At 63.8% G+C, this 53,264-nt stretch carries 62 protein-coding genes, 1 tRNA gene and 3 pseudogenes (1 of these 66 running past the window's edge); 31 read left to right on the forward strand and 35 right to left on the reverse strand.

What is annotated here, in order from left to right; genetic code table 11:
• Positions 1-20: 20 nt before the first annotated feature.
• Positions 21-437: a Tautomerase enzyme gene (locus tag XH80_RS02110; protein WP_128962227.1), complete on the reverse strand. Its 417-nt coding sequence runs from the start codon at positions 435-437 to the stop codon at positions 21-23.
• A gap of 105 nt (positions 438-542) precedes the next feature.
• Here XH80_RS02110 and XH80_RS02115 point away from each other — a divergent pair, with 105 nt between their 5' ends.
• Entirely contained in the window at positions 543-1,103 is a 561-nt protein-coding gene (locus XH80_RS02115) for a TetR family transcriptional regulator (RefSeq protein ID WP_271597131.1), read from the forward strand.
• 132 nt (positions 1,104-1,235) lie between these two features.
• On the opposite strand, the gene XH80_RS02120 is transcribed toward XH80_RS02115, so the two are convergent.
• From XH80_RS02120 to XH80_RS02145, 6 genes are all read right to left on the reverse strand, one after another.
• A complete protein-coding gene (locus XH80_RS02120; protein WP_271597132.1) occupies positions 1,236-2,429 on the reverse strand; it encodes a CaiB/BaiF CoA transferase family protein in 1,194 nt (397 codons plus the stop codon).
• Between the two features lie 34 nt (positions 2,430-2,463).
• Positions 2,464-3,393, reverse strand: coding sequence for a glycine reductase (locus XH80_RS02125; RefSeq protein WP_271597133.1), 930 nt, complete (start codon positions 3,391-3,393; stop codon positions 2,464-2,466).
• Between the two features lie 82 nt (positions 3,394-3,475).
• Positions 3,476-4,057 (reverse strand): GDP-mannose pyrophosphatase, encoded by a 582-nt coding sequence (locus tag XH80_RS02130; protein WP_057753767.1) that lies wholly within the window; start codon positions 4,055-4,057, stop codon positions 3,476-3,478.
• A 9-nt stretch (positions 4,058-4,066) separates the two neighbouring features.
• Positions 4,067-4,498, reverse strand: a complete 432-nt coding sequence (locus XH80_RS02135; protein ID WP_271597134.1) for a GNAT family acetyltransferase — start codon at positions 4,496-4,498, stop codon at positions 4,067-4,069.
• 2 nt (positions 4,499-4,500) lie between these two features.
• The gene (locus XH80_RS02140; protein ID WP_271597135.1) at positions 4,501-5,928 is read right to left on the reverse strand and encodes an FAD-binding oxidoreductase; all 1,428 of its coding nucleotides are present in this window, start codon (positions 5,926-5,928) and stop codon (positions 4,501-4,503) included.
• Positions 5,929-5,950: 22 nt separating this feature from the next.
• Positions 5,951-6,940 carry an L-threonylcarbamoyladenylate synthase gene (locus tag XH80_RS02145; protein ID WP_271597136.1) on the reverse strand — a complete coding sequence of 330 codons (990 nt, stop codon included), beginning with the start codon at positions 6,938-6,940 and terminating at the stop codon, positions 5,951-5,953.
• Positions 6,941-7,008: 68 nt separating this feature from the next.
• Here XH80_RS02145 and XH80_RS02150 point away from each other — a divergent pair.
• The 4 genes from XH80_RS02150 (at position 7,009) to XH80_RS02165 (ending at position 12,027) form a co-directional block, all read left to right on the forward strand.
• Positions 7,009-7,085, forward strand: a tRNA-Pro gene (locus XH80_RS02150).
• Positions 7,086-7,327: 242 nt separating this feature from the next.
• On the forward strand, positions 7,328-9,115 hold the full coding sequence (locus XH80_RS02155) for a sensor histidine kinase (RefSeq protein WP_271597137.1): 1,788 nt from the start codon (positions 7,328-7,330) through the stop codon (positions 9,113-9,115).
• Positions 9,112-10,470 carry a sigma-54-dependent transcriptional regulator gene (locus XH80_RS02160; protein ID WP_271597138.1) on the forward strand — a complete coding sequence of 453 codons (1,359 nt, stop codon included), beginning with the start codon at positions 9,112-9,114 and terminating at the stop codon, positions 10,468-10,470. Before XH80_RS02155 ends, XH80_RS02160 begins: the two co-directional genes overlap by 4 nt.
• A gap of 243 nt (positions 10,471-10,713) precedes the next feature.
• Complete coding sequence (locus XH80_RS02165) at positions 10,714-12,027, forward strand: MFS transporter (RefSeq protein ID WP_271597221.1); 1,314 nt, start codon at positions 10,714-10,716, stop codon at positions 12,025-12,027.
• A 32-nt stretch (positions 12,028-12,059) separates the two neighbouring features.
• Here the strand turns inward: XH80_RS02165 and XH80_RS02170 are convergent, their stop codons facing one another.
• Both XH80_RS02170 and XH80_RS02175 read right to left on the reverse strand, forming a co-directional pair.
• Positions 12,060-12,386 (reverse strand): hypothetical protein, encoded by a 327-nt coding sequence (locus XH80_RS02170; protein WP_271597139.1) that lies wholly within the window; start codon positions 12,384-12,386, stop codon positions 12,060-12,062.
• 212 nt (positions 12,387-12,598) lie between these two features.
• Positions 12,599-12,823 (reverse strand): hypothetical protein, encoded by a 225-nt coding sequence (locus XH80_RS02175; protein WP_220000572.1) that lies wholly within the window; start codon positions 12,821-12,823, stop codon positions 12,599-12,601.
• Between the two features lie 270 nt (positions 12,824-13,093).
• Between XH80_RS02175 and XH80_RS02180 the strand changes: the two genes are divergently transcribed.
• The 7 genes from XH80_RS02180 to XH80_RS02210 all read left to right on the forward strand — a co-directional run bounded on the left by XH80_RS02180 (position 13,094) and on the right by XH80_RS02210 (position 17,859).
• Positions 13,094-14,053, forward strand: a complete 960-nt coding sequence (locus XH80_RS02180) for an N-carbamoyl-D-amino-acid hydrolase (protein WP_271597140.1) — start codon at positions 13,094-13,096, stop codon at positions 14,051-14,053.
• A 274-nt stretch (positions 14,054-14,327) separates the two neighbouring features.
• Positions 14,328-14,882 carry a TetR/AcrR family transcriptional regulator gene (locus XH80_RS02185; protein WP_271597141.1) on the forward strand — a complete coding sequence of 185 codons (555 nt, stop codon included), beginning with the start codon at positions 14,328-14,330 and terminating at the stop codon, positions 14,880-14,882.
• Between the two features lie 67 nt (positions 14,883-14,949).
• Positions 14,950-16,143, forward strand: a complete 1,194-nt coding sequence (locus XH80_RS02190) for an MFS transporter (RefSeq protein WP_271597142.1) — start codon at positions 14,950-14,952, stop codon at positions 16,141-16,143.
• A gap of 141 nt (positions 16,144-16,284) precedes the next feature.
• Complete coding sequence (locus XH80_RS02195) at positions 16,285-16,704, forward strand: DUF4118 domain-containing protein (RefSeq protein WP_271597143.1); 420 nt, start codon at positions 16,285-16,287, stop codon at positions 16,702-16,704.
• 134 nt (positions 16,705-16,838) lie between these two features.
• Complete coding sequence (locus XH80_RS02200) at positions 16,839-17,036, forward strand: hypothetical protein (protein ID WP_220000877.1); 198 nt, start codon at positions 16,839-16,841, stop codon at positions 17,034-17,036.
• A gap of 292 nt (positions 17,037-17,328) precedes the next feature.
• Entirely contained in the window at positions 17,329-17,469 is a 141-nt protein-coding gene (locus tag XH80_RS02205; RefSeq protein WP_271621807.1) for a hypothetical protein, read from the forward strand.
• Between the two features lie 177 nt (positions 17,470-17,646).
• A complete protein-coding gene (locus XH80_RS02210) occupies positions 17,647-17,859 on the forward strand; it encodes a hypothetical protein (protein WP_057753734.1) in 213 nt (70 codons plus the stop codon).
• A 132-nt stretch (positions 17,860-17,991) separates the two neighbouring features.
• Here XH80_RS02210 and XH80_RS02215 read toward each other — a convergent pair whose 3' ends face one another.
• Positions 17,992-18,825 (reverse strand): universal stress protein, encoded by an 834-nt coding sequence (locus XH80_RS02215; RefSeq protein WP_271597144.1) that lies wholly within the window; start codon positions 18,823-18,825, stop codon positions 17,992-17,994.
• A gap of 212 nt (positions 18,826-19,037) precedes the next feature.
• On the opposite strand from XH80_RS02215, the gene XH80_RS02220 reads away from it, so the two are divergent.
• Positions 19,038-20,585 carry a Do family serine endopeptidase gene (locus XH80_RS02220; RefSeq protein WP_271597145.1) on the forward strand — a complete coding sequence of 516 codons (1,548 nt, stop codon included), beginning with the start codon at positions 19,038-19,040 and terminating at the stop codon, positions 20,583-20,585.
• Positions 20,586-20,859: 274 nt separating this feature from the next.
• Positions 20,860-21,222 carry a hypothetical protein gene (locus XH80_RS02225; RefSeq protein WP_057753897.1) on the forward strand — a complete coding sequence of 121 codons (363 nt, stop codon included), beginning with the start codon at positions 20,860-20,862 and terminating at the stop codon, positions 21,220-21,222.
• Positions 21,223-21,234: 12 nt separating this feature from the next.
• Here XH80_RS02225 and XH80_RS02230 read toward each other — a convergent pair whose 3' ends face one another.
• Positions 21,235-21,501 (reverse strand): DUF6496 domain-containing protein, encoded by a 267-nt coding sequence (locus tag XH80_RS02230; protein WP_220000580.1) that lies wholly within the window; start codon positions 21,499-21,501, stop codon positions 21,235-21,237.
• A 76-nt stretch (positions 21,502-21,577) separates the two neighbouring features.
• Positions 21,578-21,790 carry a DUF3072 domain-containing protein gene (locus XH80_RS02235; RefSeq protein WP_271597146.1) on the reverse strand — a complete coding sequence of 71 codons (213 nt, stop codon included), beginning with the start codon at positions 21,788-21,790 and terminating at the stop codon, positions 21,578-21,580.
• Positions 21,791-21,904: 114 nt separating this feature from the next.
• Here XH80_RS02235 and XH80_RS02240 point away from each other — a divergent pair, with 114 nt between their 5' ends.
• From XH80_RS02240 to XH80_RS02255, 4 genes are all read left to right on the forward strand, one after another.
• Complete coding sequence (locus XH80_RS02240; RefSeq protein ID WP_271597147.1) at positions 21,905-22,114, forward strand: hypothetical protein; 210 nt, start codon at positions 21,905-21,907, stop codon at positions 22,112-22,114.
• A gap of 24 nt (positions 22,115-22,138) precedes the next feature.
• Complete coding sequence (locus XH80_RS02245; RefSeq protein WP_271597148.1) at positions 22,139-22,348, forward strand: hypothetical protein; 210 nt, start codon at positions 22,139-22,141, stop codon at positions 22,346-22,348.
• Between the two features lie 35 nt (positions 22,349-22,383).
• Positions 22,384-22,584, forward strand: coding sequence for a hypothetical protein (locus tag XH80_RS02250; protein WP_271597149.1), 201 nt, complete (start codon positions 22,384-22,386; stop codon positions 22,582-22,584).
• Between the two features lie 87 nt (positions 22,585-22,671).
• Complete coding sequence (locus XH80_RS02255; RefSeq protein WP_057753717.1) at positions 22,672-23,232, forward strand: type 1 glutamine amidotransferase domain-containing protein; 561 nt, start codon at positions 22,672-22,674, stop codon at positions 23,230-23,232.
• A gap of 68 nt (positions 23,233-23,300) precedes the next feature.
• On the opposite strand, the gene XH80_RS02260 is transcribed toward XH80_RS02255, so the two are convergent.
• Complete coding sequence (locus tag XH80_RS02260; RefSeq protein ID WP_057753714.1) at positions 23,301-23,537, reverse strand: hypothetical protein; 237 nt, start codon at positions 23,535-23,537, stop codon at positions 23,301-23,303.
• 96 nt (positions 23,538-23,633) lie between these two features.
• Entirely contained in the window at positions 23,634-23,837 is a 204-nt protein-coding gene (locus tag XH80_RS02265; protein WP_271597150.1) for a hypothetical protein, read from the reverse strand.
• A 4-nt stretch (positions 23,838-23,841) separates the two neighbouring features.
• On the opposite strand from XH80_RS02265, the gene XH80_RS02270 reads away from it, so the two are divergent.
• Entirely contained in the window at positions 23,842-24,267 is a 426-nt protein-coding gene (locus tag XH80_RS02270; protein WP_271597151.1) for a hypothetical protein, read from the forward strand.
• On the opposite strand, the gene XH80_RS02275 is transcribed toward XH80_RS02270, so the two are convergent.
• The gene (locus XH80_RS02275; RefSeq protein WP_271597152.1) at positions 24,264-25,757 is read right to left on the reverse strand and encodes a sensor histidine kinase; all 1,494 of its coding nucleotides are present in this window, start codon (positions 25,755-25,757) and stop codon (positions 24,264-24,266) included. The two genes, XH80_RS02270 and XH80_RS02275, sit on opposite strands and share 4 nt — an antisense overlap.
• 14 nt (positions 25,758-25,771) lie before the next feature.
• Entirely contained in the window at positions 25,772-32,065 is a 6,294-nt protein-coding gene (locus XH80_RS02280) for a HAMP domain-containing protein (RefSeq protein ID WP_271597153.1), read from the reverse strand.
• Between the two features lie 295 nt (positions 32,066-32,360).
• Between XH80_RS02280 and XH80_RS02285 the strand changes: the two genes are divergently transcribed.
• Positions 32,361-32,657 carry a hypothetical protein gene (locus XH80_RS02285; protein ID WP_271597154.1) on the forward strand — a complete coding sequence of 99 codons (297 nt, stop codon included), beginning with the start codon at positions 32,361-32,363 and terminating at the stop codon, positions 32,655-32,657.
• A gap of 4 nt (positions 32,658-32,661) precedes the next feature.
• On the opposite strand, the pseudogene XH80_RS02290 reads toward XH80_RS02285, so the two are convergent.
• Positions 32,662-33,174, reverse strand: a pseudogene (locus tag XH80_RS02290) (DUF4142 domain-containing protein).
• Positions 33,175-33,269: 95 nt separating this feature from the next.
• On the opposite strand from XH80_RS02290, the gene XH80_RS02295 reads away from it, so the two are divergent.
• From XH80_RS02295 to XH80_RS02305, 3 genes are all read left to right on the forward strand, one after another.
• A complete protein-coding gene (locus tag XH80_RS02295; protein WP_220000590.1) occupies positions 33,270-33,464 on the forward strand; it encodes a hypothetical protein in 195 nt (64 codons plus the stop codon).
• Positions 33,465-33,600: 136 nt separating this feature from the next.
• Positions 33,601-33,732, forward strand: coding sequence for a hypothetical protein (locus XH80_RS02300; RefSeq protein WP_271597155.1), 132 nt, complete (start codon positions 33,601-33,603; stop codon positions 33,730-33,732).
• Positions 33,733-33,816: 84 nt separating this feature from the next.
• Positions 33,817-34,023, forward strand: coding sequence for a hypothetical protein (locus XH80_RS02305; RefSeq protein WP_271597156.1), 207 nt, complete (start codon positions 33,817-33,819; stop codon positions 34,021-34,023).
• Between the two features lie 136 nt (positions 34,024-34,159).
• On the opposite strand, the gene XH80_RS02310 is transcribed toward XH80_RS02305, so the two are convergent.
• A complete protein-coding gene (locus XH80_RS02310; RefSeq protein ID WP_057753691.1) occupies positions 34,160-34,408 on the reverse strand; it encodes a hypothetical protein in 249 nt (82 codons plus the stop codon).
• A 173-nt stretch (positions 34,409-34,581) separates the two neighbouring features.
• On the opposite strand from XH80_RS02310, the gene XH80_RS02315 reads away from it, so the two are divergent.
• On the forward strand, positions 34,582-34,752 hold the full coding sequence (locus XH80_RS02315) for a hypothetical protein (protein WP_271597157.1): 171 nt from the start codon (positions 34,582-34,584) through the stop codon (positions 34,750-34,752).
• A gap of 191 nt (positions 34,753-34,943) precedes the next feature.
• Here XH80_RS02315 and XH80_RS02320 read toward each other — a convergent pair whose 3' ends face one another.
• The 7 genes from XH80_RS02320 to XH80_RS02350 all read right to left on the reverse strand — a co-directional run bounded on the left by XH80_RS02320 (position 34,944) and on the right by XH80_RS02350 (position 40,164).
• Positions 34,944-35,384, reverse strand: a complete 441-nt coding sequence (locus XH80_RS02320; RefSeq protein ID WP_271597158.1) for a hypothetical protein — start codon at positions 35,382-35,384, stop codon at positions 34,944-34,946.
• Positions 35,384-35,731, reverse strand: coding sequence for a DUF3147 family protein (locus XH80_RS02325; RefSeq protein ID WP_271597159.1), 348 nt, complete (start codon positions 35,729-35,731; stop codon positions 35,384-35,386). The genes XH80_RS02320 and XH80_RS02325 overlap by 1 nt, the downstream gene beginning before the upstream one ends.
• Positions 35,724-36,308 (reverse strand): phosphatase PAP2 family protein, encoded by a 585-nt coding sequence (locus XH80_RS02330; protein ID WP_271597160.1) that lies wholly within the window; start codon positions 36,306-36,308, stop codon positions 35,724-35,726. The genes XH80_RS02325 and XH80_RS02330 overlap by 8 nt, the downstream gene beginning before the upstream one ends.
• Positions 36,309-36,389: 81 nt before the next feature.
• Positions 36,390-37,280 carry an SDR family oxidoreductase gene (locus XH80_RS02335; protein ID WP_271597222.1) on the reverse strand — a complete coding sequence of 297 codons (891 nt, stop codon included), beginning with the start codon at positions 37,278-37,280 and terminating at the stop codon, positions 36,390-36,392.
• A 215-nt stretch (positions 37,281-37,495) separates the two neighbouring features.
• Positions 37,496-38,047, reverse strand: a complete 552-nt coding sequence (locus XH80_RS02340; protein WP_271597161.1) for a DUF4142 domain-containing protein — start codon at positions 38,045-38,047, stop codon at positions 37,496-37,498.
• 81 nt (positions 38,048-38,128) lie between these two features.
• Positions 38,129-38,356 carry a hypothetical protein gene (locus XH80_RS02345; RefSeq protein WP_128953211.1) on the reverse strand — a complete coding sequence of 76 codons (228 nt, stop codon included), beginning with the start codon at positions 38,354-38,356 and terminating at the stop codon, positions 38,129-38,131.
• A gap of 8 nt (positions 38,357-38,364) precedes the next feature.
• On the reverse strand, positions 38,365-40,164 hold the full coding sequence (locus tag XH80_RS02350; RefSeq protein ID WP_271597162.1) for a thiamine pyrophosphate-requiring protein: 1,800 nt from the start codon (positions 40,162-40,164) through the stop codon (positions 38,365-38,367).
• Positions 40,165-40,306: 142 nt separating this feature from the next.
• Here XH80_RS02350 and XH80_RS02355 point away from each other — a divergent pair, with 142 nt between their 5' ends.
• From XH80_RS02355 to XH80_RS02370, 4 genes and pseudogenes are all read left to right on the forward strand, one after another.
• On the forward strand, positions 40,307-40,681 hold the full coding sequence (locus XH80_RS02355; protein ID WP_271597163.1) for a PRC-barrel domain-containing protein: 375 nt from the start codon (positions 40,307-40,309) through the stop codon (positions 40,679-40,681).
• Between the two features lie 27 nt (positions 40,682-40,708).
• Positions 40,709-40,867, forward strand: a complete 159-nt coding sequence (locus XH80_RS02360; protein ID WP_167354000.1) for a hypothetical protein — start codon at positions 40,709-40,711, stop codon at positions 40,865-40,867.
• Between the two features lie 186 nt (positions 40,868-41,053).
• Entirely contained in the window at positions 41,054-42,211 is a 1,158-nt protein-coding gene (locus XH80_RS02365; protein WP_271597164.1) for an HlyD family secretion protein, read from the forward strand.
• Positions 42,208-43,089: pseudogene (locus tag XH80_RS02370) on the forward strand (DHA2 family efflux MFS transporter permease subunit); the annotation flags it as partial. The gene XH80_RS02365 and the pseudogene XH80_RS02370, both read left to right, overlap by 4 nt.
• A gap of 4 nt (positions 43,090-43,093) precedes the next feature.
• On the opposite strand, the pseudogene XH80_RS02375 reads toward XH80_RS02370, so the two are convergent.
• The 4 genes and pseudogenes from XH80_RS02375 to XH80_RS02390 form a co-directional block, all read right to left on the reverse strand.
• Positions 43,094-43,399: pseudogene (locus XH80_RS02375) on the reverse strand (Crp/Fnr family transcriptional regulator); the annotation flags it as partial.
• A gap of 179 nt (positions 43,400-43,578) precedes the next feature.
• Positions 43,579-44,046: a hypothetical protein gene (locus XH80_RS02380; protein WP_271597165.1), complete on the reverse strand. Its 468-nt coding sequence runs from the start codon at positions 44,044-44,046 to the stop codon at positions 43,579-43,581.
• Positions 44,047-44,319: 273 nt separating this feature from the next.
• Positions 44,320-44,940, reverse strand: a complete 621-nt coding sequence (locus tag XH80_RS02385; RefSeq protein ID WP_014493210.1) for a general stress protein — start codon at positions 44,938-44,940, stop codon at positions 44,320-44,322.
• A 25-nt stretch (positions 44,941-44,965) separates the two neighbouring features.
• Positions 44,966-45,283, reverse strand: a complete 318-nt coding sequence (locus XH80_RS02390; RefSeq protein WP_014493211.1) for a hypothetical protein — start codon at positions 45,281-45,283, stop codon at positions 44,966-44,968.
• Positions 45,284-45,510: 227 nt separating this feature from the next.
• Between XH80_RS02390 and XH80_RS02395 the strand changes: the two genes are divergently transcribed.
• Complete coding sequence (locus XH80_RS02395; protein ID WP_039153471.1) at positions 45,511-46,017, forward strand: YciE/YciF ferroxidase family protein; 507 nt, start codon at positions 45,511-45,513, stop codon at positions 46,015-46,017.
• Positions 46,018-46,162: 145 nt separating this feature from the next.
• Here the strand turns inward: XH80_RS02395 and XH80_RS02400 are convergent, their stop codons facing one another.
• Both XH80_RS02400 and XH80_RS02405 read right to left on the reverse strand, forming a co-directional pair.
• A complete protein-coding gene (locus XH80_RS02400) occupies positions 46,163-47,488 on the reverse strand; it encodes an MFS transporter (protein ID WP_014493213.1) in 1,326 nt (441 codons plus the stop codon).
• Positions 47,489-47,735: 247 nt separating this feature from the next.
• Positions 47,736-47,897 carry a hypothetical protein gene (locus tag XH80_RS02405; RefSeq protein WP_014493214.1) on the reverse strand — a complete coding sequence of 54 codons (162 nt, stop codon included), beginning with the start codon at positions 47,895-47,897 and terminating at the stop codon, positions 47,736-47,738.
• A 172-nt stretch (positions 47,898-48,069) separates the two neighbouring features.
• On the opposite strand from XH80_RS02405, the gene XH80_RS02410 reads away from it, so the two are divergent.
• Both XH80_RS02410 and XH80_RS02415 read left to right on the forward strand, forming a co-directional pair.
• Positions 48,070-49,074, forward strand: coding sequence for an alpha/beta fold hydrolase (locus tag XH80_RS02410; protein WP_271597166.1), 1,005 nt, complete (start codon positions 48,070-48,072; stop codon positions 49,072-49,074).
• 93 nt (positions 49,075-49,167) lie between these two features.
• Positions 49,168-50,346 carry an AI-2E family transporter gene (locus XH80_RS02415; protein ID WP_271597167.1) on the forward strand — a complete coding sequence of 393 codons (1,179 nt, stop codon included), beginning with the start codon at positions 49,168-49,170 and terminating at the stop codon, positions 50,344-50,346.
• A gap of 63 nt (positions 50,347-50,409) precedes the next feature.
• On the opposite strand, the gene XH80_RS02420 is transcribed toward XH80_RS02415, so the two are convergent.
• The 4 genes from XH80_RS02420 to XH80_RS02435 all read right to left on the reverse strand — a co-directional run.
• A complete protein-coding gene (locus XH80_RS02420; protein ID WP_271597168.1) occupies positions 50,410-51,501 on the reverse strand; it encodes a PAS domain-containing sensor histidine kinase in 1,092 nt (363 codons plus the stop codon).
• A 29-nt stretch (positions 51,502-51,530) separates the two neighbouring features.
• A complete protein-coding gene (locus XH80_RS02425) occupies positions 51,531-52,322 on the reverse strand; it encodes an alpha/beta fold hydrolase (RefSeq protein ID WP_038959680.1) in 792 nt (263 codons plus the stop codon).
• A 114-nt stretch (positions 52,323-52,436) separates the two neighbouring features.
• Positions 52,437-52,835: a low affinity iron permease family protein gene (locus tag XH80_RS02430; RefSeq protein WP_039153463.1), complete on the reverse strand. Its 399-nt coding sequence runs from the start codon at positions 52,833-52,835 to the stop codon at positions 52,437-52,439.
• An 86-nt stretch (positions 52,836-52,921) separates the two neighbouring features.
• On the reverse strand, positions 52,922-53,264 hold the 3' portion of the coding sequence (locus XH80_RS02435; RefSeq protein ID WP_035632832.1) for a response regulator. It continues 14 nt past the right edge of the window; only the last 343 of its 357 coding nucleotides appear in the window; the start codon falls outside the window, past its right edge; it ends in the stop codon at positions 52,922-52,924.

Below are 53,264 nucleotides of genomic sequence, written 5' to 3' on the forward strand. Positions count from 1 at the left end.
AAAACCTGTACTCGCTCGCTTCAAGCCGCAGCGACCGCCGATCCGAGCGCGGCGTTGCTGAACGCCTCGCCGCCGATGCCCCAGCCGCCGTCCACGGCGTAGCTGACATTTGCAAAAATATGCTCGCGCTTGATGCGTCCCTCGGCCGCCTTCTCGATGATGGCAGTTCCCTCGGAGATCCAGGCGTCCTTCAGCTCCTGCGTCGGCAGCACGAAGGACGGCACCTTGAGCTCGAACACGGCGATGTCCGCGGGCTTGCCGCCGGAATAGGTGCGCCGCTTCGGCACCACGGTCACCTCGCCGATGACGTTCGGCGTCATGAAGCGGTTGCCGGTGAGGCCGTGCAGGCGCAGCAGCAGTTCGGTCAGCTTGCCGAACGCCTCGGCTTCCCCTGATGGCGTCAGCGCGCCTTCGGGAACGATGATCTGGATAGGCATAGAGAGGTCTCCCTTTGAACCGTAAGATAACGGTCGCTATATAAAACATAACGATCGTTATCTCGTCAAGCCTAATATAACGATCGCTATCGAGAGGTGACGACGATGGCACGACCGAAGAAGAGCGATGGAGACGCACGCACGCGGCTGGCGGACGCGGTCGGGCGCGGCTTCCGCACCGGTGGATTCGGCGGCGCCGGCGTGGACGCGCTCGCAAAGGGCGCGGGCCTCACGTCGGGGGCGTTCTACGCCCATTTCGAGTCCAAGGCGGATGCGTTCCGGCTCGCGGTCGCGGACGGGCTCGCCTTCCTGCGCGGCGGCATCGCCCAGTTTCAGGCGCAACATGGCAGCGGCTGGCGCGATCCTTTCATCAATTTCTATCTGGGTGAGCGAATGGAGGTCGGTCTCGACGAAGCCTGCGCGCTGCCGAGCTTCTCCTCCGACGTCGCGCGCGCGGACGCGGCCACGCGCGCCGTCTACCAGGGTGAGCTGGAGCGTCTCGCGGACCTCGTCGCGCAGGGTTTTCGCGGTACGCATGCGCGGCAGCGCGCGCTGGCACTGCTGGCGATCCTGACCGGCGCGGCCGACATGGCCCGCGCGGTGAAGGACGATGCCGTCAGGCGCGAGATTCTCGCCGCCGCCAAGATCGCGGCGAAGGCGATCTAACTTGGTTCGCAGGCGCGTGCGGTCGATCTCGATGCAGTAGGGTGGGCAAAGCGCAAGCGTGCCCACGCGTTTTTCGTGACCGAGAGGGATCGTGGGCACGGCGCAAGGGCGCCTTTGCACGGCAGCGGAGTTCTACACGATCTCCCGCGCCCTCAGCGCTGCGATCTCCGCCGCGTCAAATCCGAGCTCGCCCAGCACCGCATCCGTATCCGCGCCGAGCTCCGGCGCCATCCGGTCGAGCCGGCCGCCGCCATGGGCGAGCTGGAAGCCGCTGCCGGCAAAGCGCAGGCGGCCATAGGGCGTGTCCAGCTCCTGGATCGCGCCGCGCGCCCTGATCTGCGGGTGGTCGATCACCTCCTCGATCTTCCAGATGCTGGCGCAGGGTGCGCCGGCATCCTCGAGGATCGTCTCCCATTCGCGCGCGGGTTTTGCCGCCAGCGCCTCTTCGATGATGGCCCGAAGTGCCGGTTCGTTCTCGTTGCGGGAAAACCAGTCGGCAAAGCGCGGATCGCTCAGCGTATCCTCGCGGCCGAGCGTGGTCATCAGCGCGCGGTACTGCTTCTCATTGTTGACCGCGAGCAGGATGTAGCCGTCGCCCGCCTTGAACAGGTTCGCGGTGGTCTTGCGGCTGACGGCCTGGTTGCCGGAAAGCCGCTGGCGATGGCCGGCGACCGACCAGTCCGCGATTTGCCCCGAAAGAAATGCCAGCGTCGCCTCCAGCATGGAGACGTCGACGAGCTGGCCCTTGCCGGTGCGGTCGCGTTGGTACAGCGCGCTCGACACGGCAAATGCGGCCGTTGCGCCCGAGAGCACGTCGCACACCGCAAAGCCGGCGCGCGTCGGGCCCGTCGAGGGGTGACCCGTGATCGCCATGATGCCCGACAGCGCCTGCATCTTGCCGTCATAGCCGGGCCGCAGACGATCCGGGCCGGTCTGGCCGAAGCCCGACACCGCGCAATAGATCAGTTTTGGATTGATCGCCGACAGCGCCTCGTAGCCGATGCCGAGCTTGTCCATCACGCCCGGGCGGAAGTTTTCCATGACGACGTCGACCGCGGCGGCAAGCTTCTTCACGATCGCGATCGCGTCAGGCTTTTGCAAGTCGAGCGTCAGGCTGCGCTTGTTGCCGTTGATGGCCTGGAACGCCGGGGCCAGTCCGCGCTCGGCCCATTCGCGGGACAGCGGCGTGCGGCGCATATCCTCGCCCTCGCGCCGCTCGACCTTGATGACGTCGCCGCCCAGCAGCGCGAGCTGGTAGCTCGCATAGGGCCCGGCCAGCACTTGCGTGAAATCCAGGATCTTCACGCCCTCGAACGGTCGCGTCACGTCTCTCTCCCGACGGTTATTGTTAAGGAAGACGTCAGGCGGCGCGGTTGCCGCGCGCGATCTCCTTCTGCTTGTCGAATTCGGCGCGGCGGCGCGCCAGCTCCTCCGGCGACAGCTGCGCGACGTTGTTATAGTCGAGCTTCCAGGAGGCGTCCTCGCTCCAGCGCAGCGGCGACTGCATCGTGGTCTGCGGCCCGCTCGCGGTCTCCAGCAGCGTGAGCGCCAGCTCCAGCGTCTGTGCCTGCGAGGCGATGTCATGCGGCTTGCCGGCGGAGTTGCCGAGCGGGAAGTCGCTGAACAGAAAGCGCGGCACGGCCGCGTGCTCGATGATGTCCTTGGCACAGCCCATGATCACGGTCGCAATGCCATTGGCCTCGAGATGCCGCGCCACCAGCGCGGTGGTCTGGTGGCAGACCGGGCAGTTCGGCACCAGCACCGCGACGTCGACCGCATCAGTGAGGCAGCGCGCCAGGATCTCCGGCGCGTCGGTGTCGAGCGTGACGCGATGGCTGCGATTGGTCGGCGCGCCGAAAAAGCGCGGGCTCACCTCGCCGATGCGGCCGGCGGCTTTCGCCTTCAACAGTTGCGGCAGTGGAAACCAGGTGCCGTTATCTGTCGCCGTGGTGTGCTTGCGGTCGTAGCCGATATGGGAGATGCGCAGGTCGTGCTGCTTCGACGTGTCACCGTCATAGACCTGGTAAAACTTCGCGCTGCCATTGTACGCCGCGCCGGGCCCCTGGTCGCCTTTGCCGGGATCATAGGGCGCCGCCGTGGTGATGATGGTGACGCGAGACTGCGCCAGCGGCTTCTTCAGCTTCTGGAACGGCGCTGTGGTGTAATGCGCCCAGCGATATGGCGTGGTGTAGCCGATCGCGCTGTAATAATCCCGCGTCCGCTGCATATAGGGGACCGGGGAATCGTAATCGGGCGCAAAGCCGAATTCATCGTCGCGCGGAGCGGACATGGGCGCGTCTCCTGGTTCTTGGTTAGCGCCAGACTAGAGGTAGTTTTCGGGTTGCTCAAGCGGGGCGAGGTGAATAGCGCACCTACCGAAAAATATGCAGTGCCGCGTATTGCAGCAGCATGATCGCCTTGCCGTCGATGATCCTGCCGTCCGCGATCATCGCCAGGGCCTCATCGATGCCGAGCTCCAGCACCTCGATGTCCTCGCCCTCATGCTCGAGGCCGCCGCCGTCGCTGACCCGCATATGCGGCTCGTACTCGGCGACGAAGAAATGCAGCTTCTCGGTGATGGCACCAGGGCTCATGAAGGCTTCAAACACCTTGTGCACATGGTGCAGGCGATAGCCGGTTTCTTCCTCGGCCTCGGCGCGGATGCGGGCTTCGGGCTCGGCATTGTCGAGCACGCCGGCGGCCGCTTCGATCAGCAGATCGTCGTAACCGCGGATGAAAGCCGGCAGGCGGAACTGCTTCACCAGGATCACGCTGCGCTGGGCGCGATGATACGGCAGGATGGCGGCGGCGTTGTCGCGCTCATAGGTCTCGCGCTTCTGTGTCTGCCATTCGCCATTGGCGCGCCGGTAGTCGAACGTGGTGCTCTTCAGCGTGGTCCAGCCGTCCGAGAGCACGCGGACGTCCTTGATGCGGACGCGGTCGGAAATGGTCATGATTGTCTTTCAGTGTTCGCGGCCGTCGAGCCACTTCTGGAACATCACGGAGGTCGATTCCTCGAAACGGAGCGACTGGTAGAAGGCATTGGCCTGCGCATTCTCGCGGCGGACCAGGAGCTGGAGCTTTGCGATGCCGGACGCGCGCAGCCAGTCCTCGGCCGCCGACATGATGGCGCGACCATAGCCGCGCTTGCGTGCATCGGGATCGACCGCGACGTAATAGACCCAGCCGCGATGACCGTCATGGCCGACCATGACGGTCGCCACGATCGCGCCGGCGTCGCGGCCAACGAGCACCGTCGAGTTTTCTCGCCGCCGCGCCAGCGCGATATCGGCGTGCGGATCGTTCCAGGGGCGCGTCAGGCCGCAGCGCTGCCACAGCGCCACCACCGGCTCGACTTCGGTATCGTCGATCGGATCGATCTTGAGAGCGGACATGCCTACAGCACCTTCCCCGGATTCATGATTCCCAGCGGATCGAGCATCGCCTTGATCGACCTCATCAGCTCGATCGCGGTCTTGTCTTTCACCTCGGGCAGCTCGTCACGCTTGAGCACGCCGATGCCGTGCTCGGCCGAGATCGAGCCGCCCATGCGCAGCACGATCTCGAACACCACGGCGTTCATCTCATGCCAGCGGGCGAGAAAGTCAGCGGTGTTGGCGCCGATGGGCTCGCTGACATTGTAATGCAGATTGCCGTCGCCGAGATGGCCGAACGGCACCGGCCGCGCGCCGGGGATCAGCTTGATCACCGCGGCATTGGCTTCCTCGATGAAGTCAGGCACCGCGGCGACGGGAACGGAGATGTCGTGCTTGATCGAGCCGCCCTCCGGTTTTTGTGCCGCCGACATCTCCTCGCGCAGTTTCCAGAAGGCGTTGCGTTGGGTCAGGTTGGCCGCGATCACGGCGTCGTCGACGATCTCCTCTTCCATGGCGCGGCCAAGAATCGTCTCCAGCGGCGTGCGGGCGTCGTCGCTGGCTGTGGACAATTCCATCAGCACGTACCAGGGGTGCTTCTCTGCGAGCGGATCGCGCACGTCGATGCCGTGGCGGACCGAGAAATCGACCGCCATCTCCGACAGCAGCTCAAAGCTCGTCAGCGCATTCGCGGCCTCGCTCTGCGCGATGGTCAAAAGCTTGAGCGCGGCCGCCGGCGATTTCAGCCCCACATAGGCGGTCTCGATCGCCCGCGGCTTCGGAAACAGTTTGAGCGTCGCCGCGGTGATGATGCCGAGCGTGCCTTCCGCGCCGATGAAGAGATTGTGCAGATTGTAGCCGGTATTGTCCTTCTTCAGCTTCGACAGCACGTTGAGCACGCGCCCGTCGGCGAGCACGACCTCAAGCCCCAGCGCCATCTCGCGCGCGACGCCATAGGCGAGCGCGGCGGTACCGCCGGCATTGGTCGAGAGGTTGCCGCCGATGGTGCAGCTGCCTTCCGCGCCCAGCGACAGCGGAAACAGGCGGTCGACGTCGGCGGCCTTCGCTTGCGCGATCTGCAAGATCACGCCGGCCTCACATGTCATGGTGTTGGAGGCGGTGTCGACCTCGCGGATCTTGTCCAGCCGCCGCAGCGACACCACGACCTCGCCGTTGTGCGGCGTCTGCCCGCCGACCAGCCCGGTATTGCCGCCCTGCGGCACCAGCGCGATTCTGTGCTCGGAGGCGAGCTTGCAGATCGCGGACACTTCCGCCGTCGAGCCCGGGCGCAGCACCAGCGGCGAGCGGCCGTGGAAGAGGTTGCGCTCCTCGGTGACGTAGGCCTCGATATCACTGGGATCGGTGATGGCATGACGATCGCCGACGATCTTGCGAAATTGGTCGACCAGCTCGGGCGCGAGCGGCGGGGTGGCGGATTGATTGATATTCATGGTCTCGTCTCTTCTTCCACACTTACCGCGCAACTGCCGCGCGCCGCAGCCGGTCATTGATCGCTTCGCCCAGGCCTTCTTCCGGAATCGTCATCACGGCAATCGCCTTGGGTGCCTTCGCATCGAGGCTGCGAAGATAGCCGAACAGATTGGCCGCGGCTTCATCGAGATCAGCAGTGGACGACAAATTCATGATGGCGGCAGCGGCGTCCTGGCCGGGCAGGCGCGCAGGGCCAAATGCCAGCAGCGCCTCGCCGGGCGCAATGTCCTGTGCGTGAAGCCGCACGGTCGCGCGCGGCGCGTAATGCGAGGCCAGCATGCCCGGCGCCAGCGGCTGGCTGTCGTCGCTGTCGGCCTCGACAGGCGGCCGCGTCAGCGGCGCACCGAGCACGGCCTCGATCCTCTCGCGCGAGAGTCCACCGGGGCGGAGCAGCATCGGCGCCTCAAAGCAGCCAACAATCGTCGATTCGACGCCGACCGCAACAGGTCCGCCGTCGATGATCAGGTCGATCCGTCCCGCAAGATCGCTCTCGACATGGGCCGCCAGCGTCGGCGAGACGTGGCCGGAGATATTTGCGGACGGTGCCACCACCGCCCCGCCAAAGGCGCGCAGGATCGCCTCCGCTACGGGGTGCGCGGGAATGCGGATCGCGACGGTGTCGAGGCCGGCGGTGGCCAGATCGGCAACGGGGCAGTCCTCGGTCTTCGGCACCACCAGCGTCAGCGGTCCCGGCCAGAACGCCTCCGCAAGCCTGATCGCGCGCGCATCGAACCTGCCGATCCGCCGTGCCGCCGCGAGGTCGGGGACATGGGCGATCAACGGATTGAACGCCGGCCGGCCCTTGGCGCTGTAGATGTGAGCGACCGCTGTGGCATTGGCGGCGTCGGCGCCGAGCCCATAGACCGTCTCGGTCGGAAACGCGACCAGCCCGCCGGCGGCGAGGGTCCGGGCGGCGGCTTGTGCGCCGGCCTCGCCGGCCGGCAAAATCAGCGTTTCAAGACCCGTTTTCACAGGGACAAAATTCCTCTTATCGGCCGCTTGCGGTGCGCCAAGCCCGACGCTATAAGCCGGCCTCTTGTCGGAGTGTGGCTCAGCCCGGTAGAGCACTGCGTTCGGGACGCAGGGGTCGCAGGTTCGAATCCTGCCACTCCGACCATTCTTCCAAAAGTTGGCATTTTCCAAAGGCTTGGCGGACCGGCCGCCAGGGCCTCCAGGGTCCTTTTTGCAACGATTTTGCAGGCGGGTCCACGACCGATTTGCCCTTCGCAGGCTGACCTGTTCCGCGGGCATGGCTAATGGCTCGGCCGACGTCGCGTCCCCCGAGCGGCCGGCCGGACGTTCCGCCAACGCCGTCGGCGATGTGGTACCTAGCGATATCGCCTCGATCCGGAGCCTCGATTGCAACCTCCTCGTCCAGTCCCGCTGCGGCACGCGCTGATCGCAGCATTTGCGCTCGCGGCGATCGCGGCGGCGGGCTGGCTGGCTTACGTGCTGGCGCTCGATGCCGGCTTTGCGCGGATGCAGCGGGAGGGCAATGACCGGCTCGCGCTGATCGCCAGCACTTTCGATGCGACCGTCGCGCGCTATCGCTACCTGCCGGCGGTGTTGGCGCTCGCCGATCCCATTCGCGAGCTCTACCGCGATCCGCAGGATGCAGCAGCGATCGCTGCCGCCAATCACCACCTCAAATCCCTCAACCAGGGTGCGCGATCCGCGGAGCTGTATGTGCTCGATACTACCGGCGTTGCGCTGGCGGCGAGCAATTTCGATCAGGAGTCGAGTTTCGTCGGATATAATTACGCATTTCGCCCCTATTTCGTCGATGCCATGCGCGCCGGCGAAGGTCATTATTACGCCGTTGGTGCCACGACAGGACAGCCCGGCTATTTCCTGTCGCATCGGATCACGGAGGGCGGCAAAACCCTCGGCGTCGCCGTGGTCAAGATCGATCTCTCTGCGGTAGAGGCCGATTGGGCGCGGGCGGGCGATCTCGTGGCGATGGAAGACGAGAACGGCGTGGTCTTTCTCGCCAGCCGCGCGGACTGGAAGTATCGCCCGCTGCTGCCGGTTCCCGCCGAACGCCTCGCAGAGCTGAATGCCGCGCAGCAATTCGGCCAGGCCATCGACGCCGCGCCGATCTTCGTGCCCAAGAGCAGCCGCCGGGGCATCGAGATCGGTCACGCGCGCGGCCGCGGCAATACCGAGCTCGGGGAGTACGCGCTTCAGATCCGCCCGCTCGATCAGGGCTGGAAGCTGCTGTTGTTCTCCGACGTCGTGGATGCACGGCGCAACGCGGCGACCGTCGCGATCGCCGGAATGTTCGCTCTCATCGCCTTGCTGCTGGTGGTGCTGGTGGCCTATCAGCGGCGTCAGGTCGTCAGGGCCAAGCTCGAGGCGCATGACGTTCTCGAGCGTCGGGTGGCCGAGCGTACGGAAGAGCTGCGCCGGACCCTCGAGAGCCTGGTCCAGAGCGCCAAGCTCGCCAGCCTCGGTCAGGCACTGGCCGGCGTCGCGCACGAGATCAACCAACCGCTGGCCGCGCTGATCACCTATGTCGCCAGCAGCCGCGTCCTGCTCCGCCGCAACGAAGTCGATCGCGCGGCTGAGAACCTCGACCTGATGTCGTCGATTGCCGAGCGCATGATGGCGCTGATCGACCACTTACGGATGTTCGCGCGCAAGGAAACCGGCTCGCGCAGCGCCGTCGCGCTCGCGCCCGTCATCGACAACGCGGTCCGCCTGCTGCAATACCGCATCGAACACGAGCATATCGAGGTGGTGCGCATCGCGCCCGCCGAGCCGCTTTACAGCTTTGCCAATCCGATTCGGCTCGAGCAAGTCGTGGTCAATCTGTTGTCGAATGCAATCGATGCGATGCGCGAGTCCGAGCGGCGCTTGCTTAAGGTGGCGCTCGGCAGCGAAGCCGCCAACGCCGTGATCGAGGTCACCGACACCGGGGCCGGCATCGCGGCCGAACACGTCAAATCGCTGTTCGATCCGTTCTTCACCACCAAGGAGGTTGGCGAGGGACTTGGCCTCGGGCTTTCGATCTCGTACGGAATCGTCAGGGAGTTCGGGGGCGACATCTTGGTGGACAGCGTGCCGGGCAGGGGGTCGACTTTCAGGGTCGTCATTCCGCTGATGGATGTCGCGCCGGCCTCGCAACATCGGGAATTGCAGGCATGAGTGGCACCGTGCTCGTCGTCGACGACGAGGAGATCGTCCGCAATTCGGTGCGGCAATGGCTGGAGCTCGGCGGCTTCACGGTTCGCGCTGCCGCCGGCGCCGACGAGGCCATGCGCTTGGTGAAAGACGTTCCGCCCGACGCCGTCCTGACCGATTTTCGCATGCCGCAACGATCCGGGCTCGACTTGATGCGCGACATTCACCGCGTCGATCCCGACATTCCCGTGGTGCTCCTGACTGCGCATGGCGACGTGCCGCTGGCGGTGGCCGCCATGCGCGAGGGCGCCTACGATCTCCTGCAGAAGCCTCACGACCCCGAGCTGCTGTCGGCGGTCATCACCCGTGCGGTCGAGCGGCGGCAACTCAAATTGCAGCTCCGCCAGCTGTCCGATCGGCTGGCCGCGCCCGGCGCGATCGATGCGCGCCTGATCGGCCTGTCGCGGCCGATGGAAGCGGTGCGGGCCAGCGTGCTCGAGCTCGCCGGTCACGATCGCGACGTCATCATCACCGGCGAGACCGGCACCGGCAAGGAGGTGGTGGCGCGGGTCCTGCACGATTTCGGAGCGCGTGCGAAGCGGCCGTTCGTCGCCGTGAACTGCGCCGCGATTCCGGCCGAGCTGTTCGAAAGCGAATTGTTCGGTCACGAGGCCGGGGCCTTCACCGGTGCGCGTGGCGCCCGCGTCGGAAAATTCGAGCACGCCAATGGCGGCACGCTGTTGCTCGACGAGATCGAGAGCATGCCGCTGCCGTTCCAGGCCAAGATCCTGCGCGCGCTCCAGGAGCGCACCATCGAGCGGGTCGGCTCCAACAAGCTGCTGCCGGTCGATGTTCGCGTCGTCGCGGCGGCCAAGGGCGATCTTGCCTCCGAGAGCCGTCAGGGACGTTTCCGCTCCGATCTCTATTTCCGCCTTGCCGCGGCGGAGATTCACCTGCCGCCGCTGCGCGAGCGCGGCAACGACATCCTGCTGCTGTTCGAGCATTTTGCCGCTGCGGCCGCCAAGGGCGCCGGCCGCACCATGGCGCCGCTGCGGGCGGACGATCTCGATGCGCTGCTCGCCCATGACTGGCCTGGCAATGTGCGTGAGCTGAAGAACGTCGCCGAGCGCTATGCGCTGGGACTCGCGGCGACCGGCCGCAGCGTTGCCGAGATACTGCGGCGGGGCGAGCCGGGAGCGCCGCAGCGGACGCTCGCCGATCGCGTCGCGTCCTATGAACGCGCGCTGATCGAGGCCGCCTTGCGCGAGCACGATTGGTCGATTGCAGCCGTCACCGCGGAGCTTGGCGTGCCGCGCCGGACGCTGAACGAGAAGATGGCGAAATACGCGCTGGCGCGGCCCGGCCGCAAGGAGCCCTGAGTCGGTAACGCCATCGGCGGAAATCCGCCGATGGCGGCTGTCGCATCGGCGGATTCCTGCCGATGCTCGTGCCCCGCGAGGTCGTCCTCCCCGGGAAATGTAGGCAATTCCCGCAGTTTTCCGCATTTCCGCATGTCACTCACGATTGGCATGGCCGTTGCTGAAGCAGCGACGAAGCCATCCGGTTTTCCAATAAATCTGCGGAGGAATGTCGTGAGTTCACAGGAAGCCTCGATCCAGACCATGGGTGCGCCCGTCACGGAGACGCGCGCGAAGGCCGCTGACATGAAGCGCCGGCTGCGCGCGATCTTCATCGGCTCGGTCGGCAATCTCGTCGAGTGGTACGATTTCTATGCCTATGCGGCGTTCTCGCTCTATTTCGCCAAGGCGTTCTTCCCCGATGGCGACGAGGTGGTGCAGCAGCTCAATGCGGCGCTGCTGTTCGCGGCGGGCTTTCTGGTGCGCCCGCTCGGCGGCTGGCTGTTCGGCCATCTCGCCGACCGCCATGGCCGGCGCAATGCACTGACGCTGTCGGTCGTGATGATGTGCTTCGGCTCGCTGGTCATCGCGGTGACGCCGACCTACGCTTCGATTGGTCTTGCCGCTCCCGTCGTCCTCGGCCTTGCACGGATCCTGCAAGGGCTGAGTCTGGGCGGCGAATACGGTACCAGCGCCACCTATCTCAGCGAGGTCGCCGACGAGAAGAACCGCGGCTTCTACTCCAGCTTTCAATACGTGACGCTGATCGGCGGCCAGCTCTGCGCCATCCTCGTGCTGCTTCTGCTGCAGAAGGTCTTTCTCTCGACCGACGAGATCCGTGCCTGGGGCTGGCGTGTGCCGTTTGCATTCGGCGCCGTGCTGGCGGTCGTCGCCGCCTTGATGCGGAGCAACCTTCACGAGACCGATGCCTTCAAGACCAGCCGGGTCACCGTGAAGAAATCCGGCTCGATCCGCGCGCTGCTGAACTATCCGCGCGAGCTGATGCTGGTGGTGGGGCTGACGATGGGCGGCACTGCGGCATTCTACACCTACACCACCTATATGCAGAAGTTTCTCCGCCTCTCGGTGAAGCTGACCGACGACCAGACCACCATGGTGACGGCGGGCAGCCTCGTCTTCGCGATGGTGTTGCAACCGGTCTATGGTGCGATCTCCGACCGCATCGGTCGCAAATGGCTGCTGATCGGCTTCGGCGTATCAGGCACGCTGTTCACGATTCCCCTGTTGACGACGCTGCAGGCGGTTCACGATGGGTTTTCGGCCTTCCTGCTGATCGCCGCCGCCTGGATGATCGTGTCGGGCTATACCGCGATCAACGCGGTGGTGAAGGCCGAGCTGTTTCCGACCAGCGTCCGCGCGACGGGGGTTGGGGTGCCCTATGCGCTCACCGTCTCGATCTTCGGCGGCACCGCCGAATCCATTGCGCTGTGGTTCAAGTCCATCGGTCACGAAAGCTGGTTCTACTGGTACCTGACCGGCTGCATCGCGGTGTCGCTGCTGGTCTACCTGACCATGCGGGACACCAGGACGGAGTCGGCGATGGACCGTCACGAATAGGCCGGGGCACTATACCGGCGGTGGAGACGGTCTCACCGCCGCGCCACCAGCATGCCCAGCAGAAATGCCACCATCAGTGATGGCAGCGGGGCCTCGCGCACCATGCCGCGGACGATGTCGGACCAGTGCTGCTCGGGGACGAGCCCTGGCGACCTGATCCGGGCCGTCGGCGCGATGCCCCATTGTGACGCGAGCTCGGCGATCTCGCTTGAGGCCAGACGCACGCCGTCGCGCACGCGGAAGATCGCGGCCTCCGCGCGCTCGCGCGGCGCGAGCAGCATCACGGTTGCGACCGCCGTGCGCAGCGTCATCTCGCCAAAACCTTGCAGCCTCACCGACTCCTCAGGTTCGGACGTCATGCAAAAATCCTCACAGCGCGAAGTGGTGCGCGATGGTGAAGGCCGCCGTCGCGCACAGCACCAGCGTGGAAACCGCGCCGGCCACGCCACGCGCGAAATGGGCTCGCGTCAGATGCCTGGACATGATTTTGCTCCATGCTTCACCATGCCAATGGCGGGGCGGAGCGTTGGTTCCGCGCGCTGTGCCGAATTTGTCCTGCGTGCCGCGCCAGTTACTTCCGCAGCAATTCCCGCAACGCCGCCGTCGCCTCGGCGCAGCGGATGTCGTCGATCTCCCTGGACAGGCTGAGCGCGCTCGCTTTCAGCTCTTCCACCTTCCAGCTTTCGGGATGCTGGCTCTCGAGCTGGCTGAGCCGCTTGTTCAGATCGTCCAATTTGGATTGAAGCTGCCCGATGCTGGCGGCTCCATTCACGTTCCAAACGCGTTGTGCACGCATCGTCGTTCCCCTGACTTGTCTCACGGCGTTGTGAGCAGGGTTCGTGGCCGCAATGGGCGTTTCTTTTGTCCGGTCTTAGATCGTTGGGAACCGTTGCAGATAGGCAACGAAAGTTGCTGGAATGCCTGATTGCGCCGAAATTCCTTGCGGCGTCAGATCGAACAGGCGCGGAATGTGCATGCGCCCGGGCGGATATGCCCGGCTGGATATGCGCGACCGGATATTTGCGGCGGGGCTCGGGAAAACCGGTGAGCGAATGAGGGCAAACGCGTGGCGAGATTTTTGACCGTTGCAGCCGGCCAGCTTGGTCCGATCGCGAGACGCGAGACTCGGACCGAGGTCGTGGCGCGGCTGATGGCGTTGATGCGCCAGGCCAAGGCCAATGGCTGCGATCTGATCGTCTTTCCCGAGCTCGCGCTGACCACGTTCTTTCCGCGCTGGTATTTTGAGGATCAGTCCGAGATCGACAGCTTCTTTGAACGCGAGATGCCGGGGCCGGAGACGCAAGCGCTGTTCGATCTCGCGCGCGAGAGCGGCATCGGCTTTTGTCTCGGCTATGCGGAGCTCGCGGTCGAGGCCGGTCGCGTCCATCGCTACAACACGTCGATCCTCGTCGACAAAAGCGGCGCGACGCTTGCGAAGTACCGCAAGGTGCACCTGCCCGGTCATGCCGAGCATGAGCCCTGGCGCAAGTTTCAGCATCTGGAGAAGCGCTATTTCGAGCCCGGCTCCGGCTTCGGCGTCACCACCGCCTTCGGCGGTATGATGGGAATGGCGATCTGCAACGATCGCCGCTGGAGCGAGACCTACCGGGTGATGGGCCTGCAGGGCGTCGAGATGGTGATGATCGGCTACAACACGCCGGTGCACAATCCGCCGGCGCCGGAGCACGACGATCTCTCGCTGTTCCACAATCATCTGGTGATGCAATCGGGCGCCTACCAGAACGGCACCTTCGTGGTCGGCGTCGCCAAGGCCGGCGTTGAGGAGGGCGTCGATCATATCGGCGGCAGCTGCATCATCGCGCCATCAGGCGAGATCATCGCGCGATGCACCACCAAGGGCGACGAGCTCGCGCTCGCCCGCTGCGATCTCGATCTCTGCAACTCCTACAAGCGCACCACCTTCAATTTCGATGTTCACCGCCAGCCGCGGGCATACGGGATGATCGTGGAACGGAAGGGCGTGACGACCATGGCTGACGGGACGCCGGTGACGCCGAAGGGGTGATCGCCTCTCGCCTTCGTCATTCCGGGTCGTTGCGCAGCATCGAGTCTCGTAGGGTGGGCAAAGCGAAAGCGTGCCCACCTTCCGTCTCCGCATTCGCGAAAGATGGTGGGCACGGCGCTTCGCGCCTTTGCTCACCCTACGAGGCCAGGGACCACCAATCACGACCAATTGTCTTTATTTGGAAACGATCATTCCCTATTATCCCGCAATGCAAAAGGTCGCCCGAAAATCCGAGCCATCGGCCCATCCCCCCGGTCGGCCCCGGGAGTTCGACATGGACACCGCGCTGGACGGCGCCATCAGGGTGTTTTGCGAGCGCGGTTATCATGCGACCTCGATTGGAGAGCTGACGGCGGCCATGCGGCTGGCGACCGGGAGCGTCTACAAGGCGTTTCGCGACAAGCATGCCGTCTTCCTTGCCGCCTTCGAGCGCTACGTCGCGGTACGGAGCGAGCAGACCCGCAGCGCGGCCGCGCGCGGCGCCAATGGCCGCGAGCGGGTGCGCAACGTGCTGCACTCCTATGTCGAGCACTCGCAAGGCGCAGAGGGGCGACGCGGCTGCATCGTGGTCGGCAGCGCGGTCGAGCTGTCGGCGGTCGATCCGGTGATGCGTGCGCGCGTCACGGCGCAGCTCAAGACCAACGAAAGCTTCATCGCCGGCCTCATTCGCGAGGGCCAGGCCGACGGCTCGATCCCTGATCATGTCGACGCCGACGATACCGCGCGGCTGATGATCTGCATGACGCAGGGGCTGCGCGTGGTCGGCAAGGCACGCCTGCCGCTCGACGGCGAGCGCCTGGTAGGCGTCGCGCTGAAGTTGCTTGCCTGATGTTGCCGCATTGGGAAATGAACGTTTCCTATATGGAATCGTCTATGGAAGTCCTGGAGAGTTTGGAATGACGATGAATGCCACGATCGAGACCGCGCCCGAGCCGGATGCGGTGTCACAACGACTGACCTTCGTGCTTGCCGCGGCCTGTGGCATGGTCGCCGCCAATATCTATTATGCCCAGCCGCTGATCGCCCCGATCAGCGCCGCGCTCGGGCTGTCGCATGCGGCGGCGGGCCTGATCGTGACCATGACGCAGATCGGCTATGGCACGGGCTTGCTGTTTATCGTGCCGCTTGGTGATCTCGTCGAGAACCGCACCTTGATCTGCACCGTCATCGCGCTCGGTGCGGCGGCGCTGGTGGCGGCCGGCTTTGCCACCCAGGCGCTGCCGTTCCTGATCGCGGCGCTGTTCATCGGCCTCGGCTCGGTCGCGGTGCAGATCATCATTCCCTATGCCGCTCATCTGGCGCCGGAAGCCATTCGCGGCAGGGTCGTCGGCAACGTCTCGACCGGATTGATGCTCGGCATCATGCTGGCGCGGCCGGCCTCGAGCTTCGTCACCGCGGCGCTGTCCTGGCATGCGGTGTTCTTCTGCTCGGCGGCATTGATGATCGCGCTCATCGTCGTGCTGCGCCTCACCCTGCCGCAGCGCAGGCCGGTGGCGCGGATGCATTATGGAGCGTTGCTGCTGTCGATGCCGCATCTGGTGCGGACGATGCCGCTGCTGCGGCGCCGCGCGCTCTACCAGGCGGGCCTGTTTGGCGCCTTCGCCCTGTTCTGGACGGTCGTGCCGCTCCAGCTTGCCAGCCAATTCGGCTTCACCCAGAGCGGCATCGCGCTGTTTGCGCTCGCCGGCGTGTCAGGCGTGTTCGCGGCGCCGATCGCAGGTAGGCTCGCCGATCACGGCCACAGCCGCATCGCCACGCTTGCGGCGATGCTGTTCGTCGCCCTCGGCTTCCTCGTCACGCATGTCGGCGCGGCCGGATCGATGCTCAACCTCGCCTGTTTGGTTGTCGCCGCGATCGCGATCGATTTCGGCGTGCAGGGCAATGTCGTGCTCGGCTTCCGCGCCATCTTCGTGCTCGGACACGAGCACCGCAGTCGCCTCAACGGCCTCTATATGGCGACGTTCTTCGCCGCCGGTGCGGCCGGATCCGCGGTCGGCGCCTGGGCCTTCGCGCAAGGCGGCTGGACGCTGGCCTCGGCCATTGGCCTTGCACTGCCGGTCGCGAGCCTGATCTATGCCACGACCGAGTAGCGGTACGATTGTGTGACGCAGCCAGCCGTTTACCAGCCTCGGATGACCGGGCCTGGGCGCCCAATTTGCGCCTCGCAGATTCCCTGCAGCTGTAGTACTTTGGTCGCAAGCGGCCTGGTTAAGGGCGGCGGGGGAGGCCCTATGAGGCGTGCGGGACTGGCTGGCGTACCGCGAGTACGGCCATGGTCGTGGCAGGCGTTTCTGCTCGGACTTATTGCGGTCGCGGTGTCGGCTGCGCTTCAAGCTATCTGCGTCGCGCTCGGCGCGGAACTCTATTTCGCAACGTTCCTGCCCAGCCTGTTCGTGCTCGGTCTCGTTGCCGGTGCGCCGGCGGCCATCTTCGCAGCTCTACTCACCGTTCCACTGGTCTGGTGGGCATTCATGCCGCCGGTCTTCGAGATCTCGCCGCTGACCGCTGCCGACGCCGATTCCATCAACCTGTTCTTCCTGCTTGCCGTACTCCTGATCGGTCTTGCCGATCTCTGCCGCAAGGCCATGGCCATCATCAGCCGTGGCGGGTTGAAGTCGCCGGGCGAGAGCGCGGCAACGAATTCTCAATAGAGGGTGATGCGCGATCAGGCCGTTGCGCGCGCGCAACAGTCCGGCAACCATCCATGCAGCCGGATCGCGCCGCTAACTTTTCGAAAAAGATTTGGCCGCAATTTCTCCCGCGGGAATACGAGGGAGTTTTCGTCATGAACGGGCACGCCATTTTCGAGAACGTGCGCCGCTATCGCGGCATCGCATCGCTGTATCGCCAGACCGCGGCGTTTCGTCCGAGCCAGCGCTGGTCGCTGTTGGAGCAGGCCAGCGAGTGGGAAGCCCGCGCGCTGTCGGAGCTGGAAGCCTATTTCGCCGCGCGGGCCGATTTCGCCACGCCGCGCGCCGCCTGATCGTTAACCATCGCCGGCACGCATGCCGGCAGGATACGTGGGCCATACGGAGTTACGGCGTCGGCCCGGCATGCTAGCCATTCGCCGACCAATTCCATCACGACGACCGGGCGCGCGATGACCACCTTCAACCGCATCTTCACCACAGAGCGTCTGCTCCAGATCATCGTCATTCTGACGGCGACGATCGCCATGAAGCTGATGGGCTGAAGGCGGCACCATCGCTCGCCGAAATCGGGTACTTCGGGCAGATCGTTCGGCCCCTCTGCACATTCCGGTCTTCGCCGAAGGGGTGGAGACGGAGGCGCAGCGCGCCTTCCTGGAAGGCGAAGCCTGCGAGGAAATGCAGGGCTATCTGATGGGGCGGCCGGAACCGATCGAACGCTATTTCGATTTGATCGGCGTCAATCTCGAACGCCGGCGTTACGCTTAAAAGTATGACGAATGCCGCAGTCGGTTTCGCTGACAGGAACCAATGTGCGTCTGCACATTTCTTTCGAGCCCCCAGAGGTTAATCGGGCTGGCGCACGCAGAAAATGTTTTGCACAATCGCCATCGACCTGACGCAAATCAGGGCAATAAGCCCGGTATAAATGCGAGGGAGGGTATCATGGAGAACGTACGTCGCTACCGCGCGCTGGCGTCCCTCTGTCGCCAGCAGGCTGCCTATCGGCCGCTGCAGAACTGGCAGCTGCTCGGTCAGGCCGAACATTTCGAACATCTCGCCGAGATCGCGCTGAAAGCGCATTTCGAGGCGTGCAATGCGCAGCGCGAAGACGACGCGATCGCCGCCGCGGCATGGGAGACGTCGGCTGCGGCGTGATGTCAGCCGTTTGCATCTTCGCTAAAGCGGAATGCGTTTTGATTGAATCGACATAATCCAACGCGCTCAGATCACCTCTCCCGTTGGGGAGAGGTGATGCCGGGCGCCGATCGAACCCAACGTCATCATGCTCTAATGCGACATCAGCGTAGGGACGGTCATGGCTTCCAGCATGGCGCGCGTGACGCCGCCGAGAAAGCGCTCCTGCAAGCGGGAATGGCCGTAGCCACCCATCACCAGCAGATCGAGGTTTTCGTCGGCTGCCAGCGACAGGATGGTCGGCTGGATGTCGGCGCGCGTGGCCGACAGGCTGATCGTGCGGGGCGAGAGGCCGCGCCGTCCGAGGTGCTTGGCCAGATTGTTCGCCGAGGCGTCGGGGGCGGTGTCGCCCTCGTTGATCGCAATGATCGCGATCTCCTCGGCGCGCGCGAGGAATGTAGCTGCATCGCGGAGCGCACGCGCCGCGACGCGGCTGCCGTCCCAGCAGATGCCGATCCGCTTCGCCTTGAAGGCCCCGCGAAAGGTGTATGGAAGGAATAGCACCGGACCACCGGCCTGGAACAGAATCTCGCGCGGGACCTCGTTGTCGAACGTCACCTGCTCGGGATCCGGTTGAAGCACGATGCTAAGGTCGTGCAGCCGCGCCATCTCGCCGAGTGAACCGGCTGCATCCACCGGAATCGCGCCGAGCGGGTGGCAGGTGCAGGAGATATCGGCGTTGCCCGCTTCGCTCCTGAAGACGGCAAGCGCGGCTTCGGCCCGCTCGACCGCCCGTTCGCGTTCCATCTCGAACACGGCCGCGACGGCAGCACCGCCCTCCATCACGTAGGCCGTGGTGCTTGCGACATAGCCGACCGCGACCGCATCGACATGGGCATTGAGGCTGGCTGCGAGCGAGATCGAGCCATCAATCACGGCGCGCATCGGTCGTTCGGTCGGGATGTGGACGAGAATGTCTTTGTACATGGCGGCGTCTCCGATGGACATCATCCGATGGAAGAAGTGTTTCACCGCCAGCAGGGCTCGCGTTGAGCTGCATCAAATCTGCGGCGAGGATGGTGCCCTGCGGCCGCCCGCCGCACTTTCTTTGCCAAGAATTAATCGCGTGGACGGGACGCCGTAAGGTGACGATGTCCATGTTGGGTGCAAGGCGACTAACCCAACATGGACATTTTGACATGATCGATCGCGTCAATTCCGACACCACCAGGACCCCTACAATTTTGAGGCCGCGCCGGCTCGCGCTGCTTGGCACCGTTGCCGCGCTGGGCGTGGCCGTGCTGGCGGCTTCTCCCGTTTCAACGCCGTTCGGCGTGTCCTCCCTGATTTCGCCTGCGCAGGCCGCTGAAAGCGCCGCAACGCCGCAGGGCTTCGGCGACCTCGTCAGCAAGGTCAAGCCGGCCGTCATCTCGGTGCGGGTGAAAATCGACCAGGACAACGACAAGAGCGCAATGCTGCAACAGAACCGGATGGATCAGGACGAAGAGTTCCCGTTCGACCAGTTCTCGCGGCAGTTCGGCTTCCGCGGCCCCGGCGGCATGAACGGCATGCCGCAGCAGCGGCACCAGATGGTCACCGGCGAGGGCTCCGGCTTCTTCATCTCGGCCGACGGCTATGCCGTGACCAACAACCATGTCGTCGACCACGCCCAATCCGTTCAGGTGACGATGGACGACGGCACGATCTACACCGCGAAGGTGGTCGGCACCGATCCGAAGACCGATCTCGCGCTGATCAAGGTCGACGGCAACAAGGACTTTCCGTTCGTGAAATTCTCCGACCAGAAGCCGCGGATCGGCGACTGGGTGGTCGCGGTCGGCAATCCGTTCGGCCTCGGCGGCACCGTGACGGCCGGCATCGTCTCGGCCAGCGGTCGCGACATCGGCAACGGCCCCTATGACGACTTCATCCAGATCGATGCGCCGATCAACAAGGGCAATTCCGGCGGTCCGGCCTTCGACATGAACGGCAACGTCATTGGCGTGAACACTGCGATCTACTCGCCGTCGGGCGGATCGGTCGGCATTGGCTTCGACATTCCGGCCTCGACCGCAAAGCTCGTCGTCGCGCAGCTCAAGGACAAGGGCGCCGTCACCCGCGGCTGGCTCGGCGTCCAGGTGCAGCCGGTGACCGCGGAGATCGCCGACAGCCTCGGCCTGAAGGCGGCACGCGGCGCGATCGTCGACAATCCGCAGGATGGCAGCCCGGCGGCAAAGGCCGGCATCGAGGCGGGCGACGTCATCACCGCGGTCAATGGCACCGCGATCAAGGATTCCCGCGATCTCGCCCGCACCATCGCCACCCTGGCGCCGGGTACGTCCGTGAAGCTCGACGTCGTCCACAAGGGCGACAGCAAGACGGTGACGCTCGCCCTCGGCGAGCTGCCGAACGAGCGGCAGGCCAAAGCAGGCAATCAGTCCGATGACGGCAAGACCCAGCAGACCCCCGGCACGCCGCGTCTCGGCCTCAGCCTGGCGCCATCAGGCGAAGTCCAGGGGGCCGGGCAGAAGGGCGTCGTGGTCACCGAAGTCGATCCGCAGGGGCCGGCCGCGCAGCGTGGCATCCAGACCGGCGACGTCATCCTCAATGTCGGCGGCAAGGCTGTTTCCAACGTCGCGGAGGTCCGCTCCGAGCTGGCGCAGGCCAAATCATCAGGCAAGAACAGCGTGCTGTTGCAGGTGAAGAGTGCGGAGGCGACCCGGTTCGTCGCGGTGCCGCTCGCCTGATCTCGCGAGCCTGACGGCAAATTCAAAAGGCGGCCCTTCGGGCCGCCTTTTTCGTGCGCGACTCTCGAGATACCCACAGGCCGCTGATAACATTCTCGTTAACGGCAGCAATGATGACGGGTTCGTCCGAAAAAGCCGCGTTCGCTGGTCAAACTTCGGCAATACTGTTGCGCTTCGGCGGCAATGAAGCCGCAGAGGCAAGTTGCAGGAGTGGAACTTCGGACGTCCGGCTGATTTGTGGAACCGGCCGATGTCCGTATTGATCGGTGCCGACATGGATCGATTGAAGCTCTCGCTGAAGCTCGGGCTGCTCGTCGCGCCCTTCCTGCTGTCGACCGGAAGCGCCTTGGGTCGTGACGACGGTCGCTTCACGGACTCGCCGCTCAAACCCTGGTTCGACAGCTTGCGCAGCCATCTTGGTCCATGCTGCTCGGATGCCGACGGCGTTGCCGTGGCCGATCCCGATTGGGACTCGCATAATGGTCACTACCGGGTGAGGCTCGATGGAGTATGGGTCGAGGTCCCCGACGAAGCCGTGATCACCGAGCCAAATCGGGCCGGCCGCACCATGGTCTGGCCGGTCAAGACGGTGTTCGGCGTTTCGATCCGCTGCTTCATGCCCGGCAGCATGATCTGACGGCGGCCAGCGTCACCGCCTGGAGGATTTGCGCTTCGAGCTCTTCTTGCTCGTCTTTTTCTTGGACGTCTTTCGCTTCGACGCCTTCTTCGGCACCTTCTTGCCTTTCTTGCGCGCTTTCGACAGACCGATCGCAATCGCCTGCTTGCGGCTCTTTACCCGTCCGCCGCGACCGCCGCGTCCGCTCTTGGCGGTACCTTTCTTGTAGCGCCGCATCTCGCTCTCGACATCGCTGCCGGAGCTACGTGAATAGCGGCGCTTCTTTGCCTTGCGTGCCATCAGCTCTCTCCCATGGCTCTGCAAGAAAACAGGAGTGCTGACCCAATGTTCCAAAAGCGCCCGGCGATAGACCTCTTCAGAAAGAGTTCGCGAGCTCGATCTCTGCCTCCAGGATCTGGATGCGGCGTGCGGCTTCGGCAAAGGAGAGATCGCGATCGTATTGCGCGGGCTGGTAGGCCTCTTCGCTCAGCCGCTTCAGCCGCAGCCCCTGCGCCCGGGTCATCTGCTCCATCAGAAAAGCCTTGGTGTTCGGAAAAGCTTTGGCGTCGTATTTACCCTGAACCTGCATCTCGCTCTCCATCCTGAATTCGTGGCTTGACTATATGTTCTTATTTTGTTCTAACAAGCCATGGACAACAGAATTAATGAAATTCGACGTAAAATCAGCATCTTGAGGCTGGAGATGGCGGATGTCGAAGCATCCGTGCGCGATCTTGTCAATCGCGACCGCGATTGCAGCGAACGGGCCCAGGCGCAGATCCAGCTGCGCCGGAAGATCAACCTGCTGATCAGCGAATGGAAGGCCGCGGGCGGCGGCGAGGTGTTGCCCGACATCCGCGACCGGGTGCGTCTGCGTCCGCTGAAGAACGAGAACAGGCCGGTACGCCGCTGAGGCGTTGGTGGAGGGAGGCTGGCCGTGGAGGAAGACCCGGACACATACCGGATTCTGAGACTGCGCGCCGAGATCCTCGAATTGGGCTCCGCCATCCGGCAATTGCAGCGGGAAGGCCTCGACGACGCCGCCGCCCAGCTCCTGATCGCGCGCAAGCGGGCCCAGCTCGATCAACTCGTGAAGACGAGCTCCGTAGTCCATTCCCTTAACATCCCTGACATCCGACGCAGCTAAGGCGGTCGCGCGACGCGACCTGCCGGAGTTCGTCCATGCCGGATGCCGAAATGGCCGCCTTGCTGCAGGCGGTGCTCGATGAAGTCTGCGCAGACGTGCCCGCGTGGGACACGACGACGCGCGAGCGCGTTGCGATCAGATTGCGGGCGACCGCACGCCAGGACCGCTGCTCATTGGAGGATCTGAAGCGGGCTGGGCGGGACGCGCTGACCCGCGCGCCGACGATGTGGCGGTGAGGGACGTCCCGATGTGAATGATGTTTCAGGAACGATCGCACCGCGCCTGATTTGACTGCGACCATCCCGAAACAAAAGGAGTGTTCCATGGAGCTCAGCGGCAAGACCATTGCGATTCTCGCCACCAATGGCTTCGAGCAGTCGGAACTGGAGGTGCCGCGCGACCGCCTGAAGAAAGCCGGCGCGACGGTTCACGTGATCTCGCTCGCGGAAGGGGAGATCAAGGGCTGGGACATGAAGGATTGGGGCAGGCCGGTGAAGGTCGACAAGACACTCGATCAGGCCGTCAGCACCGACTACGACGCAATCGTTCTGCCCGGCGGGCAGATCAATCCCGACCTCCTGCGCGTGGAGCCGAAGGCGCTGGCCTTCATCAAGGAGATCTTCAACGCCAAGAAGGTCGTCGCTGCCGTCTGCCATGCGCCTTGGCTGCTGATCGAGACCGGCATCGCCAAGGGCCGCAAGATGACGTCCTACAAATCGATCAAGACCGACGTGATCAACGCCGGCGCGTTGTGGGAAGATTCGCAAGTGGTGGTCGACCAGGGCGTGATCACCTCGCGCAATCCCGGCGACCTCGAAGCCTTCAGTGCCAAGATCATCGAAGAGATCAAGGAAGGGCGCCACAGCCAACGCAGCGCAGCGTGAGCGCACTGCTCACGCGCAACGAGAAGCCCCGCGTCGCCGCGGGGCTTCTTATTGCCGTAAGCCCGCGCTTACTTGCTCTGGCCGTTCTGGGGCGCGGTCATGCTGCCACCATGGTCGCTGCCGGGGCCAGAACCGCCCTGGCCTGACGGATCGGGCGGAACGGTCTTCTTCATGTTCGCTCCCGTGGTGGTCTGCGACATGGAGGAGGAGTGATGCTTCTTGTGCGACTTGGCCTGCGCAGCGAACGGCGCGGCGGCAAGGCCGGTGGCCAGCATCACGGCAAGAGCGAGCTTGATCGTCTTCATGTAAGGGAACTCCCTGAGTTGAATTGACGCAGGAGCCAACCGCCATTTGCCGCAGGAGTTCCGAAGAATATTGGTCGCGCGTGTTTCGCGCCCGCTTCAGGTTTCCTTGTCCTCGTTGAGGATGAATACGACGCCCGTCAACGAGGCGCCGATGGCAAACGTCGTCACCATCGTTGCAACAAACACCAAGGCCGCCGCACGGCCGCCATGGTTCAGCAATTCCGCAACCGCGGGATTGGCCAGAACGAGTGCGAGCGTGAACATCAGACCGAGTGCAGCGCCCATCATCGCATGGGTCATCAGCTTGATCACGCCGGTGGGAGAGATCAAATTTGGCGATCTGTTTGGCGATTTTTTTGCGCGCATGGAACTGCCGATCGATCTGGCATGCAAACGCGGCCCGTCATGGCGGGGTTCCATTGCGCATAAAGGATTTGTCACCATCGCTTCATCCGGCGTTCATGCCGGCCTTGCCAGGATAGACGCCATCAACACGGGAACATCAGCTATGGGTAAGGTGGTCTTTCTCTATCGATCGCTGGCCTACCGTAACGCGGCGGCCGACATATTGCGCAAGGCGCGCAAGCTGCCGCGTGGTGCAGACCGCAGCGCGGCGCTGCGCTACGCGAGGGCGCTGCGCGATCTCGCGCAAACGGAAGCCTGGCTCGAAGGGCGCATCGCCGATGAACCGCGGTCGATATCGCGGCTGAAGGTTGCCGCGTCGCGTTAACCCGACGCGCGCTGAAGCTCAGGAGAGCTGTTGGTCTCGAACTTGTCCTGCGCCGTCGCGGTCGCCGCACTCTTGTGCGTCAAGGGGACTTCGAGACGGCACAGCAGGCCCTCCGAACGCCAATCGAATTGCGCCTGTCCGCCAAGCTGGGATTCGACGCTGGCGAGCAGGCTTCTTGTTCCGAAGCCGCGCGATTTCGGCGTCCTGACCATCGGCCCGCCGGTCTCGTCCCACGTCAGGATGAGGAGGTCGTTGTCGGCCTGCCAGCTGATCGCGAGCCGCCCAGACCGCGTCGAGAGCGCGCCATACTTGGCCGAGTTGGTGAAGAGCTCGTGCAGCGCCAGGGCCAGCGTCTGCGCAGTGGCCGGCACCAATTGCACTTCGGGACCTGCCAGCTTGATCTGTCCGCCGAGCGAGTAGGGCGCCAGCTCCTCCTCGATCAGCTTGGAGAGCTCGGCGCCCTGCCAGCTCGACAAGGAGAGGATGGTGTGCACGCGCGCGAGCGCATTGATGCGTCCTTCCACGGCATTGACGTAAGCCTTGACCTCGTCGGCGCGGGTGAGGCGCACGATCGACTGCGCCAGCGCCAGCGCATTCTTGGCGCGGTGATCGACCTCGCGCGCCAGCAGGTTCTGGCGTTCCTCGGCCCGTTTGCGCTCGGTGATATCGACGGTGACGCCGCTCACCCGCACGACGCGACCGTTCGCATCCGCGGATGCGGCCGCCGTGCCGACGCACCAGCGCACCTCGCCGTCGGGCCGAACGATGCGGAATTCGGTCTCGTAGGCGCGCGTTCCTTTGTTGAATTCGGCGATGGCCTTGCGCAGCTGATCGAGGTCGTCTGGATGTAACAGTGCCTGAACGTTGACCGGGTTGACTTCGAAGTTCTCGGGGCTGACGCCAAAGATGCGATATTGCCCGTCGTCCCACATCCAGTCGCCGCTGACCCAATCCCAATCCCAGGATCCCATCTTGCCGGCGGCGATCGCCATGGTGCGTCGCTCTTCGCTCTCGCGCAGCTTGGCGGTCGAATTCTCCAGCTCGGCCGTACGGGCGCGGACGCGATCCTCGAGATCCTGGTTCAGCCGTTCGAGCTCGCGCGTCTTGCGATAGAGCTCGGCAAACACCTTGACCTTGGCGCGCAGCACTTCCGGGATGACAGGCACGGGCACGTAGTCGACCGCGCCCATCTCGTAGCCGCGCAGGCGGTCGATGTCGCTGACCTGAATGGCCGAGATGAAGATCATCGCGGTCTTCTGGAAGCGCGGATGCTCGCGGATCATGGCGGCGAGCTCGAAGCCGTCGAGCTCGGGCATGCAGACGTCGACCAGAATCACCGCGATCTCGGTCTTGAGCAGCACCTCCAGCGCCTCCCGGCCGGACGAGGCGACCACGAGATTCTCACCGAGCTCCTTCAGGATCACCTCATAGGCGAGCAGCTTGGCCGGCTGGTCGTCGACGAGGAGGATGTTGACCTTTTCGTGGTCCATTCTCGGATCCAAACTCAACGGTGCAGCCACATGCGGATCGCAAGCAGCAATTGGTCGGTGTTGACTGGCTTTGCGAGATAATCGGAGGCTCCTGCCTCCAGGCATTTCTCGCGGTCGCCCTTCATCGCCTTCGCTGTCAGCGCGATGATCGGCAGGCGCAGGAAGGCCGGGTTCTCCCGGATCACGCCGATGGTCTGATAGCCATCCATCTGCGGCATCATGATGTCCATCAGCACGATGGCGATCTCCGGGTTGGATTCGACCAGCGCCACCGCCTCGCGCCCGGTGGTCGCCGTCAGCACCTTCATGCCGCGCCGTTCCAGCACGCTCGACAGCGCGAAGATGTTACGGGCGTCGTCGTCGACCAGCAGCGCGGTCTTGCCGATCAGGTCCTCGTCGGAACTGTTGAGCTTCTCCAGCATGCGCTGCTTCTCGACCGGCAGCTCGGTGATCACGCGGTGCAGGAACAGCGCGGTTTCATCGAGCAGACGTTCGGGCGATTCCACGCCCTTGACCACGATGCTGCGCGCCATGGTGTGGAGTTCCGCATCTTCCTCGGCCGAGAGCTCGCGGCCGGTGAATACGACGACGGGAACGTTCGACAGCGCCTCGTCGCGCCGGATCTGGTCCAGCACCTCGAAGCCGCTCATGTCGGGCAGACGGAGGTCGAGCACCACACAGTCGCAAGGGGCCTCGCGAAGCATCGAAAGCGCGCCGGCACCGGTGTCGGTGGTCACGATCTCGATGTCGTCGTGGTGCAGCAGCTCGCGGATCGACAGCTGCTCGGCCTCGTTGTCCTCGACGATCAGGAGCCGTTTGCGCCTGGGACGCGCATATTCCTTGATCTGCGTCAGCGCTGCGGCAACGCCCTCGGTCGTCGTCGGCTTGTTGACGAAGGAGAAGGCGCCGCGTGCCAGCGCATGCTGGCGGTCCTCGTCGAGCGTGATGATCTGCACCGGGATGTGGCGCGTCAGCGGATTGTGCTTGAGCTGGCTCAGCACCGTCCATCCGAGCATGTCGGGCAGGAACACGTCGAGCGAAACGGCGCTCGGTTGATACTGTTTCGCAAGTTCAAGCGCCTCGGCTCCGCGCGCGGCGACCAGAACCTTGAAACCCTTGTCCCGCGCCAGGTCGACCAGAATCCGCGCATAATGCGGGTCGTCCTCCACGATCAGGAGGATGCTGTCGCCGGGCTCGATATTGAGGCGGTCGTCGGGCAGCTGCTCGATGGCACGCTGTTGCTCCGGCGCGGCCGGCTGGAGCGCCGGCGGCTGGTTGTATTGTTGCGCTGCTGGCGCGCGCGGTGCCTGCGTCGGGCCGGAATATTTCAGCGGCAGATACAGCGTGAAGGTCGAGCCCTTGCCCGGTGAGCTACGCAGGTGGATTTCGCCGCCGAGCAGGCTCGCGAGCTCGCGGCTGATGGCAAGGCCAAGACCGGTGCCGCCATATTTGCGGCTGGTGCCGGCGTCCGCCTGCTGGAATGCCTCGAAGATCAGCTTCTGCTTCTCCAGGGGGATGCCGATGCCGGTGTCGGAGACCTCGAAAGCGATCACGGCCGGTGCCGAGTTCAGCACCGGGTGATCGGCGCCCCAGCCGCCGAGCGCGCCGGCGACCTTGAGCCGCACTTCGCCTTCAGCGGTGAACTTGAAGGCGTTGGAGAGCAGGTTCTTCAGCACCTGCTGCAGGCGCTTGGAGTCGGTGACGATGCTGCGGGCGAGGTTCGGATCGACGTCGATCTTGAACGACAGGTTGCGGTTCTCCGCCTCGTGCCGGAACGGCCGCCCGACCGTCTCGAGCAGGTTGGCCGTGAGGATTTCCTCGGCATCGACAGTCACCGTACCCGACTCGATCTTGGAGAGATCGAGAATGTCGCTGATGAGGTTGAGCAGGTCGGTGCCGGCGCCGTGGATGGTGCGGGCGAATTCGACCTGTTTGGGCGAGAGGTTGCCGTCCGGGTTGTCGGTGAGCTGCTGTCCCAGGATCAGGATAGAGTTCAGCGGCGTGCGCAGCTCGTGGCTCATATTGGCCAGGAATTCCGACTTGTACTTCGAGGTCAGCGCGAGCTCGGTCGCTTTTTCCTCGAGCGCGCGGCGGGCCTGCTCGATCTCCTGGTTCTTGCGCTCGACCTCGACGTTGCGCTCGGCGAGCTGCTGCGCCTTCTGCTCGAGCTGGTCGTTGGTCTGCTGCAATTCGCGCTGTTGCGTCTGCAGCTCGCCGGCGAGCTGCTGCGACTGCTTGAGCAGACCCTCGGTCTGCATCGTCGCTTCGATCGAGTTGAGCACGATGCCGATGGAGTCGGTGAGCTGCTCCAGGAAAGTCATCTGCGAGGTCGTGAACGAGGTCAGCGAGGCGAGCTCGATCACCGCCTTGACCTGGCCCTCGAACAGCACCGGCAGCACCACGAGGTTCTTCGGCGCGACGCGCAGCAGCGCCGAGTTGATCGGCACCACGTCGGCGGGGATGTCGGAAACCAGGCGTGGACGCCGGTCGACGGCGCACTGGCCGATCAGGCCGTCGCCGAACTGCAGCACGCGCTGATAGGGATAGACGCCATCGCCGGCATAGGAGGCGAGCAGCAGCAGCTGCGGGCTGTCTTCGTTCTCGACCTGGTAGATCACGCCGGTGTGCGCGTTCACCAGCGGCGACAGCTCGGTCAGCAGCAGCCGGCCGACGGTGGCGAGATCGCGCTGACCCTGCAGCATGTTGGTGAACTTGGCGAGGTTGGTCTTGAGCCAGTCCTGCTCGGTGTTCAGCTCCGTCGTGAGACGGAGGTTGGTGATCATGGTGTTGATGTTGTCCTTCAACTCCGCGACCTCGCCGCGGGCGTCGACCTGGATCGATCGCGTCAGATCGCCCTTGGTCACGGCGGTCGCCACTTCCGCGATCGCGCGCACCTGGGAGGTGAGGTTGGCCGCGAGCAGGTTGACGTTGCCGGTCAGATCCTTCCAGGTGCCGGCCGCGCCGGGCACGTCGGCCTGACCGCCGAGACGGCCTTCGACGCCGACTTCGCGCGCCACCGACGTCACCTGGTCGGCGAAGGTCGCCAGCGTCTCGGTCATGTTGTTGATGGTGTCGGCCAGCGCCGCAACCTCGCCCTTCGACTTCACGGTGAGGTTCTGCTTGAGGTCGCCGTTGGCGACCGCGGTCACCACCTTGACGATGCCGCGGACCTGCTCGGTCAGGTTCGCCGCCATGAAGTTGACGGTGTCGGTGAGGTCCTTCCACGTGCCGGCGACGCCGGGCACCTGGGCCTGACCGCCGAGCTCGCCCTCGGTGCCGACCTCGCGCGCCACGCGCGTCACTTCGCCGGCAAACGCGTTGAGCTGGTCCACCATGGTGTTGATGGTGTTTTTCAGCTCGAGGATTTCGCCCTTCACGTCCACGGTGATCTTGCGCGACAGGTCGCCGCGGGCCACGGCGGTGGTGACTTCGGCGATGTTGCGGACCTGCGTCGTGAGGTTCGCCGCCAGCAGGTTGACGTTGTCGGTGAGGTCCTTCCAGGTGCCGCCGACGCCGGGCACGACGGCCTGACCGCCGAGCCGGCCTTCGGTGCCGACCTCGCGCGCGACGCGCGTCACTTCGGCGGCGAAGGAGCGGAGCTGCTCCACCATGGTGTTGAGGGTATCCTTCAGCAGCAGGATCTCGCCGCGGACGTCCACCGTGATCTTCTTGGAAAGGTCGCCGCCGGCGATCGCGGTCGCGACCTCGGCGATGTTGCGCACCTGCGCCGTCAGGTTCGAGGCCATGAAGTTGACGTTGTCGGTGAGGTCCTTCCAGGTGCCGGCAACACCGGGCACCTCGGCCTGGCCGCCGAGCTTGCCTTCGGTGCCGACCTCGCGCGCGACGCGCGTCACTTCGCCGGCGAAGCCGTTGAGCTGGTCCACCATGGTGTTGATGGTGTTCTTCAGCTCGAGGATTTCGCCCTTCACGTCCACGGTGATCTTGCGGGACAAGTCGCCGCGCGCCACGGCCGTAGTCACTTCGGCGATGTTGCGGACCTGGGCGGTGAGGTTGCCCGCCATCGAGTTCACGGAGTCCGTCAGGTCCTTCCAGGTGCCGGCGACGCCGGGCACGTTGGCCTGGCCGCCGAGACGGCCTTCGGTACCGACCTCGCGCGCCACGCGCGTCACCTCGCCCGCGAAGCGGTTGAGCTGGTCGACCATGGTGTTGAGCGTGTCCTTCAGCTGAAGGATTTCGCCGCGCACGTCCACCGTGATCTTGCGCGACAGGTCGCCGCCGGCGATGGCGGTCGCGACCTCGGCGATGTTGCGGACCTGGGCGGTGAGGTTGCCCGCCATCGAGTTGACGTTGTCGGTGAGGTCCTTCCAGGTGCCGGCCACGCCAGGCACTTGCGCCTGACCGCCGAGCTTGCCTTCGGTGCCGACCTCGCGCGCGACGCGGGTGACTTCGCCGGCGAAGGCGTTGAGCTGGTCGACCATGGTGTTGAGCGTTTCCTTCAGCTGAAGGATTTCGCCCGACACGTTCACCGTGATCTTCTTCGACAGATCGCCCTTGGCGACCGCGGTCGCGACTTCGGCGATGTTGCGGACCTGGCCGGTCAGGTTCGAGGCCATCGAGTTGACCGAGTCGGTCAGGTCCTTCCAGGTACCGGCGACACCGCGCACCTGGGCCTGGCCGCCGAGCTTGCCTTCGGTGCCGACCTCGCGCGCCACGCGCGTCACTTCGCCGGCGAAGGCGTTGAGCTGGTCCACCATGGTGTTGATGGTGTCCTTCAGCTCCAGGATTTCGCCGCGCACGTCCACCGTGATTTTCTTCGACAAGTCGCCGCCGGCGACCGCCGTCGTCACCTCGGCGATGTTGCGGACCTGCGCCGTCAGGTTCGACGCCATCGAGTTGACGCTTTCCGTGAGGTCCTTCCAGGTGCCGGCGACGCCGAGCACGTTGGCCTGGCCGCCGAGCCGGCCTTCGGTGCCGACCTCGCGCGCCACGCGCGTCACTTCGCCGGCGAAGGCGTTGAGCTGGTCGACCATGGTGTTCAGCGTTTCCTTCAGCTGAAGGATCTCGCCCGACACGTTCACCGTGATCTTCTTCGACAAGTCGCCGCCGGCGATGGCGGTGGCGACGTCGGCGATGTTGCGGACCTGAGCGGTCAGGTTCGAAGCCATGAAGTTGACGTTGTCGGTGAGGTCCTTCCAAGTGCCGGCCACACCGGGCACCTGGGCCTGGCCGCCGAGCTTGCCTTCGGTGCCGACCTCGCGCGCGACGCGCGTCACTTCGGAAGCGAACGAGTTGAGCTGGTCCACCATGGTGTTGATGGTGTCCTTCAGCTCCAGGATTTCGCCGCGCACGTCCACGGTGATCTTGCGCGACAAGTCGCCGCGCGCCACGGCGGTCGTCACGTTGGCGATGTTGCGAACCTGTGCGGTGAGGTTGCCGCACATCGCGTTCACGGAATCGGTCAAGTCCTTCCAGGTGCCGGCAACGCCGGGCACGATGGCCTGGCCGCCGAGCTTGCCGTCGGTGCCGACTTCGCGCGCCACGCGCGTCACTTCCGAGGCGAAGGAGCGCAGCTGGTCGACCATCGTGTTGATGGCTTCCTTGAGCTGAAGGATCTCGCCGCGGACGTCGACGGTGATCTTTTTCGACAGGTCGCCGTTGGCGACCGCGATCGTCACCTCGGCGATGTTGCGAACCTGGTTGGTCAGGTTGTTCGCCATCGAGTTGACGCTCTCGGTCAGGTCCTTCCAGACGCCGGTCACCTCAGGCACCTGGGCCTGGCCGCCGAGCTTGCCCTCGGTGCCGACCTCGCGCGCGACGCGCGTCACCTCGGAGGTGAACACGCCGAGCTGCTTGATCATCGTGTTGACGATGGTCGCCGATTGCAGGAATTCGCCGCGCAGCGGGCGGCCATCGACGTCGAGCTTGACCGTCTGAAGCAGGTCGCCCTGCGCCACGGCCGCCACGGCGCGCGTCACCTCGCGCGTCGGCCAGAGCAGATCGTCGATCAAGGTGTTGACGGACCCTTCCATGTCGGCCCAGGAGCCGGAGGCGAGGCCGAACTTGACGCGCTGGCGCGTCTTGCCTTCGCGTCCGACCACCTGGCCGACCAGCTCGAGCTGCTGCGCCATGCGCTGGTTGGCTGCGATGATTTCGTTAAGAGTGTCGGCGATCTTGCCGTCGATGCCGAGATAGTCGCCGCTCATGCGCACGGAGAAATCGCCGCTGCGCATGGCCTGGAGCGCCAGCAGCAATTCCTGCCGAGCATCCGGCTCTGAGGTGCCATTGGGTTTGGGTTTTGGGACGCGACGACCGGAGCGTGATGCAGTTCCGGGATCGAGGTCGCTCATACTGATTCCCCCGCAGGCGTCCGCCGAATCTCTTGGCGCGACGCGTCTGGTCAAACTTAGAGCGTCAGCCAAATTCGAAATCAAGCGCCAAGGTAGCGACGCCGGGAATTGGAACCTGCCGTGCTCAGCCCGACGAAGCTAACGGCGAAGAGTATCGAGAGTTCCATCCGATTAGCTAAAAGTTCTTCGACCCTTAAGGGGGTGGGCGATGTTCCGGTTTCGAAACCCACGGCCCTGGGCTTTAGGAACGCCGGGACAGGTCCTGAGGTTAGCCTCAAACACAGGGAGAGCGCATATGAAAGCGGGATTGAGCGTCCTCATCGCCGCATTATTCGCAACGGGGTCTGCGCTGGCGCAGGCCGGCGCGCCCAGCGGGCGCGGGGCCGTAACAGGAGATCCAGCCGCCAGCTCCGCCACGCCGCAGGCGGATTCGCAGACCACGGGGACCGCCACCAGGTCGAACCCCAGTGGCAGCGGCACCTCGACCTCGGGCGGCAAGGACGCCAATGGCGACGCCGGGCGGGACAACATGCCCGACAGCGATCGCACGGTGCGTCCGATGGATCAGCAACCTCATCCGCAGGACAAGTAAGGCACTACTTGTCGGCCATGGTGCGCTCGGCGTCCTTCAACTGGGCGCGCAGCAGGGGAAGGTGCTCCCGTGCAAAGGCTGCGAGCGCGGGATTGTCGGGCGTCCTCAGATAGCGCTCGAGCAGCGTGATCGCGGACTCGTATTCGGGGATCTGGGCGGCATAGAAAGTTCTGACATAGGCCGGCCCCTCGGCATCATCGGGTTTTGCGAGGCCGATGCCGGTCGACGTCGCCTTGCTCAGGCGCGGCTCGGCGCCGATCGCATCCTGAATCTCCTTCAGCGTCTTGTCGCGCTTGACCGCCTCCTCGGCGCGAAGTGCGGCGAGGTTCTTGATTTCCGCATTGCCCTTGAGGTCGGTACTCTACAACAGGCCCTGCTGAAATTGGCTGAAAGTGTAGAGGCCACTGATGAGCTCGGTGGCGTCAGGCACACGATCTCCGCGCATTTGCTCGCCGGTGCTGTCGGCAACGGCCGCAGTGCTGATGAAGGCCAGGATGATCGCGACAAATATCCGCATGATCATTCAATGACCTGTAAGGTGCAAAGTTCCGGCGGAGGTTACGATCCCGTTAGGCGGTTGCGGGCGCGGGGTTCCGTACCCACGTCTAAGGCATGAAACAGTCTGATATCTTCAGGGACAACGCAGAGAACTGCCTGCAATTGGCCGAGCGCTCCGAAGGGCGGCCCGCCTTCAATCGCTATTCCCGCATGGCGGATGCCTGGACGGCCTTGGCGAGAGAGCAGGACTGGCTCGACGGCGAAGTCCCGCCCGTCAGGGTCAGCGTCGTGCAAAGCCAGGGCGTCTGAAGCTAGGGCCGTCTGGCGGCTGCCTTTGTCGTGGCTCTGCGTGTGAGGCGGCTCACGGAATGAACTGCAGAAATCAATGATCATCCTGGAATAGTCGGTCGCATTGATTTTTCGATTCCAGAAGGAGGTTCTTGCGATGGCTCCACGTCTGGCACTTCTCTCACTCATTCTCGCCTTTGGCGTCTCCGTCGCGTTTGCGACGGTGACGACGATCCGGCAGGTCCATCAGGAAAACGCATCCGTGGCGGTGCACGCGGCGCACAGCTAGCACTGCTTCCTCTCGCGCTCGTAGGAACATTCGGTGCAGGGAAGCGTAAGCGCTTCGAGGCATCGGAAGAAGCGAGAGGACATCATGGCACATTCCGACCACGGCATCGTCAAGGACAAGCGCGGGGAGGATCAGCCGCGCGACAAGCACCGTGCGCAGACCGTGCACAAGACAAACGAAACCGGTTCGCCATCGCGCGAGGCGACGCGCGATCCCAAGCTCAACGACAACAGCAAGACGCCAGGCTCAGGCATGACGCCGGATGATTCCGGCGCTGCTCCGAGCGGCTAATTTTTCGCGAGGAACGAATCGTCCTGCGAAGAGTCGACTGATTGCTTCCGGTGACATGCCCCCGGTGCTCCGGAAGCAATCTCCAAGGACGGCCCTGGCACCCCCCGTGCCGGGGTCGTTTGCTGTGAGGCCGTGATCAGCCCTGGGTGCCGTTTTCGGGATCGTTCTGAGTGTGCCCCTCCGGTCCGCGCCCGAATACGCCGAAGCTGCTCGACTTGACCCCGGGTATTGCATCAACGCCAACGGCGGCCAGTCCCGACTTGAGAAGTTCGCGGACCGCTGCCGCACGCGTCGGCATGCGGTGCTTGAACCGGAAATCGTCAACCGCGGCCAGCTCTTCCGGAGAAAGCATGACCTGGAGACGCTCGGCGCGAAGGTCATTCATGGTCGATCACACAAAGTGAGTAAGTTGAGTAGTTTGTTCAACGGGCGAGATCGGCGCGGGTTCCACAAGAGTCGTCAAAACCTCCAAATGAGTAGAAATAATCAATGAAATCAATAAGTTAATATTGAAACGAGTTGGGCTTTGGTGCATTCTCCTGGAAAGGGAGATTGGCCATGACAGATGAAGTCAGGTTACCCCGCAAGCTTTCCGATGAGCCCGAAGGACCAAAGCCGGTGCGTCCGAGCCACCAGAAGGTCATCGAGCAGATCGAGCGCTGGGCCAACAGCCCGGGCCTGCAACCCCCAAGGAAACCCCCAAGGACAGATGATGCGAAAACGATCTGAGCCCCATACGTTCGAACAGCGTCTCCATGAGCAGAGGCTTCGGCTCGAGAATGAGCTGTCGCGCCTGCCGGACGGTGGTCAGCGCGATGCCCTCGCGGCCCGTATCGATCAGTTGAAAACGGCAGCCGAGATGTACGATTTCCTCAAGTTGGGGGAAGCGGCAGCGGCTGCTCGCTGATCGCCCTCAGCGTTCAGTCTGCGTGACGTGAGGTGATGCGAAGCTTTCGCCTCAGCCACCACGCCGCCACAGAGACGGTAGCCCATACCAGGATAGAAGCCGCGAATGCCCCGATCACGCTCGCCGTGACCAGGGCGTGGAAGGTCGCGGCAAACGCCGCAAGACCAATGCTTCCGAGGCCAGCCCCCGCAGCCTCGAGAGCCGCAGCCTGCTGCCCGCGTCGCCGTCCGGCAAGACCGGCCTTTTCCTTGGCGCGGCGCTCGTGGCTCTCGATCAGGGTCGCGCTGGCGCAGAAGATGGCGGGGAGCGCGAGGAAGAGCCCGCCGATGGCCACGCCAAAGCGTGCGCTGACGAGGCCAGTGAAAACGGTCGCCAATCCGCCGAGCACGAAGCGAATGCCGTACTCGTACCAGCGTGTTTGCTTGAGGGAGGCCGACGACATCTTGATTAGCATCAGGCGCCTCCACCGAATCCTGCGAGCAGGGCAAAGGCAACTGCAAGCCATACGGCGAAAGCGATGATGGTGGCGGGGAGCGCCGCGAAGCGAAACCTCATCAGGAGCTGGCAGACCGCGATGCTGTAGCAGGCGAGGGCGGCTGCGCCATAGATCATGGTCCAGCTTTCCGCCGCAGCATATTGCGGGCCGTGCTGAACGACGGCGATGCTGAGCGTTGCCAGCGCCACCGACGGCGCCGCCGCGAGGAGCCCGGCGAAACTCTTGGGTCGCAACATGTCGCCGAGAATCGCGAAGGCCGATACGATCGCGCCGCCGGCGATGAATCGGAGGACATACTCAGTCATGACCCCCGCCTTTGCCGGGCTCGGTGCTCCGCCTTGCCAGCGTCCACGGTCGCATCATCCGCTCGATGGCGATGCCCAGCATGAAGCCCGCGGCCACGTCGCTGGCCCAATGCGCGAGCAGAGCGATGCGCGTCAGCGAAAGGCCCACGGCAATGCCGCGCACGAGACGCCGGCGGAGCGGCGGCAACAGGCCCGCGGCGGATGCCAGCGCGCCCATATGCACGGCATGGCCGGACGGAAAGGCATCGCGCGCCTGCCCCGAGAACGGGACGCCGCGGCGATGGCCTCGTATCGTCAGCCGATCAGGCCTGACCTGATCGAACGTGGATTTCAGGATGTGCGGAAGCATCGCCGTGACCAGCGACACTGCGAGGATATGGTTGGCCGTACGACGCTCTTCGGCAGGTCGCGTTCTGGCGTACAGCCACCCGGCAGCGGCGAGGGCGAGCATCACATGCTCGTCGGCGCCCCAGGTCAACGCTTTGGCCGTTTCCTCGAGCTCCGGGGTGGCGTGCTCAGCGATCTCGTTCGCGATCGCGATATCGGTCCGCGTCGGTTTGACTGTTACTGGCGCCATTGATCCAAGGTGTTGGCGAAAGGTTCTCCGTGACAGTTTTGTAAAGCCGAACGATCGATGATCGTTCCTCAAGCGGACGCGTTACGGCTGCCCCGATCCACCCGCGGAGCCATAGACCTGGCCGGTCGCATAACTCGCATCGGCCGCGGCAAGCTGCACGTAGATCGAAGCCAGCTCGGCGGGTTGGCCGGGACGGCCAAGCGGCGTCATGCCGCCGAACTTTTCCAGCTTCTCCATCGTCGCGCCGCCGGAGACCTGGAGCGGCGTCCAGATCGGTCCCGGCGCAACGCCGTTGACGCGAATGCCCTTCGAGGCGAGCGGCTTGGCCAGGGACTTCACATAGCTCATCGTCGCCGCCTTGGTCTGCGCGTAGTCGTAGAGATCCGGGGAAGGATCGTAGGCCTGCTCGGATGTCGTGCCGATGATACAGGAGCCGGGCTTGAGATGCGGCAGCGCCGCCTTGATGATCCAGAACGGCGCGTAGATGTTGGTTTTCATGGTCGCGTCGAAATCCTCCGACGAGACGTCGAGGATGGACGCGCGGGTCTGCTGCCGGGCGGCGTTGTTGACGATGATGTCGAGCCCGCCGAGGCCCTGGACGGTCTCGTCCACCAGCTTCTTGCAGAAAGCTTCGTCCTTGAGATCGCCGGGAATGGCGAGGCCGGTGCGACCTTCCTTCTTGATCAATGCGATCACCTCCTGCGCGTCCGGCTCCTCCGCGGGCAGATAGTTGATGGCGACGTCGGCGCCTTCGCGCGCATAGGCGATCGCGGCCGCCCGGCCCATGCCGGAATCGCCGCCGGTGATCAGCGCCTTGCGGCCTTTGAGGCGGCCGGAGCCTTTGTAGCTGCTCTCGCCGTGATCCGGCCTCGGCTCCATCTTGCCGGCGAGGCCGGGCCAGGATTGCGATTGCTTCTTGAAGGGCGGCTTGGGATAGCGGGTGACGGGATCGATCAGGTCTTGCTCGGCCATGTCAGCGTTCATGTCAGCGTTTCCTTGCGCGGTCGACGACGCCAGCGAAGCCGCAGCGAGCGTGGCGCTCGCCGCGCGGACGACGTGCCGGCGGGACACTGAAGTCTTGTCTTGATGTGCCATGAGGGCCTCCACATTCGCGATCTCAATGCGCGGAGGCTGGCATCGTTGCAGAATGATGGACGCCGGGGGCACCGGCGTCCTCACGAAGGCTTCTACTTCGACTGCCCAACGCTCGGTGCTTTGCCGAGCTCCTTGGCCATGTCGAGGTGGTGCCTGAGCGCGGGCAGCGTCTTACCCGCCCAATCCTTCAGCTCGGAATTATCGCCGCCCTTGGCGTAACGCTCAAAAAGGGAGACTGCGTCCTCGTGGGCGCTGACTTGGTAGGAGTTGTAGTCCGTGCTGAAATCCTTGCCCGAGGCACTCTTGAGCTTGTCGAGCTTGCTCTGGTGCGAGCTGTCGAGCGCGGTCGGCAACGTCGCCTGGACCTTGCCGTTACCGACGAGGCCCTTCAGCTCGCTGCTGGTCTTGGTGTGGTCGGTGACCATTTGCTGCGCAAAGCTCTTCTCCTGCGCGTTGCCCTTCTGCTCTGCGAGCTTGCTCGACTCGATCTCGAACATGTCGCTGACGGCGACCTCCTTGACGAAATCGGCGGTCGCAGGCGCGACGCCGAGCGCCGAATTGACGCCGGTCTTCTCGCCAAGCGACTGGGCGAGAGCTGGGCCTGCAAGCACCACGCAGGTAATGGCGATGACGGTACGTTTCATGATCCGGTCCCTCTGATGAGCGGCGCGGCACTTGCCCCACCGGTCTTTCCGGCGATCAACACGGCTTCGGGACCGAGGTTCCTAATCCGTGGGGTGACGGCCGGTGCGGGGATTGATCGGATCGGTCGGCTTCCGCCGCAGCCGCTCGGGCAGGAACGGCTCGGACGGCGAGGCCGACGGTTCGGCTCGCACGTCGGCATGACGCTGCGCCCGCTCGTGCGGCGTCTGGTTGGTGTTGATCTGACGCTTCACGTCGACGCCGTCGACGGGATCGTTGACGCCATGCTGAATGTCACGAAAGTCGCTCATGGTTCACCTCATTCCTTTCCAGGCAGGATCGATTCAAGCACCTGCCGCGCCGCGCCCTTGATCACGCTGCTTTCGTTGGGATCGCCCTTCATCAAGGCGAGCGAGAAGTTCTTCGCCTGCTGCAAGGTGATGTGCGGTGGCAGCGGCGGCACCTCGGGATCGGTCTTCACCTCCAGGACCACAGGCTTCTCGCTTGCCAGCGCCTGTTCCCAGGCCGAGCCGAGCAGCTGCGGGCTGTCGACGAAGATGCCGGTGAGGCCGATCATCTCGGCAAAGCGCGAATAGGGCACGTCGGGGATGCGCTGGGAGGCCTCGAATTTGGGGTCGCCATTGATGATGCGCTGCTCCCAGGTGACCTGGTTGAGGTCCTCGTTGTTGAAGACGCAGACGACGAAGCGCGGATCGCGCCAGGATCGCCAGTATTTGGCGGCCGTGATCAATTCGGCCATGTTGTTCATCTGCATGGCGCCGTCGCCGACCAATGCGATCACGGGGCGGTCAGGATGGGCATATTTCGCCGCCAGCGCATAACGCACGGCGGCGCCCATCGAGGCGAGACCGCCGGAGAGCGAGGCCATCATGCCGCGTCGTATTTTCAGATCGCGCGCAAACCAGTTGGCGCAGGAGCCGGAATCGCTGGTGATGATGGCGTTCTCGGGCAGGCGCGGCGACAATTCCCAGGCGACGAGCTGCGGATTGATCGGCGCGGCGGGCTGATGCGCCCGGCCGTCCAGCGTTGTCCACCATTTGGCGACGTCATCGACGATCGACTGCCGCCAGGCGCCGTCGCTCTTGGGAGCGAGCCGCGGCAGCAGGCTCCGCAACGTCTCGGCGGCATCGCCGACCAGGCTGACCTCCATGGGGAAACGGATCGACGTCATGCCGGCGTCGATGTCGATCTGAACGCCGCGCGCGGCGCCTTCCTTGGGAAGGAATTCTGCGTAAGGGAACGCGGAGCCGACCATCAGCAGCGTGTCGCATTCCATCATCATGTTGTAGCTCGGCTCGGTGCCGAGCAGGCCGATCGAGCCCGTCACCCATGGCAGGTCGTCCGGCAGCGCCGCCTTGCCCAGCAGCGCCTTGGCGCAGCCGGCCGACAGGCGGTCGGCGACTGCAATCACTTCGTCAGTGGCGTGCAGCGCGCCCGCACCGACCAGCATCGCGACCTTCTTGCCGGCGTTGAGAACTTCGGCGGCATGATCGAGCTCGGCCTCGCGCGGCATCATTCGTGGACCGCTGTAGCCGACGCCGGAATGCAGCGTGCCGTGCGCGCGCGGAGGCCCTTCATAGGGCTCTTCCTGCAGGTCGTTGGGCAGGATGATGGCCGTCGGGGCCCGGCGTGCGAGCGCGATCCGTACCGCGCGGTCGATCAGGTGCCGCACTTGAGCGGGCGAGGAGGCCTGCGCGACATAGGCGCCGGCAACGTCCTTGAACATCGAGACGAGATCGAGTTCCTGCTGGTAGCTGCCACCGAGCGCGTTTCGCGCCTGCTGGCCGACAATCGCCAGCACCGGCTGGTGGTCGAGCAGCGCGTCATAGAGCCCGGTGATGAGATGCGAGGCGCCGGGGCCCGAGGTTGCGATGCAGACGCCAAGCTCGCCGCAGAATTTCGCATAGGCCGATGCCATGAACGCCGCCATTTCCTCGTGGCGGGCCTGCACGAAGCCGATCCTGGTCTCGGCCTTGGCCTCGGCCCGGTTCAGGGCGCCGAACACGCCATTGATGCCGTCGCCGGGGTAACCGAAGATGTGACGCACGCCCCATTGATGCAGACGCTGGACGACGAAGTCGGAGACGGTCTGAGACATCGCGGGCGACTCCCGGTTTCCTTGGCTGGACAATCAAGAACAGCGCGCCTGCGGTGATGTTCCTGTCAGGGCGCAGGTGCCCTCTGGAACGATCGCCCCTTGGCGCTCGTTGGTCCAGACACTGGCTGAGTGGAGAATAGACATGTTGAATCAAGGCGAGCTGGACCGCGGCGAGATGGGCCGTCTGATCGGCAGTGACAAGGTCGAGGGAACATCGGTCTACGGTGCCGACCGCAACCGGATCGGTTCGATCGAGCGCGTGATGATCGACAAGATCAGCGGCAAGGTGTCCTACGCCGTGCTCGGCTTCGGCGGATTCCTGGGGATCGGCAACGATCACTATCCGTTGCCCTGGCAGTCGCTGAAATACGACACCGAGCTCGGCGGCTATGTCACCGGAATCACCGCGAAGGCGCTCGAAGGCGCGCCGAAATATGGCGAGCGCAGCGATTGGAACTGGGGTGATGACGCCGCGATGCGCGGCGTCAATGCCTACTATGGCGTTCCGTTCGCTTAAAGCTCGTTGCAGACAAAGGCAGACCCGATGAGCAAGGAAAAGCCCACCGACGATCCCAGGCAGCAGAACGACTGGGGATCGCACGCCCAGACGGACAAGCCCTGGAAGGGCAATCCGGAGAAGGAGCAGAGGTCCGGCGACAAGAAGCCCGATCTGGAGAAATGGCAGGAGACCAAAACGCACTGATCTGGTGCGCAGGCAATGAATGAAGCGCGGTACCGCCGGTGCCGCGCTTCTTTCTTGCGCAATGCGTTCACGATTGACGGCGGTGCTTCCGGCAGCCGGAACCATGCCCCAGCGCTGCGGTTAGGTTCCGGCGTGCGCGCAAGGCGAGCCTCTGCCGCAGCAAAAACCCCGATCGAGGTGTTCGCCGTGGATGCTCAAATCCGGGAGCGTGGCCCGTCGGCGGAGCAGCCGCAGAAGGCGGAAGCTCCAAAGACTTCGCCTGATCCAAAGCACGAGGGCAAGGAGCAGCCGGCCAAGCCGGACCAAACTCCGACGCTGCGCGAGCGGATCGCCGAGCACTGGCTGCTCGCAAGCGTCGGCGCCATCGTGCTGATCGCCGCGTTGGTCGGCGGTCTGCTCTACTGGCTCCAGGTCCGCCACTATGAATCCACCGATGATGCCTTCGTCGCCGCCCGCAGCTTTTCCGTGGCCTCGAAGGTCGGCGGCTACGTCACCGATATCCCTGTGACCGACAACCAGCATGTCAATGCCGGCGATCTCCTCGCCAGGATCGACGAGCGCGATTATCGCATCGCCGTCGATCAGGCCGAGGCCCAGGCCGAGGTCTCCAAGGCCAACATCAGCAATGTCGCGGCGCAGATCGATTCCCAACAGGAGCAGATCAAGCAGGCCCAGGCGCAGCTCGAGCAGGCGCAGGCCCAGCTTCAGTTCGCGCAGGAGGAGTTCAACCGCGCACAAGATCTCGTCGAGAAGGGCGCCGGCACCGTGCAGCGTCAGCAGCAGACCCGCTCCGATCTTCAGGCCCAACAGGCCAACACGGAGCGCGCGAAGACGGCGGTGATTGCGGCGCAGGTCGGCATCAAGAGTCTGCAAGCCCAGCTGGAAGGCGCCAAGGCGCAACTCGAGCAGTCGCAGGCGCAGCTCGATCAGGCCAGGCTGAACCTGCAATACACCGGCGTCGTCGCGGCGCAGTCCGGCCGCGTCGTCAAGCTCTCCGGCGCGAAGGGCACGTTCGTTACCGCAGGCCAGAGCCTGATGATGTTCGTCCCCGACGATGTCTGGATCGTCGCCAATTACAAGGAGACTCAACTTGCCGACATGCGGCCGGGCCAGCCGGTCGAGATCCGCATCGACGCCTATCCCGGGCGCAAGCTGACCGGCCATGTCGATTCCGTGCAGCCGGGCTCCGGCACCGCCTTCAGCCTGCTGCCGGCGGAGAATGCCACCGGCAATTACGTCAAGGTGGTGCAGCGCGTGCCGGTGAAGATCGTGGTCGACGTTTGGCCGGCCGACCTGCCTGTCGGCCCCGGCATGTCGGTCGTGCCCTGGACCAGGGTGCGATGACGAACTCAACGCAAGACGGCGCGTCCACTGGTGCCTGGTCGCCGGAGCGCTCGGCGGCCGGCGGGCACAATCCTTATCTCATCGCCTTCGTGGTCTCGATCGCGACCTTCATGGAGGTGCTCGACACCACCATCGCCAATGTCGCGTTGCGCCACATTGCCGGCGGGCTCGCGGTCGGCATCGACGAGAGCACCTACGTCATCACCAGCTATCTCGTCGCCAATGCCATCGTGCTGTCGATCTCGGGCTGGCTGTCGACCGTGATCGGCCGCAAGCGCTTCTACATGCTCTGCGTGGCGACCTTCTCGGTGGCGTCCCTGTTGTGCGGCTTCGCGTGGAATTTGCAGGCGCTGGTGCTGTTCCGCATCCTGCAAGGTCTCGGCGGCGGCGGCATGGCCACCAGCGAGCAGGCGATCCTCGCCGATTCCTTCCCGCCGGAGAAACGGGGCCAGGCCTTTGCGATCTATGGGGTCGCCGTTGTCGTCGCGCCGGTGGTCGGCCCGACGCTTGGCGGCTGGATCACCGATACCTATAGCTGGCACTGGGTGTTCCTGATCAACGTGCCGATGGGGCTGCTCTCGCTGTTCCTGGTCGGCACGCTGGTCAAGGAGCCGTCGGGCGCGGAGGAGGAGCGGGCGAAGCTGCTCGCGAAGGGCCTGCGCGTCGACTATATCGGCTTCGCCCTGGTCGCGATCGGGCTCGGCTCGCTCGAATTCGTGCTCGACGAAGGCCAGCGCAACGACTGGTTCGGCTCGAACATGATCGTGCTTTTCGCGGTGCTCGCGGCGGTCTCGCTGCTCGCGCTCATCCCGTGGGAGCTGACGCGCGAAGACCCCATCGTCGATCTCCGCCTGCTCGGCCGCCGCCAGTTCGCCGCCTAAGTTTCGATATTCTAGTGATGATGCTGTCTTCCATTGCCGTAGTCGTCGCGATACGCAATGGCTGGCCGTTGAGACAACCTTCACCAAAGAATTGTCCCGGCTCCAACATCCCGACGACGGCTTCCTTGCCCTGGTCGGAAACGACCGTGAGCTTGATCTTTCCTTTTTGAATGTAGAAAACCGCGTCCGCGACATCTCCCTGCACGAACACGCTCTGACCTTTGCCAAGCTTTGAGATCGATTTTCCTGCCCCAACCTTGGCGAGGAAGGTCTTGGGATCAAACTTGTCCTTCGCGGGCTTGGCCAAATGGACGCTCTCATTCCCTAGGTGTAATGCCCCGTAATATTAGCAGAATGTCCGCTTCGTGGAAGGCGCAGCGCGGGAGAGCGGGAACGGAAATCACATCAGGGAATTCCGGCCCCCAAGGGTCCAGGTATGGACATCCCGAAAAGCTGCGCAGATTGCGCCCTGCGCAGGTTGGCCGGCTATCCGCGTTGCTCCACCGCTTTTTCGCGGCCGAGCGATTCGGCACAAGCCCGTGCAACGGCCGAATTTGGCTCGGTGCTTCCCGGCATCGTGGCCCAACCTCCCTTTTCAACGAACTTGCCCTGGTCCGATACATAGGTCGTCTTCTTCATTTCGGTCAGGTTCGCCGAGGCATCAGCGGTCTGTCGAAACTTTTCAACGCAGATGGGTGTGAGAGCTGCGACGACGGCCGTCGCAGCGCGGCTTGCAGCGAGGGTCTCTGCGGACCCACCGGTCACCCAGCCGCCCCAGCTGAAGCCAACGATCGCCAGGGCCATCGCCCCAGCCACAGCACCCCACAGAACGGAGCGCGCGGTCGCCTTTGTCTCCCGGGAGATGTCCATGATGTCGCCTTTGACTGAGAGGATCGAGATAGCTTGAGGAAGCCAAGCATGTCGATCGCTGGGCGGCTGTACCAAATTGCTCATTCGGCGTGTGGAGGCCCAACTCGGATGGGCACAGATGTGCCGCATGCCCCCGCCCGCGTTGTGTGCCTATTTGAACAGACAGCGCAGTCTACCCGCGCTCTATTCTTGAATTGCCTGACTTGAAATCATACTTCCGATCAGCCCGGCCCTCGCGGCCGGGCTTTTCGTTCCGGCTCCATCGATCTGAGATCCATTCCAGGGGTTTTGCTTCGAAAGAGTTTCTCCACGTAGGTCGAAAGAAAAGGCCCGCCGGAGCGGGCCTTTGAATGTTGCCTAGCGAAGTGCGCCACCGTATTGCTGCCGCTCCTTGCGAATCTCCTCGGCGCCGTAGGGCTTGCTGGCCGGATCGAATGATTTCCACCCGGCCTTTTGCCAGGCAGCGCTGCGGTCACGCAGGTTGATGGCCGACTCGTTCAATATTGCATCGAAGCGAGACTGGTCTGCATCGGCCACGCGTGCCGACACCAGCGTGCCGCCACGACGGACGCCCTCGGCATAGGAGTGCGCGTCCTCTTCCGAAACGCCAGCCTGCGTCAGCGCTCCGACAATTCCGCCGGTAGCTGCACCTGCGGCTGCGCCGACCGCCGTCGCGGCCAGCCAGCCGGCTGCGACAACGGGCCCGAGGCCGGGGATCGCCAGCAGGCCGAGCCCGGCAAGAAGGCCGGCCGTGCCACCCACGCCCGCACCAATGCCGGCGCCTGTCCCGGCACCCTCGGCGCGATCGTCGACCCCATCGCCGTCGCGGTCCACCTTCTTGTCGGTGTTGAACCAGCTGTCTGAATTGTTGGCGACGATGCTGATGTCCGAGTGCGGCACGCCTGCGGCTTCCAGGCGTCGAACAGCCTGCTGGGCATCATTGTGGTTGTCGTAAAGACGAGAAATTGTAACGGTCATGCTGAGCCTTCCTTACTTCGCGCTATTACTTGGCGCTATTGACGTTGCCCTGAAAATCGACGCTGACCGCAGCGACTGAGCCGCTCTTGCTCGCCTTGCCGCGCCAGACACCATTGTCGTCCTTCTTCAACTCTGTGACGTTGGTGTAGCCGGCATCCTCGATCTTCGACTTGGCTTGTCCTTCGGTGAAACTGTTACGACCGGCGACGGGAGCGTTGGAGTTGTTTTGACCGGGGCTATTGACGGCGCTGTTGTTCGGCCCCGACTGCGCGGGCGGATTTTGCGCCGAAGCCGTGGTGGCCGCCAATAATCCAATGCAAATGAGCAGAAGTGAACGTTTCATAGTTTTCTCCAGTGTTCAGGTGGGAGCCCAATCTCTCGTCGCCGCGTTAGTTCCTCGCGCCGCAGCGTAAGTGGAGTTCCGCGGCGGCTAGGTAGCGCTTCAGTTGCCGGGAACGCGGTCGCGTATCGCGCCGGAGGTTGCGACGACTCGTCAACTGACGCTTGAGGAACTTAGCCGGACGCGCGGGATTGCCTCCCACAATCCCCCCCACATCGCGGAGATGGACCATGGCGAAAATGAAGAAGCTCGAAGACCTGTTTCACGACACTCTCAAGGACGTCTATTTCGCCGAGAAGAAGATTCTCGCGACCCTGCCGAAAATGATGAAGGCTGCGCAGCATGCCGACCTCAAGGCCGCTTTCGAGAAACACCTTGGCGAGACCGAAGGTCAGATCGAGCGCCTGGAGCAGGTGTTCGCCGAAATCGACAAGAAGCCCCAGGGCAAGACCTGTGATGCCATCGTGGGTATCGCGAAGGAAGGGCAGGAGATCATGGACGAGTACGAGGGCATGCCCGCCCACGATGCCGGGTTGCTCGCCGCTGCGCAGGCCGTCGAACACTACGAGATGAGCCGCTACGGCACGCTTCGTACCTGGGCCGAGGAACTCGGTTACACCAAGTCGGTCAAGTTGCTCCAGCAGACCCTCGACCAGGAACGTGCGACTGACGCCGCGCTGACCAAGCTTGCGAAAGCCGTCATCAACCTGGACGCTGAGCAAGACGAAGCAGCGTGAGTGAGCGGGGCGCGGCCCGACCGAATGCGGCGGCGTCCGTTATCTCAACATGTCGGCTGCAGGCTCGCTCCACTTCGTTCGGCACGCTTTCACCGCTGCCGAACGAAGACGTCCCTCATTTTAGGGGCGTATGACGATTCGCGCATTAGTGCGCCATCGCGATCTCACCCGACAAATGCTCGCGCCTTGCATCAATCCGCAACATCACGACAACGATCGCGCCCGCCAGCGCGCACCCCGCCAGCAGGAGAAGGCCGGCGGTAAAGTTGCCGGTCAGATCCTTCAGATAGCCCATCGCGTAGGGACCGGCGAAACCCGAAAGATTTCCGAGCGAGTTGATCGCGGCAATGCCGGCGGCGGCCGATGCGCCCGTCAGGAAACTCGCCGGCAGCGGCCAGAACATCGGGGGTACCGCGGAGACGCCGATCTGTGCAAAACAAAGCAGCGCCATGACGACGACGGCGTTTGAGACGAACCCTGCCAATCCGATTCCAATCGCGGCCATGAGCAGTGCCACCGCGACGTGACCCTTTCGTTCCATGGTCCGATCCGAATGACGACCGAGCAGCACCATGCCCACGGCGCCGAAGACAAAGGGCAGCGCCGCAAGCAATCCGGTCTGGGTATCGCTGACGCCAAACCCCTTGATGATGGTCGGCAGGAAGAACGCCACTCCGTAGCTTGCGGCATTCAGGCAGAAATACACCAACGCGCACATGAGAATGCGCGGATCCGTGAGCGCCTGCCCCAGGGACAGGTGCTCGACCTTTTCCTTGTTCAGCTTCTCGGTCGCCTGCACGTTCTCCAGCCACGCAATTTCATCCCGTTGCAGCCAACGCGCCTGGCGCGGCAAATCGGTCAGGTAGATCAGGACGCCGATGCCCACCAGAACCGATGGCAGCGCCTCGAGAATGAACAGCCACTGCCAGCCGTCCAGTCCCCAGCCGGTCAGGCCTAGCAGCATCCCGGAGATTGGCGATCCGATGATGGATGATATCGGGATCGCCAGCATGAACAGGCTGATGACCCTGGCGCGGTAAACCGCCGGGAACCACAGGGTCAAATAGAAGATGATGCCCGGAAAGAAGCCTGCCTCGCAGGCGCCGAGCAGCAGACGGAGCGAGTAGAAGACGCCCGTCGTCGGAATTCCGGTCGCCGCCGATATCGATGGGATGAACGCGAAGGCCGCCGAGACGATCCCCCACGTGATCATGATGCGGGCGATCCACACGCGCGCGCCGACCTTCTCCAGAAAGATGTTGGACGGTACTTCAAACAGAAAATAACCGACGAAGAACAGGCCTGCGCCCAATCCAAAGGCTGCTTCACTCAAGCCGAGCGCCTCGTTCATGTGCAGCTTGGCAAAGCTGACATTGACCCGGTCGAGATAAGCCACGAAGTAACACAGGATCAGGAACGGAATGAGCCGCCACATCACCTTGCCGATGACACGTTTCTCGACGTCTTGCATGGCGCAGCCTCTCGCTTGGTAGTTTGAGCTCCATGTCCCATTAAGCGGTAGCGTCGCCAGCCGACAGGACTGGCACGCCTCGTGGTGTCGATCTGGCGAACAAACGCTTCGATCATTCGCGCCGCCTCACTCCGCACGGCAAAGATAGTATGAAACGATCGTCAGTCTGAGTCTGAGCAAAATTGCTCACAGCATCTGTTCCTGTCGGCGCAGCAACGCAGCCAGCTGGCGGTCTCATCGACCACTGCTAACCGGCTGGCTTTTCCTTCTCATGCGGCGTGCCACGATTTTCGTCAGTCTGCTCGGCATCCCCCGGCGTTTTCCCTGCCATGTTTCCGGGATTGAAATGGTACTTGCCATCCGGATTCTCGCCGGGCTGCTTCTCAGTTGGATTCTTGTTGTTAGTCATTGGACCAGTCACTCCTTGGGAAGAGTAACAATGTTGAACGGGACCGAGGTCTCTATGTTCCCAAAGCTGCGATCTATCGCGTGGAACGAAAGCTCGCTCGTCCCCGTTGAGCATAACCTGCAACATTTCTCATTGGCGTGAGGCGTCGTGCAGACCACTTGAGGTGTTGCACATGGCTTTTTCGCAAACACGTTCTTCCGCATTCCTATCCGATTGTCTGGCCGCCTTCAGGCGATATCCCGCCATCGCCGCCTTTGCTGGGGCCGCTACCCTTGTGGCGGCGACGGCGATCGCGAACCGGCATCTTGCCGATAAAGCGCAGCGTGATAACCCGCCACGGGGTCGGTTCATCGACGTCGACGGGGTTCGGCTGCACTATGTGGAGCGCGGCAATGGCCGGCCGCTGGTTCTCTTCCACGGCAATGGCAGCATGATCCAGGATTTCGAGTCGAGCGGCCTGATCGATCTGGCAGCCGAGAATTACCGGGTGATCGTGTTCGACCGACCGGGATTCGGGCATAGCCTGCGGCCGCGAAACGTGGTTTGGACGCCGGAGGCACAGGCGGACCTGTTCAGGAAGGCATTTGATGGGCTGGGCGTTCAGCGAGCCATCGTACTCGGGCATTCGTGGGGGGCGTCGGTCGCGGTTGCGCTGGCGATAAGGCATCCTTCCTTCGTCGAAGCGCTGGTGCTGGCATCGGGATACTATTTTCCGACCGCGCGAGCCGACGCAGTGGCCTCATCTCTATCCGCTACACCCGCGCTTGGCGATATCATCAGCTACACTGTCTCACCGATCCTGGGTCGATTGATGTGGCCGGCAATGTTGCGCAAGGTGTTTGGCCCGCAACCAGTCCCCGGCAAATTCGCCGGCTTTCCGAAGGAAATGGCCGTCCGGCCATCACAGCTCCGCGCCAGTGCGGCGGAATCGACGTTGATGGTTCCCGCTGCATTTGCTTCCTCGAAGACCTACGGCGAACTCGACATGCCGACGATCATACTCGCGGGCGAGGATGATCGTTTGATCGATATCGATGAGCAATCGGCCAGGCTGCATGACGAGGTCAAGCAGAGCAAGCTGCACCGCATTGCCGGAGCCGGACATATGATCCAGCAATCTGCCACGCGAGGTCTAATGGCGGCTATCGACGAAGCCGCTGCCGAGACCCTGCACTAGTCCATCGGATGCGGCGATGCGCTGGCGCGTACCGCTCGCCATGACCGCGCAGGGCTACCTGGCTGGGTCCGGGCTCCGGCAGGACAGATTTGCGTGGAGGATGGAGGAAACGCCTTGGTTTCGCTTTCGATGTTGCCGGAGGAGTCCCCCTCGTCGCCAGGGCAGGACGCCGGCGCGTCGGAATCGGAGGCCCTGCCAACGCAGGCGGTCGACAATGTCGAGATGCCGCTGCCGTCCAGTCCGCAGACGTTCTTTCTCGGTAGCCTGTTGACACTGGCCGTCCTAGCGGCCGTGTACGTGGCAAGCTCGATCATATTGCCCGTGGTGCTCGCCTTCGTGTTGCAACTCATTCTGCAACCTGCCGTGGATCTTCTCGAGCGTATCGGCCTACCCCGTGCCGTCGGCGCGCTCTTGGCGATCCTGCTGGTCGTGGGAGCGCTCGTGGGCTTCGTGGCAGCCTTGTCAGTACCCGCCGCGTCGTGGGCGGAGAAGTTGCCGGACGGCTTACCGCGCCTGGAAACTCATCTGGTCGTCCTGAAGCGCCCGATCGAAGCGCTGCAAAAGGTTGTCCAGCAGGCGGAGCACGTCGCGGACTCTCCCGGGAAAAAGGAGCCCACCGTTTCGGTTCGCCGCGATCTCGGTCTGACCGGCGTGCTCTTTGCCGGAACGCGCGCCGTGCTCGACGGCCTGTTCACGACGGTTCTGGTGCTCTATTTCCTTCTGGTCGCAGGCGACATTTTTCTACGACGCATCGTCGAGGTGCTGCCGAATTTTGGCGACAAGAGGCAGGCCGTGGATATCTTCCAGCAGATCGAAGCGGACATATCGGCCTATCTGCTCACGATCACGGCCATGAATGCTGCGGTGGGAATTGCGACGGCGGCTGCGATGTACCTCTGCGGGCTTGGAGATCCCTTGTTGTGGGGAGCCGCTGCTTTCCTGCTCAACTACGTTCCAATTCTGGGGCCGTTGTTGGGAACCGTCATCTTCCTGCTGGCCGGAATGTTGAGTTTCGACAGCTTGTGGTGGGCCTTGCTGCCGGCGATTCTTTACTTCTGCATCCACCTCGCCGAGGGCGAGACCCTGACTCCCATGCTGCTTGCGCGACGCTTCACCCTGAACCCCGTGCTGATCATCCTGTCGCTGGTGTTCTGGTTCTGGATGTGGGGGGTGCCTGGCGCGATCCTGGCCGTTCCAATGCTGGCCATTCTGAAGATCGTCAGCGATCGCGTCCGTCCGCTAAAGGCTTTGGGGCACGTCCTCGAAGGATAATCGCAGCGTCTTGGTGATGGATTGAGGACGTACCGCCGGCGGGGCACGGCCAGTGCTGGCAGGCTACGAAAGAGGCATAGAGAAGGTGAAGCGGGTTCCAGCGGAGTTCGATGCGACGGTCAAAGCGCCCCCATGGGCCTTTGCGATCTGAGAGGCGATGTAGAGCCCCAATCCAAGCCCCTGCTTGCTCGCACGAGCTTTGCCGCGGAAGAACGGTTCGAACAACTTCTCCATCACCGTTTCCGGAATCGCCTCACCCGCATTGGCTACCCAGAGTTCGAACGATCCCTTTCGCGTCTCGGCGTGAACGACGATGGGTTTGTCGGTTGCCCCGTGCGTCACCGCGTTGCCGAGAAGGTTGGAGAGGAGCTGGCCGATGCGGATGCGATTGCAGTTCACCGGCTCGTGGATGGCAAATTCGGTCTCGATGACCCGGCCGGGTGAGGCCAGTCTCAGTTCGTCGACCACCTGGGCAAGGGCAGGTTCGAGCGGCGCTCTTGCATCGCGTTCCAGGGTAATGCCGCCGCCCAGCCGACCGCGCGCGAAGTCGAGAACGTTGTCGATCATCGAGGCCATTCGCATGACCGTGGTCTGCATCATGGCGATGACCTGGTGTTCCTTTTCGCTATGGACGGTTCGGTCGAGAATTCTCGCGCCGGCGCTAATGGAGGCGAGAGGATTGCGAAGATCGTGACCGAGCACGGCGATGAACTGTTCGCGCAACTCGGAGGTTTCGTGCTCGAGCCGCAGCAGTTCTTGCGTCGCCTTCTCGGCGCCAATCGCCAATTCTCGGGCGGCCAGAAGCTCGTGCTCGTAGCGCCGCCGATCCGTCGCCTTGATCAGGGCTAGACGGATGAGCAGCAGCCTTCCTTCCGGATCGCGGCGCTCGTTCGCGTTGGCGATCATCTGCAGCGGCGTACCGGCGGCGGTCAACACGTCGATGGCGAATTCGTCGAAGGATCCCTGCATTCGGAGCAGCGGCGCGATATGGGTTTCGTAATAGATGCGGCCCGGCATGGTCAGGAAATCGCTGAAGCGCTTCCCGATCATCTGTGGCGCCGTATGTCCGCTCCATTCCAGGAAGGTGAGGTTGACGTACTCGATCCGGCCGTTCGGCTGCAGGGTGACGTAACCGCAGGGCGCATTGTCGATCATGTCCTTGAACTGGGGATCGGAGGCGCGCACTAGACAAAAGGTCGCATCGCCGCGATGACCTCTTCCGGCGCGCTCAGATTTGGGCAATGCCCGGTCGCGTCCAGGACTATCATCCGGCTGTTGGGAATATTGCGGGCGACAAACTCGCCGACCTCCGGAGGGGCGATAATATCCTCGCTGCACTGGAGAACGAGGGTCGGAAGGGAGACCTCCGCGAGGTCTTCGCGGTTGTCGGAGGTGAAGGTCACCCGGGCGAACGCTTTGGCGATTTCGGGATCCGCGCTGCAGAAGCTATTGGTTAGCTCCTGACCCAGTTCCGGTCGATCGGGATTGCCCATGATCATCGGCGCCATCTGCATCGACCAACCCATGTGGTTCGAGTCGAGAAACCTGAGCAATTCCTCGATCTGCTGAGCGCTGAACCCACCAACGTATCCGTCGTCGTCGATGTAACGGGGTGACGGACCGATAAGCACGAGCTTGCCGAACATCCCGGGGGCTTGTCGGGCGGCCAGCACGCCGATCATGCTGCTGACGGAATGTCCCACGAAGACGGAATCCTTCAATCCGAGCTCCGTGCCGATTTCGACCACGTCTTTGGCGTAGCCGGACAGGGTCGAATATTTGGCGCTGTCGTAGGCCGAAAGGTCGGAGCCGCCGGCGCCGACGTGGTCGAACACAACGGTCATGAAATCCTTTTCGAACGCGGGAGCCACAAAGCGCCACATGTTCTGGTCGCACCCGAAGCCGTGTGCGAAGATCATCGTCCGGTGGCCGGCGCCGCGAACGCGAACGTTATTTCGTTTGATTGTGCCTGCCATCAGGACTCCCTGAATCGCCCTTTATCGCGCAGTTCCTCCAACGTCGCCGGGCCGCGGTCCGGTTTGCGAGGCCTGAATGCAGTGGAGATGTCCGGTCCTGCGAGCCGATCCGGATCAGCCGGCGCGCTCGAGCATCTCGACTTTCGCTTGCTTGATTTCTTCATCCGACGCCTCCTCGATGCCCGCAATGCGGTTGCTTGCGGCCTTGGTCGCCAGGATCAATTCGTCGAGTTTCAACTGCAAGGCCAGCGTGTCGCGGTTCTGCGTTGCCTGGATCAGAAAGACCATCAGGAACGTCACGATTGTCGTGCCCGTGTTGATGACGAGCTGCCAGGTATCGCTGAAGCCGAATAAGGGACCTGTGATCGCCCACACGAGTACGACGGCAACTGCCAGCAGAAAGGTCGTCGGTCGGCCGGAAATGCGCGAGGTCGCAACTGCCAGCCGGGCGAACCAATTGCCGCTTGGTTGAGCATTCGCGGACGTAGAGCCTATGGGCAGATTTGCGCGCATTGAATGATTTCCTTGGCGAAGCGGAAGCCACACCGCAGATGTCTGCAAGTCAGCTATTGGCGATCGACGGACCGCAAGGAGCGCCGTCAGCTGATGGAAGGAGGCCGTCTTTCTTTTCCCATTTGTCTGACCGCTTCGACGATGCGGTCGGGTTGGTAGGGCTTGTGCAAGGTGAGACTGCCAGGCACCGGACGGGCCTCGACGGGCGAGAAGCCGGTCGCGTAGATCACCTGCAGCTGGGGATCATGCTCCCGACAACGTTCGGCGATCTGCCACCCGTCAACTCCGCCGGGCAGCCTGATGTCGGTGACCAGAACGTCCGCGATCTGCCTCTTGCACAATGCCAGCGCTTGCTCACCATTGGAGGCGTGAAAGACCTCGTAGCCTTCCTCGCGCAGAGCGTCGACCACCAATTCGCGGACAAGTGGA

This window comes from Bradyrhizobium sp. CCBAU 45384 (genome assembly GCF_028128665.1).
Lineage (GTDB): Bacteria > Pseudomonadota > Alphaproteobacteria > Rhizobiales > Xanthobacteraceae > Bradyrhizobium > Bradyrhizobium manausense.

Bases quoted from the DNA above. Each gene is read 5' to 3' on its own strand.
- XH80_RS02110 (WP_128962227.1), bottom strand. From the start codon at position 437: ATGCCTATCCAGATCATCGTTCCCGAAGGCGCGCTGACGCCATCAGGG.
- XH80_RS02115 (WP_271597131.1), top strand. From the start codon at position 543: ATGGCACGACCGAAGAAGAGCGATGGAGACGCACGCACGCGGCTGGCG.
- XH80_RS02125 (WP_271597133.1), bottom strand. From the start codon at position 3,393: ATGTCCGCTCCGCGCGACGATGAATTCGGCTTTGCGCCCGATTACGAT.
- XH80_RS02130 (WP_057753767.1), bottom strand. From the start codon at position 4,057: ATGACCATTTCCGACCGCGTCCGCATCAAGGACGTCCGCGTGCTCTCG.
- XH80_RS02135 (WP_271597134.1), bottom strand. From the start codon at position 4,498: ATGTCCGCTCTCAAGATCGATCCGATCGACGATACCGAAGTCGAGCCG.
- XH80_RS02140 (WP_271597135.1), bottom strand. From the start codon at position 5,928: ATGAATATCAATCAATCCGCCACCCCGCCGCTCGCGCCCGAGCTGGTC.
- XH80_RS02160 (WP_271597138.1), top strand. From the start codon at position 9,112: ATGAGTGGCACCGTGCTCGTCGTCGACGACGAGGAGATCGTCCGCAAT.
- XH80_RS02165 (WP_271597221.1), top strand. From the start codon at position 10,714: ATGGGTGCGCCCGTCACGGAGACGCGCGCGAAGGCCGCTGACATGAAG.
- XH80_RS02170 (WP_271597139.1), bottom strand. From the start codon at position 12,386: ATGACGTCCGAACCTGAGGAGTCGGTGAGGCTGCAAGGTTTTGGCGAG.
- XH80_RS02175 (WP_220000572.1), bottom strand. From the start codon at position 12,823: ATGCGTGCACAACGCGTTTGGAACGTGAATGGAGCCGCCAGCATCGGG.
- XH80_RS02185 (WP_271597141.1), top strand. From the start codon at position 14,328: ATGGACACCGCGCTGGACGGCGCCATCAGGGTGTTTTGCGAGCGCGGT.
- XH80_RS02190 (WP_271597142.1), top strand. From the start codon at position 14,950: ATGACGATGAATGCCACGATCGAGACCGCGCCCGAGCCGGATGCGGTG.
- XH80_RS02195 (WP_271597143.1), top strand. From the start codon at position 16,285: ATGAGGCGTGCGGGACTGGCTGGCGTACCGCGAGTACGGCCATGGTCG.
- XH80_RS02200 (WP_220000877.1), top strand. From the start codon at position 16,839: ATGAACGGGCACGCCATTTTCGAGAACGTGCGCCGCTATCGCGGCATC.
- XH80_RS02210 (WP_057753734.1), top strand. From the start codon at position 17,647: ATGGAGAACGTACGTCGCTACCGCGCGCTGGCGTCCCTCTGTCGCCAG.
- XH80_RS02215 (WP_271597144.1), bottom strand. From the start codon at position 18,825: ATGTACAAAGACATTCTCGTCCACATCCCGACCGAACGACCGATGCGC.
- XH80_RS02220 (WP_271597145.1), top strand. From the start codon at position 19,038: ATGATCGATCGCGTCAATTCCGACACCACCAGGACCCCTACAATTTTG.
- XH80_RS02225 (WP_057753897.1), top strand. From the start codon at position 20,860: ATGGATCGATTGAAGCTCTCGCTGAAGCTCGGGCTGCTCGTCGCGCCC.
- XH80_RS02230 (WP_220000580.1), bottom strand. From the start codon at position 21,501: ATGGCACGCAAGGCAAAGAAGCGCCGCTATTCACGTAGCTCCGGCAGC.
- XH80_RS02235 (WP_271597146.1), bottom strand. From the start codon at position 21,790: ATGCAGGTTCAGGGTAAATACGACGCCAAAGCTTTTCCGAACACCAAG.
- XH80_RS02240 (WP_271597147.1), top strand. From the start codon at position 21,905: ATGGCGGATGTCGAAGCATCCGTGCGCGATCTTGTCAATCGCGACCGC.
- XH80_RS02250 (WP_271597149.1), top strand. From the start codon at position 22,384: ATGCCGGATGCCGAAATGGCCGCCTTGCTGCAGGCGGTGCTCGATGAA.
- XH80_RS02255 (WP_057753717.1), top strand. From the start codon at position 22,672: ATGGAGCTCAGCGGCAAGACCATTGCGATTCTCGCCACCAATGGCTTC.
- XH80_RS02260 (WP_057753714.1), bottom strand. From the start codon at position 23,537: ATGAAGACGATCAAGCTCGCTCTTGCCGTGATGCTGGCCACCGGCCTT.
- XH80_RS02265 (WP_271597150.1), bottom strand. From the start codon at position 23,837: ATGACCCATGCGATGATGGGCGCTGCACTCGGTCTGATGTTCACGCTC.
- XH80_RS02275 (WP_271597152.1), bottom strand. From the start codon at position 25,757: ATGGACCACGAAAAGGTCAACATCCTCCTCGTCGACGACCAGCCGGCC.
- XH80_RS02280 (WP_271597153.1), bottom strand. From the start codon at position 32,065: ATGAGCGACCTCGATCCCGGAACTGCATCACGCTCCGGTCGTCGCGTC.
- XH80_RS02285 (WP_271597154.1), top strand. From the start codon at position 32,361: ATGAAAGCGGGATTGAGCGTCCTCATCGCCGCATTATTCGCAACGGGG.
- XH80_RS02295 (WP_220000590.1), top strand. From the start codon at position 33,270: ATGAAACAGTCTGATATCTTCAGGGACAACGCAGAGAACTGCCTGCAA.
- XH80_RS02300 (WP_271597155.1), top strand. From the start codon at position 33,601: ATGGCTCCACGTCTGGCACTTCTCTCACTCATTCTCGCCTTTGGCGTC.
- XH80_RS02305 (WP_271597156.1), top strand. From the start codon at position 33,817: ATGGCACATTCCGACCACGGCATCGTCAAGGACAAGCGCGGGGAGGAT.
- XH80_RS02310 (WP_057753691.1), bottom strand. From the start codon at position 34,408: ATGAATGACCTTCGCGCCGAGCGTCTCCAGGTCATGCTTTCTCCGGAA.
- XH80_RS02315 (WP_271597157.1), top strand. From the start codon at position 34,582: ATGACAGATGAAGTCAGGTTACCCCGCAAGCTTTCCGATGAGCCCGAA.
- XH80_RS02320 (WP_271597158.1), bottom strand. From the start codon at position 35,384: ATGCTAATCAAGATGTCGTCGGCCTCCCTCAAGCAAACACGCTGGTAC.
- XH80_RS02325 (WP_271597159.1), bottom strand. From the start codon at position 35,731: ATGACTGAGTATGTCCTCCGATTCATCGCCGGCGGCGCGATCGTATCG.
- XH80_RS02330 (WP_271597160.1), bottom strand. From the start codon at position 36,308: ATGGCGCCAGTAACAGTCAAACCGACGCGGACCGATATCGCGATCGCG.
- XH80_RS02335 (WP_271597222.1), bottom strand. From the start codon at position 37,280: ATGGCCGAGCAAGACCTGATCGATCCCGTCACCCGCTATCCCAAGCCG.
- XH80_RS02340 (WP_271597161.1), bottom strand. From the start codon at position 38,047: ATGAAACGTACCGTCATCGCCATTACCTGCGTGGTGCTTGCAGGCCCA.
- XH80_RS02345 (WP_128953211.1), bottom strand. From the start codon at position 38,356: ATGAGCGACTTTCGTGACATTCAGCATGGCGTCAACGATCCCGTCGAC.
- XH80_RS02350 (WP_271597162.1), bottom strand. From the start codon at position 40,164: ATGTCTCAGACCGTCTCCGACTTCGTCGTCCAGCGTCTGCATCAATGG.
- XH80_RS02355 (WP_271597163.1), top strand. From the start codon at position 40,307: ATGTTGAATCAAGGCGAGCTGGACCGCGGCGAGATGGGCCGTCTGATC.
- XH80_RS02360 (WP_167354000.1), top strand. From the start codon at position 40,709: ATGAGCAAGGAAAAGCCCACCGACGATCCCAGGCAGCAGAACGACTGG.
- XH80_RS02380 (WP_271597165.1), bottom strand. From the start codon at position 44,046: ATGAGCAATTTGGTACAGCCGCCCAGCGATCGACATGCTTGGCTTCCT.
- XH80_RS02385 (WP_014493210.1), bottom strand. From the start codon at position 44,940: ATGACCGTTACAATTTCTCGTCTTTACGACAACCACAATGATGCCCAG.
- XH80_RS02390 (WP_014493211.1), bottom strand. From the start codon at position 45,283: ATGAAACGTTCACTTCTGCTCATTTGCATTGGATTATTGGCGGCCACC.
- XH80_RS02395 (WP_039153471.1), top strand. From the start codon at position 45,511: ATGGCGAAAATGAAGAAGCTCGAAGACCTGTTTCACGACACTCTCAAG.
- XH80_RS02400 (WP_014493213.1), bottom strand. From the start codon at position 47,488: ATGCAAGACGTCGAGAAACGTGTCATCGGCAAGGTGATGTGGCGGCTC.
- XH80_RS02405 (WP_014493214.1), bottom strand. From the start codon at position 47,897: ATGACTAACAACAAGAATCCAACTGAGAAGCAGCCCGGCGAGAATCCG.
- XH80_RS02410 (WP_271597166.1), top strand. From the start codon at position 48,070: ATGGCTTTTTCGCAAACACGTTCTTCCGCATTCCTATCCGATTGTCTG.
- XH80_RS02420 (WP_271597168.1), bottom strand. From the start codon at position 51,501: ATGATCGACAATGCGCCCTGCGGTTACGTCACCCTGCAGCCGAACGGC.
- XH80_RS02425 (WP_038959680.1), bottom strand. From the start codon at position 52,322: ATGGCAGGCACAATCAAACGAAATAACGTTCGCGTTCGCGGCGCCGGC.
- XH80_RS02430 (WP_039153463.1), bottom strand. From the start codon at position 52,835: ATGCGCGCAAATCTGCCCATAGGCTCTACGTCCGCGAATGCTCAACCA.